Origin of the sequence: Sphaerisporangium fuscum (assembly GCF_018531465.1) — a bacterium.
Taxonomy (GTDB): Bacteria; Actinomycetota; Actinomycetes; order Streptosporangiales; family Streptosporangiaceae; genus Sphaerisporangium; species Sphaerisporangium fuscum.
This window is the reverse complement of the sequence record NZ_JAHDTF010000041.1, coordinates 57,205-100,498: the sequence shown is the minus strand read 5'-3', so window position 1 is coordinate 100,498 and position 43,294 is coordinate 57,205. Positions and strand designations below refer to the sequence as shown.

23 protein-coding genes and 1 pseudogene (1 of these 24 cut by a window edge) are annotated in these 43,294 nt (G+C 70.6%); 5 read left to right on the top strand and 19 right to left on the bottom strand.

The window, feature by feature from the left end; genetic code table 11:
* Window positions 1–175 (bottom strand): annotated as a pseudogene (locus tag KIK05_RS40260) (TCP-1/cpn60 chaperonin family protein); the annotation flags it as partial.
* A gap of 227 nt (window positions 176–402) precedes the next feature.
* On the opposite strand from KIK05_RS40260, the gene KIK05_RS40255 reads away from it, so the two are divergent.
* Complete coding sequence (locus KIK05_RS40255) at window positions 403–1,026, top strand: TetR/AcrR family transcriptional regulator (RefSeq protein ID WP_214416152.1); 624 nt, start codon at window positions 403–405, stop codon at window positions 1,024–1,026.
* A 6-nt stretch (window positions 1,027–1,032) separates the two neighbouring features.
* On the opposite strand, the gene KIK05_RS40250 is transcribed toward KIK05_RS40255, so the two are convergent.
* The 3 genes from KIK05_RS40250 to KIK05_RS40240 form a co-directional block, all read right to left on the bottom strand.
* Window positions 1,033–1,845 (bottom strand): SAM-dependent methyltransferase, encoded by an 813-nt coding sequence (locus KIK05_RS40250; protein WP_214416151.1) that lies wholly within the window; start codon window positions 1,843–1,845, stop codon window positions 1,033–1,035.
* A gap of 280 nt (window positions 1,846–2,125) precedes the next feature.
* A complete protein-coding gene (locus tag KIK05_RS40245; RefSeq protein ID WP_214416150.1) occupies window positions 2,126–3,514 on the bottom strand; it encodes a serine/threonine-protein kinase in 1,389 nt (462 codons plus the stop codon).
* Window positions 3,515–3,572: 58 nt separating this feature from the next.
* The gene (locus KIK05_RS40240; protein ID WP_214416149.1) at window positions 3,573–4,166 is read right to left on the bottom strand and encodes a DUF4396 domain-containing protein; all 594 of its coding nucleotides are present in this window, start codon (window positions 4,164–4,166) and stop codon (window positions 3,573–3,575) included.
* Window positions 4,167–4,382: 216 nt separating this feature from the next.
* Between KIK05_RS40240 and KIK05_RS40235 the strand changes: the two genes are divergently transcribed.
* Window positions 4,383–5,831 (top strand): alpha/beta hydrolase, encoded by a 1,449-nt coding sequence (locus KIK05_RS40235; protein WP_214416148.1) that lies wholly within the window; start codon window positions 4,383–4,385, stop codon window positions 5,829–5,831.
* Between the two features lie 57 nt (window positions 5,832–5,888).
* Here KIK05_RS40235 and KIK05_RS40230 read toward each other — a convergent pair whose 3' ends face one another.
* The 5 genes from KIK05_RS40230 to KIK05_RS40210 all read right to left on the bottom strand — a co-directional run bounded on the left by KIK05_RS40230 (window position 5,889) and on the right by KIK05_RS40210 (window position 22,091).
* On the bottom strand, window positions 5,889–6,608 hold the full coding sequence (locus tag KIK05_RS40230; RefSeq protein ID WP_214416147.1) for a YqjF family protein: 720 nt from the start codon (window positions 6,606–6,608) through the stop codon (window positions 5,889–5,891).
* A gap of 180 nt (window positions 6,609–6,788) precedes the next feature.
* Entirely contained in the window at window positions 6,789–10,805 is a 4,017-nt protein-coding gene (locus tag KIK05_RS40225; RefSeq protein ID WP_214416146.1) for a DNRLRE domain-containing protein, read from the bottom strand.
* 312 nt (window positions 10,806–11,117) lie between these two features.
* Window positions 11,118–11,534: a hypothetical protein gene (locus tag KIK05_RS40220; protein WP_214416145.1), complete on the bottom strand. Its 417-nt coding sequence runs from the start codon at window positions 11,532–11,534 to the stop codon at window positions 11,118–11,120.
* A gap of 14 nt (window positions 11,535–11,548) precedes the next feature.
* Window positions 11,549–18,574, bottom strand: coding sequence for a polymorphic toxin-type HINT domain-containing protein (locus tag KIK05_RS49225; protein WP_214416144.1), 7,026 nt, complete (start codon window positions 18,572–18,574; stop codon window positions 11,549–11,551).
* A 61-nt stretch (window positions 18,575–18,635) separates the two neighbouring features.
* Entirely contained in the window at window positions 18,636–22,091 is a 3,456-nt protein-coding gene (locus KIK05_RS40210) for a LamG-like jellyroll fold domain-containing protein (RefSeq protein ID WP_214416143.1), read from the bottom strand.
* A gap of 397 nt (window positions 22,092–22,488) precedes the next feature.
* On the opposite strand from KIK05_RS40210, the gene KIK05_RS40205 reads away from it, so the two are divergent.
* Window positions 22,489–23,718 carry a sensor histidine kinase gene (locus tag KIK05_RS40205; RefSeq protein ID WP_214416142.1) on the top strand — a complete coding sequence of 410 codons (1,230 nt, stop codon included), beginning with the start codon at window positions 22,489–22,491 and terminating at the stop codon, window positions 23,716–23,718.
* On the top strand, window positions 23,715–24,401 hold the full coding sequence (locus tag KIK05_RS40200) for a response regulator (RefSeq protein ID WP_214416141.1): 687 nt from the start codon (window positions 23,715–23,717) through the stop codon (window positions 24,399–24,401). Before KIK05_RS40205 ends, KIK05_RS40200 begins: the two co-directional genes overlap by 4 nt.
* 2 nt (window positions 24,402–24,403) lie before the next feature.
* Here the strand turns inward: KIK05_RS40200 and KIK05_RS40195 are convergent, their stop codons facing one another.
* The 3 genes from KIK05_RS40195 to KIK05_RS40185 all read right to left on the bottom strand — a co-directional run bounded on the left by KIK05_RS40195 (window position 24,404) and on the right by KIK05_RS40185 (window position 29,877).
* Complete coding sequence (locus tag KIK05_RS40195) at window positions 24,404–25,036, bottom strand: TetR/AcrR family transcriptional regulator (RefSeq protein ID WP_214416140.1); 633 nt, start codon at window positions 25,034–25,036, stop codon at window positions 24,404–24,406.
* 2 nt (window positions 25,037–25,038) lie between these two features.
* On the bottom strand, window positions 25,039–26,601 hold the full coding sequence (locus tag KIK05_RS40190) for an MFS transporter (RefSeq protein WP_250564234.1): 1,563 nt from the start codon (window positions 26,599–26,601) through the stop codon (window positions 25,039–25,041).
* Window positions 26,602–26,691: 90 nt separating this feature from the next.
* On the bottom strand, window positions 26,692–29,877 hold the full coding sequence (locus tag KIK05_RS40185) for an ATP-binding protein (protein WP_214416139.1): 3,186 nt from the start codon (window positions 29,875–29,877) through the stop codon (window positions 26,692–26,694).
* A gap of 223 nt (window positions 29,878–30,100) precedes the next feature.
* On the opposite strand from KIK05_RS40185, the gene KIK05_RS40180 reads away from it, so the two are divergent.
* Window positions 30,101–31,267, top strand: coding sequence for an MFS transporter (locus KIK05_RS40180; protein ID WP_214416138.1), 1,167 nt, complete (start codon window positions 30,101–30,103; stop codon window positions 31,265–31,267).
* A gap of 64 nt (window positions 31,268–31,331) precedes the next feature.
* Here the strand turns inward: KIK05_RS40180 and KIK05_RS40175 are convergent, their stop codons facing one another.
* The 7 genes from KIK05_RS40175 to KIK05_RS40145 form a co-directional block, all read right to left on the bottom strand.
* Window positions 31,332–32,180 carry a DUF1684 domain-containing protein gene (locus KIK05_RS40175; protein ID WP_214416137.1) on the bottom strand — a complete coding sequence of 283 codons (849 nt, stop codon included), beginning with the start codon at window positions 32,178–32,180 and terminating at the stop codon, window positions 31,332–31,334.
* 135 nt (window positions 32,181–32,315) lie between these two features.
* Entirely contained in the window at window positions 32,316–32,546 is a 231-nt protein-coding gene (locus KIK05_RS40170; RefSeq protein WP_214416136.1) for a hypothetical protein, read from the bottom strand.
* Window positions 32,547–32,686: 140 nt separating this feature from the next.
* Window positions 32,687–33,637 carry a winged helix-turn-helix domain-containing protein gene (locus KIK05_RS40165; protein WP_214416135.1) on the bottom strand — a complete coding sequence of 317 codons (951 nt, stop codon included), beginning with the start codon at window positions 33,635–33,637 and terminating at the stop codon, window positions 32,687–32,689.
* Between the two features lie 167 nt (window positions 33,638–33,804).
* Window positions 33,805–36,564: a beta-L-arabinofuranosidase domain-containing protein gene (locus tag KIK05_RS40160; protein ID WP_214416134.1), complete on the bottom strand. Its 2,760-nt coding sequence runs from the start codon at window positions 36,562–36,564 to the stop codon at window positions 33,805–33,807.
* A 244-nt stretch (window positions 36,565–36,808) separates the two neighbouring features.
* The gene (locus tag KIK05_RS40155; RefSeq protein WP_214416156.1) at window positions 36,809–38,242 is read right to left on the bottom strand and encodes a non-reducing end alpha-L-arabinofuranosidase family hydrolase; all 1,434 of its coding nucleotides are present in this window, start codon (window positions 38,240–38,242) and stop codon (window positions 36,809–36,811) included.
* A 142-nt stretch (window positions 38,243–38,384) separates the two neighbouring features.
* On the bottom strand, window positions 38,385–40,031 hold the full coding sequence (locus tag KIK05_RS40150) for a glycoside hydrolase family 43 protein (protein WP_214416133.1): 1,647 nt from the start codon (window positions 40,029–40,031) through the stop codon (window positions 38,385–38,387).
* 301 nt (window positions 40,032–40,332) lie between these two features.
* On the bottom strand, window positions 40,333–43,294 hold the 3' portion of the coding sequence (locus tag KIK05_RS40145; RefSeq protein ID WP_214416132.1) for a CARDB domain-containing protein. It continues 710 nt past the right edge of the window; 2,962 of the gene's 3,672 nt are visible here — the last part of the coding sequence; its start codon lies beyond the right edge, outside the window; it ends in the stop codon at window positions 40,333–40,335.

Genomic DNA, 43,294 nt, shown 5'->3' with positions numbered 1-43,294 from the left:
CCTTGGCGATCGACACACCGTCGTTGGTGATCGTGGGAGCGCCCCACTTCTTCTCCAGCACGACGTTACGACCCTTGGGACCAAGGGTCACCTTGACGGCGTCGGCGAGCTGGTTCATACCGCGCTCCAGGCCGCGGCGCGCCCCCTCGTCGAACGCGATCATCTTTGAAGCCATGGTTCCTCCTGCTTGTCGGGAGAGGTCCTTGCGGACAGGCGAACCGGGACGGCGCCCGCGACGGACGGCCTGGCGACCTCGCCGTCCCGGCCACCCCTGGTGTTGGCACTCACGGGAGGCGAGTGCCAGATATCGATCCGCACTCTACCCACAAGTTGCGCGTCACGCATAGCACGCGTGACACGCAAGGAATGCCATCCACGCAACTGCCGGATAGGATCGGCCTCATGAACGACGGTGAAGGCATGGACCTACGGGCGCGCTACAAGCAGGCCACCCGGGAAGCGATAGGGAGCGCCGCACTGCGCCTGGCGATCGAGCGAGGCCCCCACGGGCTCGCCCTGGTACGGGTGCAGGAGATCGCCGAGGCGGCCGGAGTCTCACCGCGGACCTACAACAACTACTTCTCCAGCCGGGAAGAGGCGATCTGCGCCTCGCAGGCCGACCGGGCCCGGCGCCTGGGAGAGGTCCTGCGGTCCAGGCCCGCCGACGAGCCCCTCGGGGAGGCCATCACCGCCGCGGTGATCGACCTCTTCACCGACCCGGAACCCGACAGGGCCGGACTGAGCATGATCATGTCCACCCCGGCCCTGGAAGGAGAGGCCCTGAAGGCGTTCGCCATGGCCGAGGAGCCACTGGCCGAGGCGATCGCCGAGCGCACGGGCACCGACCCGGCCACAGACCTGTTTCCCCAGGTCACGGCGGCCGCGGTCGCCGCCGCCGTACGGATCGCCGGCCGGCACTGGCTCACTCCCGGCGACCCCCGGCCGTTCGGGACGGTGCTGCGCCGCGCACTCGCCCACGTCATCCCCGCCGCCTCCGACGAGCCACCGCCCGGGGGAGGCAGGTAGGGCACTCTAAGCCTTGCGGCCCACCGCGCCGTACTGGAACACCTGGCGGCCCCGGTAGCTGGTGCCGGGCTCGGGACGCCACCTCGGCAGTGAGACCATGCCCGGCTCCAGCAGCTCCAGCCCGTCGAAGAACGCCGTCAACTGCTCCGGCGTCCGCAAGGTGAGCGGGGTGGCCGCGCTGGCGTTCCACCTGGCGGCGGCTTCGTCCATCGAGGGGCTGTGCACGCTGTGCGCGATCGCCAGGTGGCTGCCCGACGGCAGCGCCTGCAGCAGGGTGCTCACCGAGGCGTGCGCCAGGTCGGCGTCCGGGACGAACTCCAGCACGCCCATCAGCATCAACGCGACCGGGCGCGAGAAGTCCAGGGTCGCCGCGGCCTCCTTCAAGATGGGTTCGGGCTCGCGCAGGTCGGCATCAAGATAGGCCGTGGCGCCCTCGGGGGTGCCGCGCAGCAGTGCCCGCGCGTGGACCAGCACGATCGGGTCGTTGTCGACATAGACGACGCGGGCCTTGGGGTTGACGCGCTGGGCCACCTCGTGGGTGTTGTTCGCCGACGGGATGCCGGTGCCCACGTCCAGGAACTGGTCGATGCCGGCCTCACCGGCCAGATGACGCACCACACGCCCGATGAACTCCCGCTCGGCACGCGCGTTGACCGGCAGGTCCGGCATGACCTTCACGATCTCGTCCCCCACCTGGCGGTCGGGCGGAAAGTTGTCCTTGCCCCCGAGCCAGTAGTCCCACACCCGCGCGGAGTGCGGCACCGAGGTGTTGATACGTCTCGCCACCACCGGGTCGGCCTCGGGAGAACCCTCACCCATCAGAACGTCCTCGCAGTTGTTCAAAACCACACAATCGGACCTCCAACTTAGAGGATCAAGACCCACCAGACGGGCGACTCACCACACAACGGCACGAACCCGACCCACTTCCCCCGAACGGCGGACGGGGACTCGACGGCAGAGTTCGCCGACCGGAGAAGCCACCACCACGACCACTTCCCCCGCCGAACACGGCCCTCCCCGAACGGCGCCGAAACGACGGGACGACGTACGGCGAAACCGGCGCCGCCGCACGTCGGATCACCCCTGAAGGGGGGCGCTACTTCTTCTTTCCCCTGCCGTGTCCTTTGCCGGGGTTGTGGTGGTGCTTGCCGTTGGCCGGCTCCTTGGCGGCCTTCTTGGCTGCTTTCTTGGCCTTGGCGGCCTTGCCGCCCTTCTTGTCCTTGGAGCCGTTCCCGTGCGAGCCGCCTCCACTGGGCTTCTTCTCCGTACGGGGGGAGGGGTTGCCCTTGTGAGCCTTCGGGACGATCACAGCGGGCGGCGCCTTCCTCGCCGGGCTGTGGACGTGCGGGGTCAGGGACCGCCGTGGCGTCCGATCCGGTCTCTGGTACGCCATCGGGCGCGAGGACGGGCTGACGCCGGGGTCCGCCGGCACGGTCGCCGTCTGGAACACGGTCACCGTCGGCGTGCTCACCGGGAGGGCGGCGGCCGTCGGGCTGCGGGCACCGGAGGTGACGTACGTCGCGGCGCCCACCGCCAGACCCGCCACCAGGACCGACGCCCCCACCCCCGACAAGACGGCCCTGGACCGGCCACGCAGGTGGCCACGCAGCCAGGGCAGGCCGGGAACGCGTACGGGCGTCCGGACCGGCTCGGTGACCTGGTCGGCGGCGACCGCCTCCAGCCACCGCGCCGCCTCGGCGGCCGTCATGCGCGCCGCCGGGTCCTTGACCAGCAGCCCCTCGATCACCGGGGCGAGCGGCCCGGCCCGCAGCAGCGGCCCCGGATCCTGGTACAGGACGGCGGCGAGCGTCCCGAGCACGTTGCCCCGCTGGAACGGCGAGCGTCCCTCCACGGCCATGAACATCGTCACGCCGAGCGACCAGAGGTCGGAGGCCCGCTGCGCCTTCCCGCCCTGTGCCCGTTCGGGGGCGATGAAGGCGGGCGTGCCGATCAGCACTCCCGTCCCGGTCATCGCGGAGTCGTCATCGAGGACGGCGACACCGAAGTCGGTGAGCACCGCCTGGCCGTCGGCGGTGATCAGGACGTTGTCGGGCTTGACGTCCCGGTGCAGCACCCCGGCCTCGTGGGCGGCACGCAGAGCGGCGAGCACCTGGAGGCCGACCCGGGCGACCTGACGGGGTGGCAGCGGGCCGTCCTCGCGTGCCACCGCCCCGAGCGTCCGTGAGGGCACCATCTGCATGACGATCCAGGGATGGCCGTCTTCCTCGAACACGTCGTACACGGCCGCCACGCCGGGATGGCTGAGCCGTCCGGCCGCCCGGGCCTCGCGGAAGGTCCTCCTGATGAACATCTCCCGGGCGGGACCGCTCAGCTCGGCCGATCCGTGCAGCTCCTTGACGGCGACCTCCCGTCCGAGGAGCTCGTCCACGGCGCGCCAGACGATTCCCATACCGCCGTGCCCGAGCGGTTCGGCCAGCCGGTACCGCCCCGCCACCACTCGTTCGGACGTCTCTGAATCGGCCATGCGCACCGGGTACCCCACCTGGGCCGTCCCATTCGGGCAATGTGCCCGAACTGGCCTTTCAGTGGAGGCCGTGGACGACGGCGTGGCCCTTGCCCCGCCCGATGAGCCACTTGTTCACCGGGGTGGTGACGACGAAGGCGACGACCAGGGATATCGCCAGTGAGCCCCAGAACAGGGCGTCGGCCAGCCCCGCGTCCATGGCGCCCGGGATGGCGATCACCGTGGCGTTGTCCATGATCTCCATGACCACGATCGAGACGGTGTCGGCCGCCAGCGCGAGCTTGACGCCGTCACGCCACGCGACACCGCCCCGGCGCAGGCCGCGCAGGGTGAGCGAGTAGCCGAAGACGAACGCCAGCACGATCGCCAGCACCATCGTCGGGACGTTGTGCCAGCCCAGCGCCGTACCGATCACCATGCCGAGCACCTCGCCGATCGCACACCCGGTGAGGCAGTGCAGGGTCGCCAGCGCGGCCATCCGCCAGCCACCGTGTCCGGCATGTCCGGCGTGGCCGGCATGGTCTGCGTGGTCGCCGTGACCCGCGTGAGCGCCGGCATGGTCCACGTGGCCGGAGTTGACGTCGTGGTGTCCGCCCCGCACGTCATGCTGCTCGCCCTGAGCGTGGTGTTCGTGCTCCGCCGAGTGCCGCATGGCACACCTCTTCCCTTGAAGCCCGCCTCGTACCTTCTCCACGACGAACGATACCCCCCCGGGGTTTATTTCCGAAAGTGCTGGCTGGGCGACCCGCTCGCGGCGTCCGATCGGACGAGGCCTTTCCGGGGCCCTCGGATCCATGTCCATCCGGCCGATGGCGGCCGTACTTTCGGCCGAAGATCTCGCCCGCGCCGGGCGGAACCATGGCACTCCATGAACCGAACGCTCACGGCCTCCCTGCTCGCGTTGGCGGCCGTCCTCCCCGTCACACTGAGCGGCGGTACGGCGGCCGCCGCCGACACCCCCATCTCCTGGCGGCGGTGCGGCGACCGGCCCGGAGCCGAATGCGGCTCCCTGGACGTCCCCGTCGACTGGGCCGACCCCACGGGCCCCACGATCAAACTGTCCGTCGTGCGCCGCCAGGCGACCGATCCCGCCGCGCGCGTCGGCACGCTCTTCTACAACCCCGGCGGCCCGGGCGGGCAGGCGGCGCTGATCGTCCGCGACTACCCTTCCACCGCCTTCAGCCAGGAACTGCTCCGCCGCTTCGACGTCGTCGGCATCGACCCGCGCGGCGTGGGGGAAAGCCAGGCCGTACAGTGCGGGCTGCCCGTCCACGACCCCGAGGTCAGCGAGTATCCCGGCACGTCCGCCGGCTACGAGGCGCTCGTCGCGCACAACAAGGCCGTCGGTGAGAGCTGCCTGGCCGCGACAGGCCCGCTGCTGCGGCACGTCGACACCATGAGCGTGGCGCGCGACTTCGACGCCGTGCGAGCCGCCCTCGGCGAGACGAAGGTGACCTTCCTCGGCAAGTCCTACGGCACCATCCTCGGCACCCAGTACGCCCAGCTGTTCCCGGACCGGGTCCGCGCGATGGCGCTGGACGGCGCGGTCGACCACAGCATGAGCTCCCGGCGTCTGGTCACCGACGCGACCAGGGCGGTGGAGGACTCGTTCGACCAGTTCGCGGCCTGGTGCGACCGCACCGAGAACTGCAGGCTGCACGGCCGCGACGTGGGCCGTGTGTGGGACGACCTGGTGGCGCGCGCCGAACGCGAACCCGTCCCGGTCAAGGACGGACGCCCGCTGACGGCCGAGGAACTGCGCTACGTCGCCTACGCCTTCCTCACGATGGTGCCCGAGTACGCCGGAGGGCTGGCGACGGCCATCGCCCAGGCCGAACAGGGCGACGCGTCGATCTTCGCCTCGATGCGGAGCCAGGCGCTGGACGACCCGGCGAGCACCGCCGCGTACCGTTCGGTGCTGTGCCTGGACATCGACCCGCAGATCCACGGCTACCGGGACCTGCGAGCCCGGCTGAACAAGGTCCGCGAGCTGTCACCGCACATGAAGGGCACGTCGGAGTTCTGGGACATGACGGCCGGCTGCCTCGGCTGGCCCGTGCCGCCCGCCAACCCGCAGCGGCCCGTGAACGTCCACGGCACCCCGCCGATCCTGGTCGTCGGCACCACCCACGACCCGGCGACCCCGGCCGCCTGGGCCCGCAGCCTGTCGTCCCACATCAGCGGCTCGGGCCTGCTGACGTACGACGGCACCGGCCACACCGCCTACATGCGCTCCACCTGCGCGACGGACCACATCGACCAGTACCTGGTCACCGGCCGCCTCCCCGCCCGGGGAACGGTCTGCCGGCCGGACTGACGACCCCCTCCCCGTCCCCTGTCCACACCGGCCCCTGCCACGGAGGTCCTGCGGTCCCTAGACCCAGGTCCACATCCCGATCCGCACCTTGACGCCCGGCGAGGCGTGCACGAGCGGGTCGTGGTCGGGGGCGGGGAGGCCGTCCGCCTGGAGCAGCCCCGGGTTGACCTCGGCCGGCCGCGCGTGGTGCAGCGGCCACCGCCGGTGCTCCACCTCGGCCGTGGCCAGCCTGCCCGCGACGACGGAGAACAGCCGGTACCGCTCGGTCAGGAAGTCGACCAGCCCGTCCCGCTCGGCTTCGGTCAGCGGCGCCCCGAAGTCGACGTCCGCGTCACCCCGCGCGCCCGTCGTCCCCGGCCAGAGCCGCCGGCAGCGGTACCGGCGCCGCTCCCCCTCGACGTCGACCGACATGTCCGACCAGTAGTACGGCAGCCAGTATCCGGCCCGGCCGCCCAGCATGGCGGGCAGCCTCCCGGCGTCCAGCGAGAGGAACCACAGCCCGCTGCGCCCCTGGGCGTCGCGGACGTACGTCCGGACGTTGGTCTCAGGGAACTCCGAGATCCACGGAAGGGCCGGCACACCGGGCACCCGCACGTCCGTCATCAGCAACGGCGTGAACCCGACATACGCGACCCCGTCGTACGTCTCCACCGTGAGCCCCTCCGGCACCAGGGCCTGGAGGACGCTCACCGGATACCGCCAGTGAACGAACGCCACCTCTGCCCACCGCTGATACATCACCGGCCGCTCGACCCGAGGCGTCTGCATGGTCACCATCCCGGGGTCCTACCCGAGCAGGCCCGCGTCGCACGGGCCGTCGTCCCATGCCCTGGTCATGGATGCCACGTGAGCGGGGCGCCCGGTCTACCGGCCGGGCGCCCCGCTTGGACGGTGGATCAGCGCCTCACCATGCCGCCGACGGGCGGCGAGGCGGGCGGGCTGGGAGGCTTCACCTCGTCACAGGACGAGCCGCGCGTAGCCGATTCGCTCGCCGCTCTCCTTCGCGGAGGAGACCCTGTGGTTCTTCCTCCGCACGCTGTGCGCGGTGTAGTAGATCCCGTTCTCGTTGTTGGCCGTCTTCTTGGTGACGATCGACATGTGCTCGGGGCCGTCGTGCCGCCACGGGTCGCGGTCCCAGTACATGATGTCGCCGACACGCACCTCGGCGAACGTGGAACGCCATTGGATCCGGTGGCGGTTCGCCATGTGACTCATGCTCTTGTCGACCATGATGAAGGTGTTGGAGTCCTTGCCGACGGGAGCCGCCCAGAACCAGTTGTTCATGTTCTCGCGCTTCTGCTTCGCGGTTCTCCCGTAGTTCCGGATCTCCCAGGCGCCGCCGCCGAACCGCAGCGCCTTGGAGGCGAAATTCGTGCAGTCGCCGCCGCGGTGCCAGAAGTTGTCGTACTCCTGGTGGCTGTTGACGTTCCTGAGGGCCCAACTGGCGATGCCGGACTGGTTGATGGAGCTCGCCGAGACGCCGGTGGCCGAGACGGTGCCGCCAGGGGTGTCGGTGGGCTCGGGGACGGTCCCTTCCTCGGTCATGTCCGTCGTGATCGATCCCTCCGGGTACACCTGGGCGTCGACCGAGTCACCATCCGTCCGACCGGCGAGACCATCGGCCGAGCCGTCCACACGCTGCCCCTGGCCCGTCACCTTCACGTTGAAGGAATAGTCGGCGGCGTTCTCTTCCTCCTCGGTGGTCTTCTCGCCGGTTTCGTCGCGTACGAGGCGGTTCTGGTGCACGGTCGCCCGGACGGTCGCGACGGTGCCGTCGGCCGAGAGGGACACAAGCGGATCGGCCAGCGTGGCGGTCGAGCTTTCCTGGGCCCCTCCGCCGACCTCGGCCTTCGATTTGGCCGTCAGGAGCTCCTGCTCGTCCGCCTGGAGCAGCGACTCGAACCGGTAGCCCTGGGCGTGCTTCGCGATCGCGTCGGCGGCGTCGGCGAAACGCCCCTCGACGATGCCCTCCCGGCTGTCCAGGTACTGGGCCACGGCGTCGACGTACTCCTGCCGGTCAGGTACGGCCTGCGGCTTGACGGCCGTGGGCGTGCTCCAGGCGCCGACGCCCTGCTCGTTCTTGCCCCGGACCCGGACGGTGTAGGCCTCCCCGTTGGTCAGACCGGTGACGACGGCCCTCGGCTCAGCGGGTGCCGGCGCCTGCACCACCTTGCCCGAGCCGTCGAGGACCTCCAGGTCGAACCCGGTGATCCGCATGTCACCGGCCGATTCGGCCGGCGGTCCCCAGGTGATCAGCGCGCCGCCGTCCCCCGGTCGGACGCTGATGGTCTGCAGGGCCCCCGGCACACCCGGCGGGACATAGGTGACGGCGATCGTCGCGGAGCCGAAGGACGTCTCCGGCGCCGCCGGATCGGAGGCCCGCAGCGCGAGCTCGGCGAAGCCCTGGCCGTCCTGGCGGTCTCCCTGTACCGAGCCGGTGATGTCGATCTTCGGGTCGGCCGGGTCCACCTCGGCGAACGGCTCCTCCAGCAGCTTGGCGGAGGCGTCGGCGCCCGAGGCTTCGGCGGCGAGGTCGCCCGTCAGCTCGTACGCCGACACCTTGGTGGTGGGGCACGTGGAGGCGCATGTGGGAGGGCCGATGTCGAGCGTCGCCGAGGTCACCTCCGCGCCCGCCGGGATCGCGGAGAGGTCGACCTTGAACATGGAGATCCGGCCGCCTCCCACCTGCAACGCGGGGACGCTCTCAAGGGCGCAAGGGTTGCCGCCGCAGGCGTCGGACGCCGTCCTGGCCGCCCGTACGGTGAGCGCGCCCGCGTCGAGGGTCTTGGTCTGGGTGGGCTTGGCCGCCGCCGGCTGCGGCGCGGTGAAACGGACAGGGGCGCTGCGGGCACCGCAGGCCGTCTCGACGCACGCCTCCATCTGCCATGTATAGGAGCTGCCGGGCGTGAGCAGGTCGGGAGAGACCTTCAAGGCGGCCCGCTGCCCGTCCTGGACGTCGCTGGTGCCCAGCGGGCTCGCCCCCACGGCCGTGCCGGCGCTGTCGAAGAGGTAGTACCTCGCGCTCAGCCATCCGCCTGACGGCCGCATGACCACACCCGACAGCACCACGTCCGACAGGTCGGCCGCGCCAGTGGCGAGGGCCGTGGGCGCCTTCGGCACGTCGGTGGCCAGCGGCGTCCACGACGACCAGCCACTCGCGCCGGTCTCGCTCGTCACCCTGACCCGGAACCGGTACGAGCCGGGGTTGCGCAGGATGTTCGCGGGCACCTTCCACGTCGCCGTCGCGCCGGAGGCCACCCCCTTCGGGCCGCCCGTGGCGATCACGTCTGAATCGCCGGCCTCGGTCACCTCGAAGGTGTAGTCCAGCGGCTTCCCCGAGGGGTCGGTCGCCTTGGCGGACAAGGTGGGCGTGAGGCTCGCGACGGTGTTGATCGCCGGGTCCGTGGAGGCTCTGGGCGTGACGTCCAGGCCGGTCGGGGTGGGGAGCTTGTAGGCGAAGGTGACGCTGAGCGCGGGCTCCTTCTCACCCTGGGCGCCGGAGACGTAGTTGGAGGAGTAGTAACGCCGCCAGGTCGAGGCGTCCTTCTCGTCGGCGCCGCGCAACTGGATGCCGTAGTTCGGCTGGCCGTCGGCCCACGCCTGGGCGATCGCGGCGGTGTTCCAGTGCATGAAGTCCTGGGGGCAGCTCGCCGCGCCGTAGGCGGCCTTCGTGGTCACGGCGCCCGCTGTGGTGGTGGCCGGCTCCGAACCGTACTTGATGGTGTCGGGATCCCAGGCCGCGGTGACGCGACGGGCCTGCACACCCGCGCTGGGGTCGACGCAGACCGATGACCAGAACGTCCACAACCGCAGATCGGAGCTCATGATCTGGGCGCCGCGCAGGTCGTCGACGTGACGGAACTCCAGGTAGGAGCGGGCCACGTGGGTGCCGTCGTAGGTGCCGGCCTTCAGCTCGGTCGACCCGCGCTGCGAATCGGGGATGTCACTCTGCACCCACGTGTCCGTCTCCACCGTCAGGGTGCTGGTGGGGTCGACGGTGACGGGGTACTTGACCGCCGGGTCCGCGAGGAACCCCGCGTCGGGCCTGAGCATCAGGACCACGCCCTGGTCGGTCCGCTTGACCGTGGTGTCGATGGCGGCCTGGTGGACGGGCTCGCCGGACCGCGGGTCGGTCGTCGCGTCCCACATGCGCGGGGCCGGAGCCGACGCCAGCAGGTTGCCGGAGCCGTCCTGCAGGTTCAGGCCGTTGTCGGCGGCCTCCGAGAGATTCAGTCCTCTCGTCGCCACCGGCAGTGTGATCTCCAGAGGACCGGTCGGACGCTCGCGCAGGACGAGCGAGTGGCTGAACCCGTTCGGCAGCGCCTTCACCGTCAGGTCACCGCCGGGCACCACGTCCTTGTAGGTCGCCGTGTCCCCCTTGACCTGCGGCTCAGGCAGATCCTTGCCCCAGGAGACGGCGAACGAGCGATCCGCCCGCCGCACCTCGGCGAACGGCTTCCCGCCCCCGCCGGACACCTGGACCTCCGAGGCGGTGCGCTTCGGCCGCAGGCCCGCCCGGCCGTCCCGGACGAGGGAGGTGTCGATCGGACGCCAGGCGCCGCCGTCCTTCACCCTGACCGGGCCGGGGAAGGTCTCCATGGTGAACGTGCCGTCGGGGTTGGCCCAGAGCGAGGAACTGTCGCTCTTCTCGCTCTCCACCTCCACCCGCTTACCCTGCGCCTTCGCCGCCCGTACCGCGACGGCCCGGTCGTCGGGGGCGGACGTGGCCGCCGTCCGGCCCGGCTGAGATGTCGTGGCGGCCTGGCCGGGTCGCGGCGTGGCGGGCGACTGCCCGGGACGGCCCAGGGCCGGTCCCTGTGCAGGTTGGGGCGTGGCGTCGTCCGCCATCGCGGCCTGCCCGGTCAGGGACGCGGCGACCATCAACACCGCCAGGCCGGTGACGGCGACTCCGCGCCGCTCCATCACCGCCCGGCGGCCGGCTAGATCGCCGCGTGCCCTCCGAGACTTCTTCACTGTGCTCCCTCGTTACCCGTCGGGTGATCGTCACGGGTGGCACTCGCCGGTTCCGCCGCGCCAGAGAGCTACGGGCCCGCAGCGCCCATGCCACGTCCCCGAGAGTGCCGATGCCCCGAACGCCCCAATTCTGAGCGCACACCGACTCAAGCCCCAGGTCCGTGCATCTCAGCGCAAACTTCCTGGTCAACGCCAGACAGGCACGCATCGGTAATGGGCAAGCCTCCAGAGGGCGTAAACGTCCGAAGACCGACAGGTCGGCCGCTTCACCTCCCCATTCTCCTGACTGACCGAAAGGAACAAACGCTCACATTATCTTTCCATCACCGCCTGGATTTCCTTGACCCCGTCGTGGACCGCGTCGAGCAGCGCTTGGTACTCGCGCTCACCGTGTTCGGTCGACGCGTCACCGGCGGCACGCATGTACACCTGCCAGAAGTCGTATATCCTGCCGGCGACGTTGCCCTGCAGCACAAGAAGCCGCGGGTATTCACCTTTATCGAGCGGGCGCCGACCGGGAGCCTTCAGCCACATGTTCATTCTGGCCATGGCCGCGATCCAGAGGCCGACCAATTCGGCCAGATCGTTCCCGATGATCGAGGATGCCGACAGCATCGTGAGCGCGAGGTTCAGCGGCGGAAACGGCGTAGGACCTTTCAGGCCATCCGGCGGCGTCCAACTCGCCTGTGGCCTGCGAAACTCCTGCATCCATTCGGGAAGGTCTTCCATCTCCACCGCCTCCGTCAGAACTCGGTTTCCATTAGCCACGAGAAGATGCCACCGGTCGTTTCAGGAACTCCTTCGACACCGCCGGCCCTGAGGATGTCTCCGCAGTAGGTAAGACAGCTCCTATACTCCAAATCATATTGCCCGAGCAGACCCTTGGCTTGGTACACCTCCTGCGCGGCAAGGGCGCCTGACGCCCTCGGCAGCGGGATCGGGATAATGCGGTCGGCACCAGGCCCCCCGGTCCATGTTCGAGAGAAGGCTTTCGTGCCGATTGTCCCCACTTGATGGGTGTGCAGGGTGTCTCCCCCGAATTGAGTGACTTCGATGGACGCATGTCCCGCTTCCCCGGGATTCGCCGGAGGGTGGAGGTGAACGCGAGCCACCCCGTCTGCACCTCCCGCAGGGGGACAGTTGTGGACGAGGACAGGTTCGTCCCCTGCCTTCACATAAAACGTATGAGTTTCGGCGACCGTCAGGTCGTAGACCGGCGGGTGGTTCTGCCTCGTGGTGGTGCTGAGGACCTGGACGGTGGTGCCGGTTGGGGTGCGGAGGTGGGTCGCTTTTGTCAGGTGGTCGGCGCGGGTCCACTGGTGGGTGGTGGTGTCCCAGAACAGGTGGTGTTCGGTGGCGAGGATGACGGCGGTCCGGTCGCCCTTCTTGCCGTCGGTGTCGACGGTGATCTGGACGAGGTTGAGGTAGCCGACGCCGGAGAAGGCCGCCAGGACGAGCTTGGGCTCGGTCCTGCCGGTGACCGGGTCGGTGGCCAGGACCTTCTCGCCGGCCTTGATCTTCTCGATCGGCTTAAAGGTGCCGTCGGCGAGCTGCACCTTCGTCCCCGCGACGAAGCTGTTACAGCCCGACCGGGCTCCGGAGGCCGCCTTGGGTCTTCCCGCCGCCTTGGTCGCCGCGCGTCCCGCGCCCTTGGCCGCCGCGCCTTCGGCGGCGCCGCCTGCCCCTGACTCCGCTCCTTCCGCCGCGGCGCCGCCTGCTCGGCCCAAGAGGCTCTTGGCCTTGCCGGCCGCCTTGCCCACCGCTCCCGCGACCACCCGGCCGGTGGCCGTGGTGGCCAGCTTGCCGAGGGCCAGGCCCGCGCCCCTGCCTATGCCCCAGCCCGCCGCGCCCGCGACGGCGCCGACCGCGGCCGCCTTGAACGCGCCGCCCGCGCTCCACTCGTCGTGTGGTGTGGAGACCAGGTACCCGGCCAGGTTGCCGGCGGCCCCGCCCGCGGCGGCGCAGCCGATGCTGCCGGCGCCTTCGGTCGCCACTTCGCATCCGGCCGTGACGACGACGGTGACGGTGACGTTGACGATGGTCGCCTTGTGCTTGTTCCAGAAGCCCTTGGCCTTGCAGAAGAAGCTGCAGTGGGACGGGTGGCTCGGCGAGGACCCCCCGCCGCCACCCCCACCGCCGCCGCCACCGCCACTGTCATCGCCACTGTTGCTGGAGGGCGGGTTGCAGGGGTTGCTCGCGATGACGCCGCACTGGCCGCCGCCGTCCAGCATCAGACCGGTGGGGTCGGAGCCGTCGACCGGGTCGTTGTCGGCGTAGGCGTAGCCGTTCCAGCTCTGCGGGTCGGAGGTGTCGAAGACCGGGTCCACGGAGATGAAGCGGCCGGTCTCGGCGTCGTACTCGCGGGCGCCCAGGTGGGTGAGGGCGGTCGCGTCGTCGATGACCCCGCCGACGAAGCCCTTCTGGCCGGGCCAGTACGACGGCGCCGTACCACGCTGCTGCCCGAAGGGGGTGAAGCGGCGGCGGGTCGTCGCCTGGGCGTCGGTGTCGTCGACGGACGCGTCGGCGCTGCCGTGGTGGTCGGCGCCGAGCCAGGTGACCCCCTTGGAGGTCCGGGTCGCGATGGTCTCGCCGCCGAAGGTGTAGTAGCGGGTCGCGCTCTTGGCACCGCTCTTGGCGTCGAGCCGGATCTCCATGCCCGCGACGTAGAGCGTCGTGGAGGTGGGATCACGGCGGATCAGCCGCTCGCCGCCGGCGTCGTAGACGAAGGTGCTGACGCCGGTGGGGTCGGTGGACTTGGCGAGGTGTCCCTCGACGTCCCACTCCAGCGTCCGGCCGGAGCCGCGTTCGGTGGTGTTGCCGGCCTTGTCGTAGGTGTAGCCGTCGATCTGCCCGTCGCGGGTGCCGCCCTTGTACTCCACCGAGGTCAGCGTGTGCGGCTGCGGCTTGCCGGCCCCGGCGTAGCCGAAGGTCTTGGTGACGTCGCCGGACGCCTGGTGGTCGACCTCCTTGGTGCGGTTGCCGACGATGTCGTAGCTGAAGGACTGCCAGTACGGCGCCGGACCGCCGACGATGCTCTGCGACGGATCGGACGCGCAGTCGTCGGTCGCCGTCCAGGCCTCGGTGAGGCGCTGCAGGTAGTCCTGCCGGAAACACTGCACGTCAGGCGTCTGACCGGACGGTCTGTCGGCGATCTTGGTGATGTTGCCGGACTGGTCGTAGGAGTAGTTGGTGTCCGCGACCGAGATCGGCGCCGTCTCCCGCTCGAACACCGAGCGGGTGAGGCGGTTGGTGCCCTCCTCGTAGAAGTTGGTGCGCTTGACCCGCTTCAGGCCGGTGCTCAGCGTCATGTCGAGGACCTGGCCCAGCTTGGAGTAGGTCGTCGAGGTGACGTAGTTGGTCAGACCTCGCATCGTGGTCGGATCGCCGAGGTCGTCGTAGCCGTACAGCATCGTCTCGCCGAGCAGGCCGCCGGCGGCGGGCAGGACGGTGCGGTGGACGCTGCCGTCCGCGTTGTAGTCGGTCGTCGTCTTGTACGTGCCGGCCAGCCCGCCCTCGGCGGCCGGGATGACGGTCTGTGTGCCGGTCGCGCGGTAGGCGTCGTCGAAGCCGGTGACGGCCGTGGTGTAGGCGTCCATCGCGCCGGTGGCGGCGTTCTTCACGTACCGGGTCGCGGAGGTCGGCTGCCCGTTGACGACGGTCCCGTCGGGGAGCTTGTCGAACGTCCACTCGGCGAGCTTGGTGCCGCTCGCCGAGGTGCCCTCGTACTCGGCGGTCTTGCGGCCGAGTACGTCGTAGGTGAAGAACAGGCTCTTGCCGCGCGCGTCGGTGACCGTCCTGAGCCAGTCGGACCTGTCGTCGTAGGTGAACTTCGCGGTGCCCTTGTCGGGGTCGTCGAGCTGGGTGACCCGTCCGCGCAGGTCGTAGTGGTACGTCCAGACGTTGCCGGCGGTGTCGGTGACGGTGGCGGGCTGCCCGGCCCGCGTGTAGGTGTACTTGGTGGCGTCGTAGTCGCCGGCCGGGCCGTCGCCCTTGTACTGCCGGACCTCGGTGGTCTCCCCCCGGGCGTTGACGATCGTCGTGGTCGGGGTCGAGCCGGCGGGCGGATCGACGCTGACGCGGTCGCCGCCGTAGGTCGTGGTGGTGCGCCACTGCTCGCTGCCGCGCTTGCGGAAGATCTGCGCGGTCGGCCACTCCATGCCGTTGTAGACCGTGACGTTCTGCCCGGGGACGTCGTCGTCGCTGGCCGGGGTCCACAGCTTGCCGCCCGGATCGCCTTCGGCGTAGTAGTCGTCGTTGGTCTTGTAGACCAGGCCGCGCGTGTCGTAGAGGGTGTCGTTCACGACGCGGCCGCCGCCGGGGGCGGGCTGCTGGGTCTGACGGGCGCGCAGCAGGCCGTCGTAGAGCGCGTAACCGGTCCTGTACGTGGTCCCGTCGTCGCGCAGCGTGGAGGTCGAGACGGTGGCCGGCCCGTCGGTGCGGATCTGGTAGCCGAACTTCATGTTCGGCGTCGACGGGTAGGACGCCTTGGCGTGGCCGGGCAGCCACACGCCGGTCAGCCGGCCCAGCGGGTCGTACGCCAGCTCGGCGCGCTTGCCGTTGGCGTCCGTCGTCGCGGTGGCGATCCCCCACGCCGGCTCGATCTCGGTCCTGGTGACGTGGCCGGCCGCGTTGGTCTCCTGCTTGAGGGTGACGGGGCCGGTGGACGGGGTGTAGGCGGTGGTGGTCGTGGTGCCGTTGGCGTCGGTGACCACCAGCGGGCGCCCGTACACGTCGAAGGTGGTGGTGCCGGCGGTGACGTACTGCGGCCCGTCGTTCCAGGAGCCGAGTTTCTCGGTCCTGGTGACGTCACCCTTGGACGGCGCCGCGCCGAACGCCTTGCCGTCGTAGTACTTGCGCACGTCGGAGACCACGTCGTCCGGACGGTCGGGCGTGGCCGTGCACGCCTTGGTGACCGATTCGACCCGGGTCGCGTAGGACAGCATCCAGCGGGACGCGTCCCGGGCGTAGGTCGTGCGGGTGCACTGGTCGTCGTCGGCCGTCGAGTCGTCGCCGAGGTCGCTGACCTGGGTGGGCAGGCCGTCGGTGTTGTAGTCGGTGTCGCTCGTGGTGCGCCGCCACCCGCCGGACGCCAGCGCGGTGCGGGTGCGTTCCTTGTCGGCTCGCACCATGGTCGCCGTGGTGGTCCCCCAGGAACGCACCCGCTTGGCGGTCTGCTTGGTCCAGTAGCCGGTGATGGTGCCGCTCATGGCGGCGCCGGAGGGGCCGTCGTAGCGGATCTCCTCCCGGAGCCGGCCCGCCAGGGGGTCGGCGTCGGCGACGGCCGCGCCCTCGGAGTCGGTGACCTTGACGTCCTTGGTGCCGCCGCCGGACTTCTCGTCGCCGTCCATGCCGCGGAAGTAGGTGTACTCGGCCTTGGAACGCTGCTCCCCGGGGGCGCCGCGGAGCACCCGCACCTTGCCGTAGCCGCGCCATTGCGACCAGGTCTTGTACTTCTCCTTGGTCAGCCCGTCGTCGTCATCGTGGTGCCAGGCGCCGCCGCCGAGGTACTCGTAGGTCTCCAGGACGTCGGGGGCCCCGCCGGTACGGTCGATCTGCTGGACCTGGGTGACGACGTACTTGTGGAACCAGTCGAGCTTGGGCGAGGTGGCGCCCTCGGGGGACCAGTACTGCGGGTAGCAGCGGCGGGTGTTGGAGTCGGGCTCGGGGGTGTCGCCGGCCTTGCAGTCCTCGTCGGAGTAGGTGATCGACAGGGATCCGCCGGTCTCGTTGTCGATCGCGGAGATCCGCCACTTGGTGAGCGGCGGGCGTCCCTCCAGCGCGTCCACCCGGTTGGGCCTCTGCACCCCGGCGAACCTCACCTGCGGCAGTGACGCCGTACCGCCGACCTTGCCGGTGTGCTGGATGCCGGCCAGCCACAGCGCGGCCGCGGTGCCGTCACCGGGTGCGCGCATCTCCTGGTCGAAGGTCCAGGTGTCCACGTCCTTGTAGGAGCCGCCCGACAGGATCTGGGTGGTGACGGCGGCCAGGCGCTTGCGGGTCCAGAACGTCGGCGAGTACTTGTCGACGCACTTCTCGCCGGAGTCGCAGTTCTGGTCGTAGGGGACGTCCGGCCAGTACTTGGCGTTGTCCTTGGTGAACTTGCTCTCGGCGCAGTCGAAGCTCGACGTCGGGATGCACCGCTCCCTGACATCGAACGCGACCCGCGCCGGGGCGGAGGAGGAGAAGATCGCGTCCGCGCGCTGCCCGTAGTCGATCCGCTTGAGGTAGCCGCCCCGGTCGTACACGGTGGGGGTGCCGTTGGGGACGCCGTCGGTCAGGGTCGTGACGTCACGGCGGTAGTAGTTGGTCTCCTTGCCGTACCAGAACGTGCTCACCGTGCCGTGCGGGTCCACGACGTAGTCCAGGTTCCACCGCCACGCCTGCCGGCACCAGGAGTCGGAGAAGGTGGCCTTGTGGCACGGCTCCCCGTCGTCGTCGCCGAACACCGGCACCGTCCACGTCGACTGCGTCTCGGCCTTGCCGCTCGCCCAGCCCGGCAGGTGGTCGCGCCCGAAGTAGTACTGCGTGCCGTCCGGCGTCGTGACCCGCCAGTACTCGCCGTCGTCGTCGCCGTTCTCGGCGCCGGACAGCTTCTCGACCTTGGAGCCGTCGTCGTCCTTGGGCTGCCAGGTGCCGGTCGCGTCGTCCAGGACGAGCTCGGTCGCCTGCCCGTTCAGCGACAGGGTGGCGTTGTGGTTGCCCCAGCACTGGTCGTTGCGCTTGGGCGTGACGCCGTCGTCGGCGCACTGCTTGTAGCGGCGCTCGATGAAGCCCGGCCAGTAGTCGAAGCCCTCGCCGATCCAGGACGCCTGGTTGTTGGTGGCGACGGTACGGCCGTCGACGCTGCCCGACGAGTACACCAGCGCGATGTTCGGGGTCGGCCCGCCCGGCGTCGGGGGCAGGCGCAGCGGGTACGACCACGAGAACGCGCCGCTCTGGTTGCTCACGTTCCACGTCGCCGAGGGCGACAACGACGTGGCCTCGTAACTGCCCGCCGAACCGGACGGCGCCGCCTCCGCCGCCAGCGTGGTCGCCCCGGTGCTCGCCAGGTCGACGTCGGCGGCGAGATGACCCGTCTTGACGTCGTTGCGCGTCGGCAACGGTGTCCGGATCTGACACCGCGGCAGGTCCGGCGTGGTGGCCGCGCACTCGGGGAGCCGGACCAGGCGCAGCCGGGACGCCCAGTCGCCGCCGTAGGCGTACCGGAACCCCGAATAGTCCACCTCGACCGCGACGCGGCGCGCCGTGCCGCCCTGCGGGGTGAGCTGGACACCCAGCCCGGTGATCCGCGACCTGCCCGCGGTGGAGGCGTCCAGCGTCCGCACCTGGACGGCCGGGAGGGGCGCGGGGGTGGCGCCGGCCGAACCCTCCGCGGCCGGCGCCCTGCCGTTCTCCTGCGAGACCGGCGCCGCCGGTCCCAGCCAGACCGGCAGCCCCCCGGCCCGCACCTTCGCCGCGCCGCCGCCCGGCGCGGCGAGCCGTGCGGGGTCCGACGACGCCGCCGCGTCGTACGCGGGAAGCCTCACCACCGCCGTGCCCGGTGCCGGCCAGGACACGGCCGGCGCCCCCTTCAGGTCGTACCTGGCTCCCGGATCCGTCAGGGGCCTTCGTGCCGCGACGGCATGGCCGGGGACGGGCCGCTGGGCCTGTGCCCGGTGCCAGCGGGGGTCGCCGGTCGCCTGGGCGGCGACCGGGCTGATCAGCGTGGCGGGCACCACGACGGCCAGGATTCCGGCGATGTGCGTCCAGGCTCGCCTTGAACCGAGCACGGCTTCCTCCGGGGGGAGCGTCGGTGAGGGGAAAGGAGTCGCTGGTGGAAGACCCGCGGGTCTAGCGGTCGATGGGCAGGTTCATCGCGATGTCGACGACCTGGCGATCGGTCAGGATGCCGGTGTAGGCGCGGACGTCGTCCACGTCGCCGGAGAAGTAGTCGACGACGTTGCCCTTGTACTTGGCCCGGCCGATCTGCATCGCCCCCGCGGACCAGCCCGTGGCGGGACGCTGGTCGGCGAGCTGGCCGTTGACGTACAGCCGGATCTGCCCGGCGGGCTCGTCGTACACGCCGGTCAGGTGCGTCCAGGTGTTCAGTGCCGAACAGTCGACCGGCTCGGCGGAGCTGGTCTGCGACATGGTGGAGGTGTCGGTGTCGCCGTTGATCGTGCTGAACGACCAGCGCGGCACCTTGACGCCGTTCTCCGCGAAGAGCCGGTAGCCGAGGTAGAAGGCGCTGTTGCGGGTGCCGGCCTGGCTGAGGACGGTCATCGCGTGGTCGGGCAGGACGCAGGTGTCGTCCCCGGCGAGGCGTACCCAGGCCGTCACCGCGTAGCTGTGGTCGGTGCGCAGGGGCGCGGAGGACGTGGCGGCGTAGCCGGTGACACCGTCGAGGCTGAGCACGCCGCCGCCGTCGAACCCGTCGTCGGACCAGGTGGCGCCGCCGCCGAGCGTCGCGGGCCAGCGGACGTCGACGGCGTCGGCCGCGCTGCCGCCCGTCCCCTCCTCGAACTTCCACCAGCCCCGCTGGATGGGCGGCTGCTTGGCCAGGGCCGCGATCTCGTTGCCGAGGGCGGGGTCGTTGACCGTCCGCGGGTCATCGGACAGTTCACGGTTCCAGACCTGAACCTCGTCGATGTCGCCGGCGAAGTTCTCGATGAACTGGCCCCGCCACTTCACGCGCCCGATCTGCAGCGGGCCGGTCGCGTCCCACGGGGCGTACGGGAAGGCGGCCGGGGCCGACTGGAGCACCCCGTTGACGTACAGGCGCAGCTGCCTGTGCGGTGCGTCCCACACGCCCACCAGGTGGGTCCACACGCCGGTCACCGGTTCGGCGTCACTGACCGCGCGCACGACGGTCTCGTTGTCGGTGTCGGCGTCGTACTTGTTGAAGATCCAGCGCTTGTAACCGGAGGAGTAGTAGAGCTGGAAGCCCGACCCGTGGACGGCCGACTGGCTGACGACGGTCGAGTTCCTGCTCTTGTCCGACAGCAGCACCCAGGCGCCGACGGACAGGCTCCTGTCGGTGTGCATGACCGGTCCGTCGGTGCTGCCGTAGCCGGTGGAGCCGTCCATGCGGACTCCGTTTCTCACCCGGGCGGCGGCCCACGAGGTGCCGCCGGAGAGGGTCACCGGGTGCGGCGTCGCCGCCGAGTCGGCCGCCGTGGTCCCGGACGTCTCGTCGAACCGCCAGTACCCGACGGGGTCCGATCCCGCCCTGACGTAGAAGCTGTAGACGGCGGGGGTCTTGCCGACGTTGCCAGCCTTGTCCACCGGGAAGACGTACAGGGCGTTCAGCCAGTCGTGCCGGGGCGCGAGCCGTAGGTTGACGGAGGTCTGCCCGGCGGGGATCGAGATCTGGCTCGCGGCGGTGGCCAGGGCCGGGTCGTCGAGGGCGTACCTGAAGGTGGTCACGTCGGTCTCGCCGTCCCCGGGGGCCAGGGTGAACCCGCCCGCCCATCCGACGCTGCCCTTCCAGTCGTCGGGCGTGCCGGCCGGGTAGTCGGCGGAGGTCACCTTCGGCAGCGTCGTGGGGTCGATCGTGTCGACGGTGAACTCGCACCACTTGCTCCACGCGCTGGAGTCGGTGCCGTCGAAGGCCTTCACCTTGTAGGCGTAGGACTGGCCGGTGGTGAGCCCGGCCAGCTTCAGGGAGTGGTCGGTGGCCGAGGTGGTGTACTTGTAGGCGGTCTTGCCTCCGCCCGGCAGGGAGGAGGTGATGTCGTCCCATTGGCCGGTCGCGGCGTTGTAGCGGTGCATGACGAACTCCGCCCGCACACCGTCGTTGGCCTTGTCCGGGTCGTAGATGCGGGCCTTCAGCTGGAGCGGGTTCTCGGCGTCACCGGCGTTGACCGCCGGCCTGCCGGATCCCGTGACACAGGGGGTCGCCGGGTAGGTGCCCACTCCGGAGGGCGCCACCGGCGGGGTGTTGTAGTCGATGACCAGCTTGGGCGAGTTGCTGAAGCCCTTCCAGCCCCACACGCTGCCACTGGTGTCGTTGTAGTCGCGCAGGCCGAAGGTGGTGTTGGACCAGCCGCTCCTGGCCGCCTTGACGACCGCGCCGGTGACGTTGAACTCGATGCCCTTGTCGGGGCAGGAGGAGCTGTAGCCGGCGTCGGAGGCGACACTGTCCAGGTGGTCGACCCAGGACGGCTGATGGCTCCAGGTCGTGGACTTGGAGATGCCGCCGGTCAGCCACAGCTGTACGGCCTGCGGGTCGGCGGTGCACCCCCACGACTTGACCTGCGTGATGCGGAACGTCGCCTTCAGGATGTGCTTGCCGTTGACGTTGTCGGAGTCCATGCGGAAGAAGGACCGCTTGACGCCGGCGCCGTAGTCGCCCGCCTCCGGCATGTGGCTGGAGTTCCAGTACTCCTGTGACGGGTAGGCCTTGTCCACCATCGCCCAGGCCAGCCTGGACCCCGACCACTGCGGGTCGATGTACACCGGGTAGGTGGTGCCGGAGCCGGTCAGCAGGTTCCGGTCGGGGGTGAGCGCGATGCGGTCCGAAGCGACCTCCACGCCCATCACCGCCTGCTTGGCCTGCCGTTCCGGCCCGGCCACCAGGGACGAACGGGACGCGTCGGGGCCCGAGGAGTCCCACATTCGCGGCGCCGGCGAGTGGAACACCTCGGTCCCCTCGCCGGTCACCGCGCTCAGCCCGCCGGCCGCCGTCCGGCGCACCTCGACGCCGCTCCCCCGCATGCCGAAGGCCAGCTTCGCCAGCGCGGGGTTGGCCGCCGCCTCCCGGTTCCTGACCACCAGCACCTCGGAGAAACCGAGCACCGAGGCCGTCACCTTCAGGTCCACGCCGGGCAGGACCTCGCCGTACGTCGCGGTGCCCCCCTCGAGCACCGGCTTCGGCAGACTCCCCGGCCAGGACATCTCCACCGACCGCCCGCCCTCCCCCAAGCGGGCCAGCGGAGCCGTCCCACCGCCGGAGAACGCCAACTCCAGCGGCGTGGCCACCGTCCTCACACTGCCGTCGGCCGCGAACACCAGGTCGGTGTCGACGTCCGCCCAGCCCTGCCCCCTGCGCACCCGCTCCGGCAGGGCCGAGGTCTCCGAGGTGAACGAACCGTCCGGATTGGCGAACACCTGACGGTTCTCGGTCCGCATGCCCAGAACCTCGACCCGCTGTCCGGTGCCGCGCGCCCGGACGAGGGCCTCCCGCTCCGATCCGGCAGGCGGATCTCCGGGAGCCGAGGCCGCGGCGTTCGCGGTCCCTGCCACGAGCGAGCCGGTCAGCAGTGACATGACCACGGCGACGAGCAAACCGCGGGGTGAACGGCGCATCGGGCCTCCAGAGAATGTGCGTGGCTGCTTTTCCGCGGAGTACTCATCGGTTCCGCCGCGCCCGGGACGTCACGTCCCGATACGCGCGCACACACATCCCCGAGAGTGCCGACGATCTGAACCGGCACCATTTATAGGAGAAATGGGATTTCCGCCGCGTCAACCTACGGATTGAAGATCGATAAACCGTCCGCTGTAGGCCTTCCCGGCACCGCTTCCACTTCCTGCGGTACACCGGAATGGAGCCCTGCTCAGTGCCCGGATGGCACAGCCCGTACGGCGACGCCAGCGGGGTAAACCCTCGCGGTACGACCTCGGCGGAATACCGCAGGAGTTGCAGCAGAGGTCAATCACCCAGGCGATGAGGACGCGCGGCCCGCGCGGTTAGCATGCGCTGATGCGCGTAAAGGTGCTGTCGTCCCTCAGACGGCTCGCCGCGATGAATCCCTTCATCGTCGATCTGGTCTTCAGCGTGGTGATAGCCGTCGGCACCCTGGTGATCGGGGTCGCGAACGGCGCCGGCGATCCGGCGTACCCGCAGCGGCCCCTGGACACCGTCGGCGTGGGATTGATACTTCTCACCAATCTCGTGCTGGCCTGGCGCAGGAGCGCGCCGCTCACCGTGCTCGCGATCTGCTGCGCCGGGGCGGCGGTCTTCCACGCCCTCGGTTACGAGTACAGGATCGACTCGCTGGGGACGCTGCTGGCGCTCTACAGTGTGACCTCCCTGTACCGCCCCGTGGTGTCGGTCCTCTCCGCGCTGCCCGTGACGGCCGTCTGGTGGCACACCGCCTTCCTCGGCCCGGACGACTTCGACTGGCCGAACATCCTGCAGGGGACCATCATGGTCGCCGTCGCCTGGACGTTCGGCAACAGCACCCGCATGCTCGTCGAGCGCAACGAACAGCTCGCCCACCTCACCGAACGGCTGCGCCGCGACCAGGAGGACCGGGCGCGGCGCGCCGTCACCGAGGAGCGGGTCCGCATCGCCCGCGAACTGCACGACGTCGTCGCCCATCACATGTCGGTCATCGTGATCCAGGCGGGGCTCGCGCGGTACGTCTTCGGGTCCGATCCTCCGACGGCACGTGACGCGCTCACCACCATCGCCGACACCGGCAGCGAGGTGATGGGCGAGATGCGGCGGCTGCTGTCGGTCCTGCGCATCGACATGGAGGACGACGGGGAGAGCTACGACCCGGCGCCCGGCCTGCAACGGCTCGAGCAACTGGCCGACCGGGTGCGCTCGGCGGGCGTGCCGGTGGAGGTGTCGATCACCGGCCCGGTACGGCCGCTCGCGCCGGGCATCGACCTGTGCGCGTACCGCGTGGTCCAGGAATGCCTCACCAACGTGCTGAAACACGCCGCCCCCGCGACGGCGCGGGTCTCGCTGCACTACGGCTCGACCGAGCTGCACCTGCGCGTCGGCGACGACGGCCGCGGAGCGGCCGCGACCTCCGAAGGGGACGGCCACGGCTTGATCGGCATGCGCGAACGCGTCAAGCTCTACAAGGGCACGATCACGGCGGGTCCGAAGCCGAGCGGCGGGTTCGAGGTCGTCGTCACCTTGCCCCTGTCGTCCGTGAACGCGGACGAGCAGTCCCCCTCAGCCCACGGTGAGCCATGATCAAGGTACTTGTGGTCGACGACCAGATCCTGGTCCGCGCCGGTCTCGCGGCGCTCATCCGCGCCGTACCGGACCTCGACGTCGTCGGTGAGGCGGCGACGGGCGAGGAGGCGGTCGCGCTCGCGGCGGCGTCCCGTCCCGACGTGATCCTCATGGACATCAGGATGCCCGGCATGAACGGGGTGGCCGCCACCGAGCGGATCCTCGCGGCCGAGTCCGAACACCGGCCCCGGGTGCTCATCCTGACGACGTTCGACCTCGACGAGTACGTCTACAACGCGCTGCGCGTGGGCGCCTCGGGCTTCCTGCTCAAGGACACCCCGCCCGAACGCCTCATCGCCGCGATCCAGACCATCGCCTCGGGCGACATGCTCTTCGCGCCGAGCGTCACGCGGCGCCTGATCGAGGCCTACACCCGCGAGTCCGCGCCCTCCTCGCCGCCGCGCCCCTCCGGGGAGCTCGACATCCTCACCGCGCGGGAGGCCGAGGTGCTCACGCTGGTCGGTCACGCCCTGTCCAACACCGAGATCGCCGACCGGCTGTGCGTGAGCGAGGCCACCGTCAAGACCCACCTCAACCGCGCCATGGCGAAGCTCAACCTCTCCAGCCGCGCCCAGGCGGTGGCCCTCGCGTACGAATCCGGCCTGGTCACCCCGGGCGAGAAGACAGCGCCCTCGGTGTGAGATCAGGGTCGTGAACGGCTGATCGTGGACGGCGGGTGAGGCCGTCCGGGGCTCTGGCCCGGCGGGGTGAGGGCTCGGGAGAGGGTGTCGAGGGTGACGGCGGTGACCTCCTCGGCGGGTGCGCCCTCGATCAGCAGGCGGGTGCCCTCGCGGACGATCGCCCAGGCCAGCGCGGCGAGGACGGCGGGTTCGCGGTGGCCCTCGGCGGCGAGGACCTCCTGGAGCGGCATGCTCAGCGAGTGGTGCAGCTCCTGGATGCGTGCGTGGCACTGCGCCGGCACCTCCGCCTCCTGGACGGCCACCATCAGCACCTGGTCGGGGCTGGTCGCGAACTCCATCGCGGCGCGCCCGAAGGCGCGGACCCGCTCGTCGAGCGACCCCGGCTCGGCGAGGCTGCGGTGCAGCCGGTCGGTCCAGCGGGGGAAGGCGTCCTCGACCAGCTGGGTGAGGATGTCGGCGGTCGAGGTGAAGTAGCGGTAGACGCTGGACCTGGCCAGTCCCACCTTGGCCCCCACCGCCGCGGGGGTCAGCGCGCCGACCCCCGTCGTGGCGAGGATCTCACGGGCGGCCTCCAGCAGGGCGGCGTGCTGCCGCGCACGGTGGTCGGCCACGGTCGCCGCACTGATCCTCGGCACGGTCACCCCTCTCGTTCGTGGTCTCCCCCAGTATCCGCCGGACGCGGCAGCAGGGTCGTCGCGCCGAGGCCGGCCAGCAGGATGAGCGCGGTCACGATGGCGACCCGGCGGGTGGCGCCGGCCGACGCGGAGACGGCGGCGGCGTGGACGCGGGCGTCCCGCAGCGACGGGATCACCGTGCCGCCGCTCTCGCGCATGGCCTCGGCGACGGCGACCCGCGCCCGCGGCGGCAGGCCGGGTACGCGGGCGGTCTCCTCCTCGGTGAAGGAACCGAGCCCGCCGACGAGCACGGCGCCGAGGATGGCGATGCCGAGCGCCGCCCCGACCTGGCGCATCGTGCTCTGCAGCCCTGAGGCCTGCCCCGACTGCACCGCCGGGACGTCGGCCATCAGCACGCTCGCGAGCTGGGCGGAGGCGAACCCGATGCCGAGGCCGTAGGCCAGCAGCCACGGGACGATGCGCCAGCCTGACATCGAGGGCGAGAGCGACAGCCCGGTGCCGAGGACTCCCGTGACCTCCAGCACCAGTCCGATCCGCACGATCGACCGGGCGCTGATCCGCCGGGACAGCGGCGGCACCAGCCCGCCCGCGAGGAACGACCCGGTCGCCAGTGACGCGATGACCAGCCCCGCCTCGAAGGCGCTGTAGCCGAGGGCGGACTGCAGGAACAGCGGGAGCACCAGGAGCATGCCGAACTCGCCGACCGAGACGACGGCGGCCGCCATCCCGCCGTACCGGAAGCTCGGCAGCGCGAACAGCGACAGCTCGATCAGGACGGGACGTCCCGCGCGGGCACGTGCCCCCTGCAGCACGACCAGCGCCGCGAGCGCGACGACCGCGACCAGCAGCGCGACGGGGATGGGCGACACGGCGCCGGACGGCCAGCGCCACCCGAAGAGCACCGCCGGAGCCGTGGGGGTGAACCAGCCGTACTTCTGTCCCTCGATCAGCCCGAAGACCAGCGAGGTCATGCCGACGACCGCGAGGACCACCCCGGCGAGGTCGTACCCGCCGGAGCGCGCCTGCCGGGACTCCGGCAGCCACAGTGCGACGCCGAGCAGGACGAGCATGCCGACGGGGACGTTCACCCAGAACGCCCATCGCCAGCCGTGCCCCGTCACCAGCCATCCGCCCAGCAGCGGGCCCGCCGCCGCCATCCCTCCGATGATCGAGCCCCACACGGCGAAGGCGATGACGCGGCGGCGCTCGGTGTAGAGGGCGTTGAGCATGGCCAGGGACATCGGCACGACCATCGCGGCGCCCACGCCCTGCACCACGCGGGCGCCGATCAACGCCGGCCCGCTCCCCGCCGCGGCGGCGAGGACGCTGGCCAGGATGAACACCGTGATTCCGGAGGCGAACAGCCGCCGCCTGCCGTACAGGTCGCCGGTACGGCCGAGGGGGATGAGCAGGGCGGCGAACATCAGCGAATAGATCGAGTTGACCCATTCCACGTCGGTGGCGGTGAGCCGCAGGTCCCCCACGATCGACGGCACGGCGACGTTGACGATGGTCGCGTCCACGATGATCATCGACATCCCGACGCCGATGACCACCAGAGGCATCCACCCGCGCGTGACGACAGAAGTTTTTACCGACACCATGTCGCCAACCATAGCAACACACTGTCGCAAAAACTGCCTCCGCTTCCCAGATCAGGGGTGGAGGGCGGCCAGGGTCCGCTCGGCCTGTCGGGTCAGGAGGAGGGCTCCCTGGGTACGGGCCAGGGTCGCGGCCTGGCGCAGGAGGTCCGCGGCCTCCTCGGCCGGACGGCCGGCGGCGTGGAGTGCCCGCGCCCGCACCTGGAGGTTCTTCGCCTCGAAGACCCGCTCTCCCGTCATGGCCGCGACCTGCTCCGCCTCGCCGAGAAGCGCCAGAGCCTCCGCCGGCCCGCCGAGGCGGAGCTCCTGTTCGGCCAGCATCGCCAGGAAGCAGGGACGGTTCAGCCGCGTGCCGGTGTGCGCCAGTTGGTCCAGGGCCTCCCTGACGCGGGCGATCCCCGCCTCCACGTCCCCTAGCTCGGCCTCCGCCCACCCCAGCAGGACCGAGCCGATCACACTGATGGGGGTGATCGCGTACTCGCTGACCCGCTCCAGCGCGGCGGCGGCGTACTCCCTGGTCAGCGGCGCGTCACCGCGCACCCACGCCAGCCGGGCCGCGAAGATCATGGCCACGCCCTGGACGGACGGGGAGGCGAGACGGGCGGCGCGTTCGCGGGCCTCCCCGTCCAGGCGGTCGGCCTCGCCGTCGTCGCCCCGCAGCGCGGCCGACAGCGCGGCCATGGACCTCCCGTGCACACGCGGGTCGTTGAACCGGAGCACGGCGGCGGCCTCCCCCGCCCGGTCGGCGAGGTCGATGCTCGAGGTGAGGAGCCGGATCGCCAGGTCCTGCCGTCCGCGGAAGAACGCGACCATGCCGCGCGCGTGCACGGCGGCGAGCGTGGCGAGGGCGTCGTCCCGGTGGGCGGCCAGTTCCCGGGCGATGCCTTCGGCCTCGTCGAGCCGTCCGCCGTTGACGCGCGCCACGCACAGCCCCCAGGGCCCGGGGATCCAGCGCGCGCTGGGCAGGGCGCTGCCCGGACTCAGGTCGCGGGCCCGCAGGAAGGCCGCGTGCGCCCGCGGGCTCGCGTACCCGTACCTGCCGGCCAGCAGCGTGCCGAGCCGGACCTGGATGCGCAGCTCCTGGTCGACGCGGTCCTGCTCGCCCGGCAGTGCCCGGGCCAGTTCGACGGCGCGGGTGAGCAGCGTCTCGGCGTGCTCGTGCGCGAGGCTGACCTGTGCCCGCCTCGCGGCGTCGAGGACGTGCGGCAGCGCGACCTGCGGCCCGGCCACCGGCCAGGCCTCCCACAAGTGGTGGGCCACCTCGTCGACGTCGGCGCCGGCCGACAGCAGGGCGAGGCCGATCCTCTCGTGCAGTCGCGCCCGCCGTACCGTGCCGAGCTGGTCGTAAAGGGTCTCCCGCACCAGCGGATGGGAGAACCGGTAGCGCCCGACGGCGGCGGTGTCCTCGACGAGGAGGCCGGTGACGACGGCGGTCTCCAGGCTCTCCAGCAGACGGTCCTCGTCCAGGCCGGTCACCGTGCGCAGCGGCGTCATGCCGAACTCCTGCCCGGCCACGGCCGCGGTCGCCAGGATGCCGCGGGCGGAGTCGGGCAGCCGGTGCCAGCGGCGGCGGATCACGTCCCGTACCCCGGCCGGGATCTCCTTGGCCAGCCGCTCGCCGATCGCCTGGTCGGTGAGCGCCCGCTCGCTGCGCAGCATGCGCGCCAGCTCGGTGACGAAGAACGGATTGCCCCCGGTGCGCTCGTGCAGCGCGGTCAGGAGCTCGGGCGAGGCCAGCGTCTCGGTGCAGTTCTTGACCAGCATCGTGACGTCGTCGAGGTCCATGGGACCGAGGTGGAGCCGGCGCGTGCGCCGTTCCCTGGCGAGGGACGCCAGCAGGTCGCGGACCGCGGGGGCGTGCTCGTGCTCGCGCACCGTCGCGACCAGCAGGACGGACGAGCGCCACGTCTCGGCCGCGAGGTAGCCCACGAGCTGGATGGACGGCACGTCGGCCCAGTGCAGGTCCTCGAACACGATCGTGAGCGGCCGTCGTTCGGCCATCTCCGTCACCACGCCGGCGATGGCGTCGTAGACCGGGAGGCGTATGTGCCGGGAATCGATGTCCTCGTATCCGGGAGCGGGGTGCGGGGCGGCGGTCACCAGCGCGGGGACGAGCAGGCCGAGCAGGGACGCGTGCGGCCGGGCCGCCGCGGCGAACGCCTCGGGCTCGCACTCGGCGAGCCGCCGCAGCAGCTGTATGCCGAGCCAGTACGGCGGCGTGGCGGCGTCCTCCACGGCACGGCCCCACACCACCAGGGACCCGCGCGCCGACGCCCGCGCGGCCACCGCCTCCGCCAGCCGTGTCTTGCCGATGCCCGGCTCGCCGACCAGCAGGACGGTGCGTCCCTCGCCGTCGAGCGCCGCCTTCAGGTCGGCCTCCGCCAGGGTCAGCTCCGCGTTACGGCCGACGAGCTGCTCCGACGGCGGCGCGGCCACCTGCTCGGGGATCACCACGGGCGTGATCACGGGGACGGCCGGGTCGAGCGCCGGCGACTGGCTGAGGATCTCCTCGAACCGCCGGCGCAGCGCCGGCCCGGGGTCGACCCCGAACTGGTCGGCCAGGGCGTGCCGCACGGTGTGGAAGGCGTCCAGTGCCTCACTCTGCCTCCCCGCCCGGTAGAGGGCGAGCATGCGCAGCGCCACCAGGCTCTCCCTGAGCGGCTGCGCGGCCGACAGGGGCTCCAGGCTTTCCAGCGCCTGATGGTGCAGGCCCAGGGCGAGCAGGCTCTCCGCCTGCGTCTCCATCGCGATCAGGCGCAGCTGGCCGAGCCGTTCGGCTTCCTGGCGGGCGAAGGCGCAGTCGGCGAGGTTCTCGTAGGGGGTGCCCCGCCACAGCGCGAGCGCGTCGTCGAGCTTGGCGCGGGCGTCGCCGGGCCGTCCCGTCTCCAGCAGCCTCCTGGCCTCCTTGACGGAGTCCTCGAACACCAGCGCGTCGACCTGCTCGCGGGCGACGGCCAGCATGTACCCCGGGGGCCGGGTGACGATGACGCGCGGGGGTTCGCGCGGGGCTCTGGCCGGTTCGACGATGTTGCGCAGGTTGGAGATGTAGGCCTGGACGGTGCCCGCGGCCGTGGGGGGAGGCAGGCTCTCCCACACCTCCTCGATCACGCGGTCGAGGGACACCACCCGGCCCGCGCGGACGAGCAGCACCGCGAGGACCGCGCGCTGCTTCCTCGATCCGAGAGCAAGCAGCCGCCCTTCCTCGCAGACCTCCATCTGCCCGAGGGCGCGGAACTCCATCGAACCTCCACTGCCGGCACCGATCGACGACCGGGAGGGGCCGGAGCCCTCGGACCCGTCTGTCCTATGCATAGGACGTCCTCGGTGCCGGAACAAGCGGCTAGAACGGGTTTCTAATACAGATGCCGGTTTTGCCCGCCCGCAACCCACCCTTCAAAGGTTTGACAATCGTCCAACTGTCATGCCAGTTTGATGCTTGCCCAACTATCGAAGGAATCATTCGATGTTCAGACGCCTCCTCCCTCTTTCCATCGCCACCTTCGCCGTCGGCACCGACGGATTCGTCATCGCCGGCATCCTGATCCCGGTCGCGCGATCCCTCCACGTGTCCATCGCCGCCGCCGGGCAGCTGATCACCGCGTTCGCCATCACGTACGCCGTGGCCGCCCCCGTCATGGGAGCCCTGACGACCAGCCTCGACCGGAAGAAGGTCCTGGTCGGCGCACTGCTGGTCTTCGCCGCCGGCAACGCGGTCACGGCGGTGTCCCCGACGTACGCCCTGGTGTTCGCCGGCCGCGTCCTGACCGCCGTCGGCGCGGGCGTGATCACCTCGACGGCCTCGTCGGTGGCGGCGGCGACCGTCACCGAGGCCCAGCGCGGGCGGGCGTTGTCGATCGTGATGGGCGGCCTCACCGCCGCCACCGCCCTCGGCGTGCCGCTCGGCACCTGGATCGGCGGGACCAGCTGGCGGGCGACGCTCTGGCTGGTCGTCGTCCTCAGCCTGGTCGCCGCGGCCGGCGTCGTGGCGTTCCTGCCCGCGTTGAAGCTGCCCGCCGCCGGCCTGCGGCAGCGCCTCGCGATGCTCGCCGACCGGCGCGTGCTCGGCATCCTCGCGGTCACCCTGGTGACCCTCTCGGGCGCCAACACGATGAGCGCCTACCTCGCCCCCGCGGTCGCCCCGGTCACCGGCGGGAACTCGGGGACCCTCACCGTCGTCTTCTGGATCTCCGGCCTCGCGGCCGTGGCCTCCACGGCCCTCGCCGGACGGCTGACCGACGCCCGCGGCCCCGTACCGGTCCTGCTCGGCGGCCTGTCCGGGCTGACCGTGATCCTCGCGCTCGGCCCCCTGCTCATCACCTCACTGCCCCTGACCATGCTGTGGGTGGCCGCCTGGGGCCTGGTCGGCTGGCTCACCGTCGTGCCGCAGCAGCACCGGCTGGTGGCGCTCGCGCCGGAGGCGGCGCCGGTGCTGCTCGGGCTCAACGCCTCGGCCCTCTACCTCGGCATCGCCCTCGGCGGCGTCATCGGCGGCACGGCCCTTCACTGGGCCGACGCGAGCCGGCTCGGGTACGTGGCCGGGGCGCTGGTCGCGGTGTCCCTGCTGATCGCCCTGGCCACCACCCGCCGCGGCGCCGTACGGGAGCGGGACCTCGTCCTCAGCGAGCGGTGAGGCGCCTCACGGCGGCGGGCCGTCGCGACGAGCAGCGGCCCGCCACCGGTACGGCAGGGACAGGTCAGGCGGACGGGCTCAGCCGCTCGTAGGGAATCTTCTCGCCCGCCTCGACGGCGACCGGCAGCCGGTTCTCGGCCGGCGGGAGCGGGCAGGTGGCGAAGTCGGTGTAGGCGCAGGGCAGGTTCGTGGCCCGGTTGAAGTCGAGGACGACGCGGCCGTCGGCGTCGGGTTCGTCCAGCCTCAGGGAGCGGTTGGCGGCGTACGTGGTCACACCGGAGGTCTCGTCGGTGAACAGCACCTGGAGGCTGCCCGGTGTCCGGCCGTTGAACGCCGTCAGGCTCAGCGGCCGCCCGTCGATCTCGAACTCCACCCGCCCGGGCGCGTCGTACACGTGCCGCAGCCCCTCCACGGCCGCCCCGACGGTCGTCGGCCGGGGTTCGTCGAACGGCACGTACCGCCCCGTCACCACCCATCGCGGCTCCGGCGCGTACGCGGGCGTGCCGGCGTAGGCCACCCGCAACGCGTTGCCCGGATGCCGTGGCCGGACGATGTCCTGCCCGCCCCGCTTGGCCACCTCGATCACCGCGTCGCCCCAGACCGCGTTGATCTCCTCACGTTCGGGGATGACCCCGAAGACGTACCGGCCGTGCACGGGCACCCCGCCCACGACCAGTTCCTCCCCGGCGTCGAGCGTCACCACGACCCCTTCGTCGCCGGTCGACCACTCTCCCGGCGCGTCGGGCAGGCGCCGCGGCTCGGACGTCAGCCAGTGCAGGCCCGTGACGGCGAGGAACCCGTGGCGATCCCCCAGTGCTGCCTCGTGTCGCCGATGCCAGTCCTTCCAGTCGCGGACGAACGCCTCGGCGTCCGCCACCTGGGCCTGAGCGGTGCCGGTGCCATGGACGGCCATGAAATCCTCCTCGCGTGCCTGCGGACGAGGATTTCATGCTATCCCTACCAAATTAATTGGACTAGGGCGGCCGTCAGGCGCCGGCCGCCCCCTCCACTCGACGGGTACCGGCGCCTGATCACGCCGGCCCCGCCGTCAGCAACACCAATTGCCCGGCCCCTGCATCCGGACCGCCTGGCCGCCGTCCTCCGTCCAGGAGACGTCCCCGCCCGTCTCCACGTTCGCCACGGTCGTGACGGTGGAGGCGTGAGAGGTGGCCGCGCCGCTCGGTCCCTGGGCGGCGGTCACGGCGAGCCCTAAGGCCAGGGCCAGCGGCGCGAAGGCGGCGAGAGCGGTCGCCTTAAGGGTGAATTCTGATGCGCGCATTCTGGGTTCTCCTATCCCCCGTGCTGTGTCACGCCGACCATAGGGACGGGGGCGTTGAGAGCACGTTGAGGATTTGTTGAGCCCGAGGCGCGCGTCACGGCAGGACGGCCGGTCGGCGCCGACGAGGAGAACGGGCGGCCTCAGACCTGGGACAGGGTGCCGTTCGGGTTGCGGACGAGGGCCATCCCGAGCGCTGTGGCCGTGTGAAGCGCGGTGTTGCGGTGCCGGACCGTCTGGACGAGTCCGGCCTCCCGCAGGACGCTGGCGTGCCGGCTCGCGCTCGGGGAGGTGGTGCCCGTCAGCGTCGCGAGCTCGCCGGTCGTGCAGCCCGGATGTTCGGTGATGACGTTGAGCACGGCGGCGCGGGTGTTCCCGAGCAGCGCGACCAGAGCGCCCCCGGAATCTTGCGCCTTCTGCTCGGGGACCAGGGCGGTCAGCCGCTTGAGCGAAAGTTCGTCACTGACGGGATAGGTGACCTGTGGCTGCGCCGGGTCGTCGTCGACCATGGAGCGGGAGGCGAAGATCGACGGCACCAGAAGGACGCCCTGCCCTTCCAGATGCAGGTCGTAGTCGCGAGAGTTGATCATCCGCACCTCCAGCACCGGCGCGTTCCAGCGCATCCACTGCGGATTGGCCTGGGACAGCAGGCGCTCGATCCCGCCGGCGAGCAGGTGCCGCATCCGCAGGGCGCGGTCGGCCGCGAAGAAGTCGGCGAGCCGCTGCCAGTGGGGGCCCACCAGCTCGGCGTAGAGGTGTTCGAGCCCGTCGTAGAGACGTCCGCGTAACTCCGGGTCGTCGGCGAGCAGGCGGGCCCACCCCGGGACGGGCTGCTTCTGCGCTATGTCGGCCAGCGCCGCGCCCACCGTCGCCGACGGGGTGGCCCTGACCTGCTCGAACAGCTCCTCGGGCGTGCCTGTCCGCCCGGGCCCGAGGAACGTCGGCGCCCAGCCGACCGAGGGGACCAGGGACAACACCATCCGGGCCTGATCCGACAGCCGAGGCAGGATCCGCCGCCGCCAGCCGTCCAACCGCACCGGCTGGCCACGGCTCTGCAACATGCGTATGGCCAGCTGCAGCTCCGCCAACGGCATCGGCGCCTCGGCCACACGCGTACGAACCAGATCCTGGCTGGTGAAGTGAATGCGGTAAACCACCGTCTCCCCCGCGGCCGGCAGCGCCTCCGGAGGAATTCTCTACGAATGTCGTTCCACAAGCCAGCGTGGAGATCCCGTCCGCTGCGCGCGCGACGAACCCGGCCTCAGACGAACCGCCAGAGGTGGTCGTCACCTCCGTTGTCGTCGGCGAGCACGACCTGGGCGCCCTGGGCCGTGGAGGCTCCGCTGACGCCGAGCACCCGGCCGCCGCCCGCGCACTGGATGCGGAAGTAGCCATCGGCTCCGTAGCGCAGCCGCCAGCGGTGGTCGGCGGTGCCGTTGTCGGACCATTGCAGGACCCGCGAGCCGGCGGCCGTGGCGGCGTTCTCGACGCCGAGCACCTTGCCGCTGTTGGAGTTGCGCAGGCGCAGGTACCCGCCCGAGTCGGCCACCGCGGTCCACAAGTGATCGGCTGTGCCGCTGTCGCCCCATTGGACGACCAGGCCGCCGTCGGCGGTGGACATGTCCTGCACGCCCAGCACCATGCCGCTGGCCAGGTTCTGGATGCGCCGGGCGCCGTTGGGGAGGAACCGCCACTGGTTGTCGCCGCTGCCGTTGTCGGAGTCCTGGACGGCTTGGGCGCCCTGGCTCGCCGACCCGCCGAGGATGCCGAGTACCTTGCCGCTGTTGACGTTGCGGATCCTGTGGGACCCGTCGCCGGAGTCCACGATCGTCCAGCGGTGGTCGGCGGTGCCGTTGTCGGACCACTGCAGGAGGCGCGCGTTGTCGGAGGTGGACATGTTCTCGACGCCCAGCACCTTGCCGCTGTTGACGTTGCGGAAGCGGACGGCGCCGCCGTCCACGATCAGCTGCCAGTCGTGGTCGGCGGTCCCGCTGTCGTTCCACTGCAGCGCGAGGCCCCCGTCGGCGGTGGACATGTCCTGGACGCCCAGAACGAGGCCGCTGGCGGCGTTGACCAGCCGGAAGCTCGCCGTGGTGGTCGTGTCACCCCCGCCGCGGGTGCTCCAGTACACGGTGTAGTTGAAGCCCTGGGCGTCGTGGAAGGGACCCAGGTTGACCGTGCCACCGTTCGCGGTGGCGGTGAAGGCGAGCGCCGTGGTGCTGGTACGGGTGATCGACGAGGTGGTCAGGACCGGCAGCGCGGACAGAGTGGTGCCGCCGTAGTCGCCGGCCAGGACGACCGGCCCGTAGGTGATCGTCGCGACATTCGGGTCGTCGTTGGCCGCCTTCGTGATCACACGCATGGGCAGGCGCACCGTGACGGTGTCCCCGGAGGTCCAGGAGCGGGTGAGGGTGGCGTAGGTGCCGGGGGTGGTGGAGATGCTCTGCTGGGTGCCGTTGACGCTGATCGTGGCGCCCGACGTCCAGGCCGGGACGCGGACGCGCATCGTCCACGAGCCGCTGACGCTGCCGGTGACCTGCAGCGTTGTGGTGTCGCTCGCCGGGTAGGAGGTCGTCTGGGTGACCGTGATCCCGCGCTGGGACCAGTTCAGCGTGGACGGCGCGAACAGGTTCACGAACAAGGTCGTGCCGTTGTAGGAGTAGATGGAGTCCGCCAGGCTCGTGTTGACCTCCACACCTGTGCCCTGGCAGCACCAGAACGAGTTGTAGTCGGTGCTCCACGTGCCGCCGCCCCACGCCGGGCCGACCCCACGGCGGCCACCGGGCTTGAGCGGGGTGAAGTAGGTGATGTGCCCGTGGCCGTCCGCCGGGTTCTGCGCGCCGATGATGTGGTTGAACAGCGTCCGCTCGTAGAAGTCCATGTAGGACGCCTGGTCGGGGTTCAGCAGCCACAGCTCGCGGGTCAGCTTGAGCATGTTGTAGCTGTTGCAGTGCTCGCAGGTGTCGTTGGTGAGGTACCCGGCGATCGCGTTGGGGGCCCGGAAGTGCTCGGCCTGGCTGTTGCCGCCGATGGCGTAGGTGTGCGCGCCGACGGTGATGTTCCACGCGTTGCTCGCTATGTCCCGATAGCGGGTGGTTCCGGTGGCCTTGTACTCTCGCGCGGCACCGATCCACTTGGGCACCTGGGTGTTGGCGTGCAGGCCGTTGAGCTGGTCCTGGTTGGAGGCGAGCGGGTTGAACACGGCGGCATGGTCGAACCGCTGGGCCGCGGTGAGCCAGCGGCCGTCCCCCGTCTGCTGGTACACGTCGGTCAGCACCGCGTTCATGCCGCCGAACTCGGTGCCCAGCATGGCCTGCATCTGGCTGGAGCTGAGCCGCGAGGTGCGCTGGTCCACCCAGCCGGCGAGCGCGAGCAGCACGTCCCGGGCCTGGGTGCTGCCGATGAGGCGCCACACGTCCAGCAGGCCGGCCAGGGTCTTGTGGACGCAGTAGTACGGCACGTTGCCGTTGCTCAGCGTACGGGCCTCGAGGGCGGTGAACTCCGACTCGGGGAAGCCGGACAGGTATCCGGCGCCGAACCCGGCGGCGCCGTTGTTCGCCTGGCACCTCGCCAGCTCGGCGACCATGTAGGTGGCCTTGTCCCGGCAGGTGGTGTCACCGAGCACGGCGTAGGCCTGGGCCCACGCGGTGAGGAAGTGCCCCTGCACATGGGTGCGGAACGGGAACGAAGGGGCGTCCCACCCGCCGTTCGCGGCGGCGCCGTTGGTGGACAGCCTGTGGTTGGCCCGGAAGTTGTACAGCAGCCGGTCGACGTCGACGAACCGCAGGTACGACAGCGTGCGGTTCTGGTTGTCCATCCAGCGGCCCGAGGTGAGCCGGACCTGCCCCGGGTCGAACATGTACGCCGACACCCCGATGTCGGGCCGGGCCGGGGCGACCCCGGCCTCGGCGGCCGGGGCGCCGGCGACCTGCCCGACGGCCGAGGCGGCGACGGCGACGCCCGCGGCCTGGAAGAGCTGACGGCGACTGAGTGACGAGGGGGACACTTCATCTCCAAGCATCGACGGACGATCGTTCTCCCGAGCACCGAGGCCACCGCGTCGTGACGGCCGGCGCGAACTCCCCGCTCGGACAGCAGGGTGATCCGGGCACGCTCTGCGTGCCCGAGGGCGGGCCCGGCCGTGCACCGAGCCCGCCGTTACGGCTCCATCTGGTCCTGATCGAGTGCCGTGACAACGCTCACCGGATTCGGCACACGCCTTCGCCGGGGACGTCGGGAACGCCGGAACAGGACCCGCGCGCCGATCAGCGCTGCAGTGTCAGCACCGCCGGCCGGTAAGGCAGCAGGCCGTAGTCACCGCCGGAGTTGGTGGCACGTCCCTGGTAGAGCAACTGCAGATTGCAGGGGTCAACGGTCATGGTCTGATCGGGGTTGTTGCGGACCAGGTCGCCGTGGCTGATGTCGTTGGTCCAGGTGGCGCCGCTGTTGGCCTTGCCGGCGAAGGGATTGCCCTCGGACGCGGCCTGCGGTGTCCACGAACCGCCCAGGCTGGTGGCCGTGAACGAGCGGAAGTAGCGCCCCTGCGCGCCGATCGCCTCGACGAGCATGAGGTACTTGTTCTGCCCCTGGAGCTTGTAGACCTGAACGCCTTCGAACAGGTTGTTCGTCGAGTCGCTCATGACCACCGTCGAGGTCGAGCCGAAACTGCCCGGGAAGTTCCCGATCGGCATACTGGCCCGGTAGATCTTGCCGTTGTCCCCGGCGAAGAACAGATACATGTTCGTGCCGTCACCGATGAGGGTCTGGTCGATAGGTCCTGTTCCGGAGCCGGAGATGCTTCCAGAGAAGAGCACCTGCTGCGACGACCAGCCGTTCGGGTTGGTGGGGTCGCTCGACGTCCTGTAGGAGAAGGCGGTCCCACCCCACTGGTAGGCGAGCACCCAGATGTTCTTCGGGGCGAAGTAGAAGAGCGTCGGCGCGACGGTGCCGGAATTCATCTTGGTCTGGGTGGCCGAGGCCATGTCGGACCAGTTGGTGAAGGGGCTGAAGCCCATCGAGCCCCAGCTCGATCCCGTATCGTGCGTCGTCGCGTAGACCAGGTGCTTGCCGTTGTAGACGACGTTGGTGAAGTCCTTGAGCGAGACCCAGCCCGACTTCGGGGTCGCCAGGGGGCCCGTCGACGTCCAGTGGTACGTCGACGGAAGATCGCACGTGCCGGGCGGCGGCGTGGGGGTGGTGTCGCCCATCTTGACGAGTTGCCACTGCTGGTTGGCGCCGTTCCAGTCGGTGTACTGGACGATGTTGCCGCCGTCCGCGGTGGAGGCGCCCTGCACCTCGACCGCCTTGCCGCTGTTGCGGTTGACCAGCCGGATGTAGCCGCCGTCGGAGTCCGCGAGACGGAACTGCTGGTTGGTGCCGTTACCGTCGCTCCACTGCACGATGCTGCCACCGTCGGCGGTCGAGAAGTTGTAGACGTCCAGCACCTTGCCGGAAAGCCTGGACTTCAGCCGGTAGTAGCCGCCACCGGAGTCCACGAACTGCCATTGCTGGTTGTCGCCGTCGTTGCGCGTCCACTGGGTGATCCGCGCGCCGTCATTGGTGGCCAGGTTGTACACGTCCAGCGCCTTGCCGCTGTTGCGGTTGAGCAGCACGTACCAGGCACTGGTGTCGACGGTCGCCGCGTTCGCGGCCGGGGTGGTCCCCAATGCGACCAGGAGGCCGGCGATGAGCGTGGCCACCACCGCGAGGACGGCCGCCGCGCTCCGGCGTACCCGGGAACGCGGGGTGCTGAGCGCCGGTCCGGGCTCAGACGGGGATGGGGTCACGTACGTGGTATCCAAGAACTCGCTCCTTTTCGATGGTGCGGACGCCCTTCCGCGCTCATGGGGTGGTCAGGTCGAACCGCCGCACGGTCACGGCGCCGCCGAGGGCCCGGGTGGCGTAGTTGAAGATGCCGAACCGGTAGCCCATGAAGAACTGCCAGGCGTTGTTCAGGGTGAAGGCCCGGCCGAGGACGGTGAAGTTGGTGCCGTCCGTGCTGTAGGAGAAGCGTGCCTGGCGGCCCGAACCCGGATGGATGTCGGCGTTGACGCGCAGCCAGATCCGGCCGCCCGACACCGCGGCCGAGGCCGCCTCGCTGCCGGTCGACGTGGTCTGCCAACTGCTGTTCATCGTCAGGTTGTCGGTCATCACGACCCGGTAGGCGCCGTTGTCGCGCCGGACGCCGATCCAGGCCGAGGAGTCGCGCAGCATCGCCAAACCCGCCCGGTCGCCGTCGGCCATCGCCGAGTAGTCCAGCTCGATCGTCGCCGTGGACGAGGGGCCCTGGATGCGGTGGGTCAGCGTGTCACGCGCGTTGTACAGGTCGGTGGTGACGGTCGCGGTCTGCAGCCGCAGCCCGCTGCCGGAGGACCACTTGGTGTTGTCGGGGTTGTGGTTCCACTCCCAGCGCGGGTCGAGCGCGCTCGTGGTGAACGTGTCAGGGCCGATCACCGACTTCACGGTCTTGGTCGTGGAGATGTTCGGCTTGGGGTAGGTGGCGCCCCAGCCACCGTTCACGGTCTGCACCGACGGCCACCCGTCGGAGCTCCAGGAGATCGGTGCCAGCACCGGCACCCGTCCGCCGGGGTAGGCGTCGACGAACGCCATGTAGTACCAGGCGCCGTTCTGCGTCTGCACCAGGCCGCCCTGGTGCGGCACCCCGCCGCCGGGGATCGGGCTCGGCATGTTCAGCAGCACCTGGCGCATCTCGTACGGACCCCATGGGCTGGTCGAGCGCAGCACGTATTGCCCGTTGGCCGGGCGGGTCGTCCAGATGTAGTAGTAGCCGCCGCGCTTGTAGAAGCGGGAGCCTTCCAGCGTGCCGACGCTGGAGGGCGTGCTGAAGACCTGCTGGCTGCGCACCTGGCTGAGCCCGTCGGCCGACAGCTGGGCGACGCTGATGGTGGTGTTGCCGTAGGCGACGTACATGGTGTCGTTGTCGTCGATCAGCAGACCGGCGTCGTAGTAGCAGTTGTTGATCCGCGACCGCTTGGTCCACGTGCCGTCGACGGCCGAGGCGGTGTAGACGTAGGTGCGGTTGAACTCGGTGCAACCGATCCAGTAGTACGTGCTGTTGCTGGGCCGGTAGTTGAACGCCGAGGCCCAGATGCCCTTGACGTAGGCGCGTCCGCCGTTCAGGTCATAGGCGCTGGAGTCGAAGTCGAGCCGCGGCACCGAGTGGCCCGCGTACTCCCAGTTCACCAGGTCGTAGGACCGCAGGATCGGCGCGCCCGGTGAGTAGTGCATCGTCGAGGCCGAGTAGTAGTAGGCGTCGCCGACCCGGATGATGTCGCCGTCGGCGAAGTCCTGCCACACGACCGGGTTGGTGTAAGTGGACGCGGGAGCGAGGGTTGTGCCGCCGGCGAGTCGCCCTTGCTGGTCGATGTCGACGGTCGCGGCCCCGGCGGGGATGGCCATGAGGCCGCCGGCGAGTAACAGCGGGACCAACGCGGCCGCCCATCGGCGCCATCGTCGAGTGCTGAGCACTGTCAATCCTCCGTGGACGAGGGGGAACATCGATTGTTAGCGCTAACACTGTGCGATTCGCATGCGCTCTCAGGAACAAAGGGTGGTGTCGCGGAGTACACGGGATCGACGTCGGGCACGTCAACCAGGCCTGCCCCGCGCGGCAGGAGCGCACGCGCTTGACCAGGGTGTTCCGCGAGACGGACCTGGAGGGTCGCCTGAAAATTTCACGACCGGTCCTCGAGCCGGCGGCGGAGGTCCCGTCCGCCATGAGAAAGACCCCGGCGCCTGCCGGGGTCTTCCTTCCAGGGATGTCAGCCGGTCATCGCCCCGACCGCCCGGCCCTCGCCGAGGACGGGCCGCCATTGATCACGAACGTCGACCCCGGTTCCTTCACGATGTCACCGGTGGCCGAGTTGGTGACGGTGACGTTCGTCAGCGTGGCGCTGCCACGCGCGCCGTTCTGGGCCAGGATGCCGGCGCCGTTGTTCGACTTGTCGATCCGCACATTGGTGATCGCCACCCCCGGTGTGGCGCCGCCACCGGACTTGAACTGGATGCCGTCGTAGGTCGAGTCGTAGATGTCGGTGTCGCGGATCGTGACACCGGGGATGTCCCTCGTCTGCGCGAACAGCGTGATGGCCCCGAACTTCTGCGCCGCGCCCCAGAAGACGCCACCGGCCCGGTGGAGCGCGTTGTTGGCGATCACGGTCTGCCCGGAGAACGGCAGGGGGTCGTGGTCGGTCGCCAGCATGATGCCCGGGTAGTTCATCGTGTCGTAGACCAGGTTGTTCTCGATCCTGTTGCCGTAGCCGCCGTAGATCGCCAGGCCGTTCGCCCGCCAGGGCAGCTGGACGGTGTTGTTGACGAAGCTGTTGTCGTGCGCGATGTCCACCGCCGGGTCCTTCACGTACCGGTTCGCCCAGACGGCCAGCGAGTCGTCCCCGGTGGTGCGGAACGACGAGTCGAACACCCGCGAGTTGCGCGTGCCGTTGGTGAAGTTGATGCCGTCGGCATAGGTGTCGCGGATGCGCATGCCGCTGAACTGCAGCCCGTCGGCGGGCCCCCACAACTCGGGGATGTTGTCGTAGTCCCGGCCGACCCAGACGCCCACGTTCGCGTGCTCGATCCACACATTGGTGATCTTCGTGTTCCTGCCGAAGCGCCCGTTCAGCCCCACTCCGCCTTCGGCGCCGCCCGGCCCGCCGCGGATGCGCCCGGAGCCGAAGATCGCGATGTCGGAGATCTGGACGTTGTCGTCGATGTCGAAGCCGAAGTTGCCCTCGTGCGGGTGGTTGATGCCCCCCGCCAGCTGCGGCTCGATCAGGCTGTACAGCTGGGAGTGCCACATGCCGGCGCCGCGGATCGTGACGTCGCTGATGCCCACCTGGTTGTACTGACCCCGGTTCAGCGGATCGTCGGTGAGGATCTTCTGCTCCTGCCTCCACTGGCCCGGCGGGATCCACACGCAGCCGATGACGCCGTTCTGGTCGTCCGTCACCGCCCGCTGGATGGCCGCCGAGTCGTCGATCCCGTCGTCCGGCACGGCGCCGTAGGCCGTGATCGAGGTGCAACCGGCCGGCCGGCTCGCCGGCGGCGCCACCTGCTCCAGGTCGATGAGGTCGATGACGTAGAAGGAGGCCGTGTCGCTCGCGTCACGCTGCAGCCGGAACCTCGTGCCGGCCGGGTAGGTCGCGGGCAGCAGCGCGTGCGACTCGTCGAACAACCGCCGCGCGTCGGCCTGGGGCGTGTTCGTCAGCCCCTCGGGATCGTCGGTGTTCCCGTACAGCCAGCTGTGGCGCGACGAGAGGGTCAGCTTCTGGACGAAGTTGTCGTTGACGTACAGGCTGATGGTGGCGTCGATGCCGCCGCCGTCAGGCGCGTCGGGGATCGAGTCGCGCACCACGATCGAGTTCGAGGGGTTGGTGGAGGTGAACTCGACGAACTGCCCCGTACTGGTGAGCCGCACCGACTTCCTGCCCGAGGACTCGGTGGCGAAGTTGGTGTGCCCGAAAGTGCGCAGCGGGTCGGTCTCCAGCAGGGTGCCCTGGTAGCGGGCGGACTCGGCCTCGTACTCGACCCACGGCACCGCCGCCCCGCGTCCGACCACGATGGCCTGCGAGAACGTGTTGTTGTCCTCGTTGGTCTCGGCGACGACGCCGGTCGCGTCGGCGGTGGCGGTGATGGTGGCGCCGCCGCTGGTGGCCGTCCAGCTGCCGCCGATCGCCACGTTGGACGTCGCGCCGGCGGCGATCGACGGGGTGTCGGTGTTCAGCGTGGTGCCGCCCACGACCACCCGGGTCACCGTGGTGGCGCCGGTCGCGGTGGTCCCGCGGTTCTTCACCACGACCGTGAACGTGACGGCCGCCCCGATGGCCGGGTTCGGCGGGTTGGAGGTGATGCCCAGGACTTGCAGGTCGGGGCCGGGGGCCTGCGCGACCACCAGCTGTGACGGCGCGGTGAAGGCGTTGTTGTCCTCGTTCTGCTCGAAGACGGTGTTGTCGGCGTCCACCCGGGCGCTGACCGCGTAACTTCCCTCGCCCCGGGTGCCGATGTTCTGGGTCACCGTGGCGGTGCCGTTGACGGGCAGCGCGGGGATCGCGGGGGTGCCGGCCGGCGCGCCGCCGAGGTACAGGTTGACGCTGTCCGCCGGGGAGGCCAGGGTGCCCGTGTTCTTGACCGTCGCCGACAGCGTGATCGCCTGGGCCTCGTTCGGCGACGACGGCGTCCACGAGAGGTTCGTGACCGTGAGGTCGGGGTTGGGCGCCGGGACGCCGATGACCTGGAACTCCGCGGCCTGACCGGCCGGGGCCCCGGAGTTGGCGGTGTACCTGAGCTGGACGTCGGCGACCCGGGCGCCGACCGGGATCGTCACGCTGTTACCGGTGGCGGGGTTGAAGGTGTAGGCCGTCGCCGAGGACAGGCTGGTGAACGCGGTCGCGCTCTGCTCGCGGCCGAGCACCTGGATCGTCTGGGTGCGCGTGCCCCACGAGCTGTCGGGGTTCAGTTTGACGACGACCGAGGTGACGTCGGCGTTCGCCCCGAGGGCCACGGTCAGCGTGTTGGGGTAGCTCCCGCCGGCGCCCTCCCAGTAGGTCGCCGTGTTGTTGTCGTTGGCGTTGGCGGCGACGAAGCCGAAGACCGTGGAGGACGCGGTGATCGGCCTGCCGATCGCGAGGTTGGTGCCGCCGGTGCCCGTACCGGTGCGGGTCACGGTGTTGCTCTCGGCCGACTGGTTGCCGGCGGCGTCCTTGGCCCTCACGTAGTACGACACCGTGGCCGTG

Bases quoted from the DNA above. Each gene is read 5' to 3' on its own strand.
- KIK05_RS40230 (WP_214416147.1), bottom strand. From the start codon at position 6,608: ATGGTGACCATGCAGACGCCTCGGGTCGAGCGGCCGGTGATGTATCAG.
- KIK05_RS40160 (WP_214416134.1), bottom strand. From the start codon at position 36,564: ATGCTTGGAGATGAAGTGTCCCCCTCGTCACTCAGTCGCCGTCAGCTC.
- KIK05_RS40245 (WP_214416150.1), bottom strand. From the start codon at position 3,514: ATGGCCGATTCAGAGACGTCCGAACGAGTGGTGGCGGGGCGGTACCGG.
- KIK05_RS40175 (WP_214416137.1), bottom strand. From the start codon at position 32,180: ATGGCCGTCCATGGCACCGGCACCGCTCAGGCCCAGGTGGCGGACGCC.
- KIK05_RS40185 (WP_214416139.1), bottom strand. From the start codon at position 29,877: ATGGAGTTCCGCGCCCTCGGGCAGATGGAGGTCTGCGAGGAAGGGCGG.
- KIK05_RS40220 (WP_214416145.1), bottom strand. From the start codon at position 11,534: ATGGAAGACCTTCCCGAATGGATGCAGGAGTTTCGCAGGCCACAGGCG.
- KIK05_RS40240 (WP_214416149.1), bottom strand. From the start codon at position 4,166: ATGCGGCACTCGGCGGAGCACGAACACCACGCTCAGGGCGAGCAGCAT.
- KIK05_RS40170 (WP_214416136.1), bottom strand. From the start codon at position 32,546: ATGCGCGCATCAGAATTCACCCTTAAGGCGACCGCTCTCGCCGCCTTC.
- KIK05_RS40235 (WP_214416148.1), top strand. From the start codon at position 4,383: ATGAACCGAACGCTCACGGCCTCCCTGCTCGCGTTGGCGGCCGTCCTC.
- KIK05_RS40190 (WP_250564234.1), bottom strand. From the start codon at position 26,601: ATGCCTCTGGTGGTCATCGGCGTCGGGATGTCGATGATCATCGTGGAC.
- KIK05_RS40165 (WP_214416135.1), bottom strand. From the start codon at position 33,637: ATGCCGTTGGCGGAGCTGCAGCTGGCCATACGCATGTTGCAGAGCCGT.
- KIK05_RS40210 (WP_214416143.1), bottom strand. From the start codon at position 22,091: ATGCGCCGTTCACCCCGCGGTTTGCTCGTCGCCGTGGTCATGTCACTG.
- KIK05_RS40255 (WP_214416152.1), top strand. From the start codon at position 403: ATGAACGACGGTGAAGGCATGGACCTACGGGCGCGCTACAAGCAGGCC.
- KIK05_RS40180 (WP_214416138.1), top strand. From the start codon at position 30,101: ATGTTCAGACGCCTCCTCCCTCTTTCCATCGCCACCTTCGCCGTCGGC.
- KIK05_RS40205 (WP_214416142.1), top strand. From the start codon at position 22,489: ATGCGCGTAAAGGTGCTGTCGTCCCTCAGACGGCTCGCCGCGATGAAT.
- KIK05_RS40200 (WP_214416141.1), top strand. From the start codon at position 23,715: ATGATCAAGGTACTTGTGGTCGACGACCAGATCCTGGTCCGCGCCGGT.
- KIK05_RS40250 (WP_214416151.1), bottom strand. From the start codon at position 1,845: ATGGGTGAGGGTTCTCCCGAGGCCGACCCGGTGGTGGCGAGACGTATC.